Raw genomic sequence first — 57501 nt, 5'->3', positions numbered from 1 at the left:
GAACGGATCGGTGCTGGAGAGGTCGCAGGTCTCGCTGGTGCGGAATGCCTGGTCACCGGTGGCGTCGGCAATGGTGGAGGGGCGGCGGTTCGCCTCGATCCGTTCGATGAGGCCCGCGCATTCCTCAACAGTCAGGAAAGCGCGCTGGATGAAGAGGGTGAGGTCCGTACCTGGTACCCGCTGCACGCGGGGGTGGGTGGCGATCCAGGCGGAATCGGCATCGGGCGCTTGAGGTGCGGGGTTTTGGGACATAAGAAGGTTCGGCAGGCCAGGCCGCGTATGGCGGCGGATGCCTCACTAGCTATCGCCCGGCGCTGGAAATGCAAGCGTCGTCGCTTGCGGGTTGCTGCTGTCAGGAATAGGTCACATGCTTGTCATCCGATAGTAAAAACAGTTTCCTAGCAGGCGCTGGTATCAAGGGGGACTACCAGGTTTATGCGCGCGCCGTTTCGCGATAATCTTCAGGGATGGGGCAACCGGTTGCCGCCGATTGATTGGCTGCGCGTGGCGGAACGGCTGCTGCTCGGGCTGCTGGCGCTGCAGTGCGCGAGGCTGCTGTGGACCGTGCTGACCCCGGTAGGCAGCTTCGGCCCGTGGGAAGGACGGCAAGCGCAATTCCCTCCGCTCGCCTCGCGGCAGGCGCTTTTTTCGACCTTCGACCCCTTTTTCCGATCCGGGCAGACGCAAGCGAGCAGTGGCGTCGTCACCTCGCTGGCGCTGACCGTCTATGGCATCCGCCTCAATGAAGGGTCGGGCCAGGGTTCCGCTATCGTGGCGGGACCCGACGGCGTGCAGAACAGTTTCGCGGTGGGCGAGGAAATCCTGCCCGGCGTCGTCCTGAAGGCGGTGGCGTTCGACCATATCACGATCGATCGGGGCGGCGTGGAAGAGCAGGTCTACCTTAACCAGTCGCAGCCGGCTCTGGCTCCTTCAGCTGTGGAAGCGCCTGCGGGCGCACCTTCCGCCGGGGTAGCGGGTATCGACAATCCGACCGCCGATGCGCTTCGGCACGACGTGGGCGTCAGTCCGCGTCTGCAGAATGGCCGTGTCACCGGCCTCATCCTGATGGCCCGGGGACCCGCGTTCCAGAACGCCGGCTTCATGTCGGGCGACATCATCACCCAGATTGACGGGCACCCGGTGGGCTGGACCAACGATCTCCAGGCGTTGCAGGGAAAAATGGTCCCCGGCGCGCGCATTTCCCTGACGGTCGAACGCGGCGCGGCGCCAACGACGATCAACCTGACGCTGCAAGGCCAATGATTAGAAAAACGCTTTTTTCCTCTGCCATGGCTCTTGCGCTGGCGATTCCGATCGCGGCGCCCTTGCTGGCGCAGCAGACGCTCAATGTCCGTGACGCCGATATCCGGGCCTTCATCCAGGATGCGGCACGCGTGACCGGGCGGACCTTCATCATCGACAATCGGGTGCAAGGGAAGGTGTCCGTCGTAACGGATCGGCCTCTGTCGCGATCGGAATATTTCGAAATTTTCCTGTCGACCTTGCGCGCCAACGGCTTGGTGGCGGTACCGGCGCCGGGCGGGTCCTATCGCATCCAGCCGGCCGATGGCGCCGCGGGGCAGCCGAGCGTCGTCGGCCGTGCGTCCAACCGCAACCAGTTCGTGACGGAAGTCTTCCGCCTGCGATCCATCGATGCGGCGAGTGCGCTGGAAACGCTCCGTCCCTTGGTCAGCAGGGACGGGTCGGTCACGGCAAACCGTGCCGGCAACAGCGTGGTCGTGGCGGACTATGCCGACAATATCGGGCGCATCCGCCAGGTGATCGCCCGGATTGATCGCGATACGGCGGCAACGCAGATGGTGAAGTTGCGCAACGCCGGCGCGCGGGAGATAGCGACCTCGCTGCAAGCCCTGGTGGCGAGCGGTGGAGGCGAAGGCGCAGCCCGCGCGGCAACCATCGTACCGATCGACAGCAGCAACTCGGTCGCGATCCGGGGCGACGCGGGCACCGTGGCGCGGCTGGCCGCCATGGCGCGCGACCTCGACCGGCAGGCGGCGAGCGGGACGGAAATTCGTGTCTACTGGCTGGAGCATGCGGACGCCGAAAAGCTGCTGCCCGTGTTGCAGCAACTGGTCGGGCAGTCGACCAATATGCCGGTGACTGCGTCGGTCCCGGCTGCGGTCAACGGCCCTGCCTCGCCCGCTCCGGCTCCGACGGTTTCCATGGCGGGCGGTGCGTCGGGAAACGGCATCTCGACGCGCGGTCCGGCGATCGTCACCCGCTACGAAGGCGCAAACGCGATCATCGTGGCGGCCAACAGCGACGTGCAGCGGATGCTGGGCGAGACAATCCGTCAGCTCGACACGCGGCGAGAGCAGGTGCTGGTGGAGGCGATCATCGTCGAAATCAGCGATGCCGCCGCCAAGAAGCTGGGCGTCCAATTCCTGATCGGCAGCACGAAGACCGGCTTCGCCGCGACCAATTACTCCAACGCATCTCCCAATATATTGACGCTGGCGGGAGCGATTGGTGCCAATGAACTGGGTTCCACCACGACTACCGTCGTCGCGCCGGACGGCACCCGGACCACGACGGAGACGCGCCAGAATGGCGATCTGTCGAACACCCTTCAGCAGGCGGCGGTCGATAGCCTGATGAACGCGACCGGCGGCTTCGGCGGCGTGGCAACGCGGCTCGGCAGTAACGGTATTTTTGGGGCGATCATCAATGCGGTGAAATCGGATACCGACAGCAATATCCTGTCGACGCCGTCAGTCATGACGATGGACAATCAAAAGGCGTCGATCCTGGTCGGCCAGCAGGTCCCGATCACGACCGGCGAGGCGCTGAGCCAGAATTTCGACAATCAGTTCCGCACCGTGCAGCGGCAGGATGTCGGCATAAAGCTGGAGGTGAAGCCTCAAGTCAATGAAGGGGGCGCGATCAAGCTGTTCCTCAAGCAGGAAGTGTCGAGCGTTGCCGGGCCGGTGTCCAACAACAACAGCGACCTCATCATCAACAAGCGCGAGATCGAGACGACGGTGACGGTCGACGACGGCGAGATATTGGCGCTGGGCGGGCTGCTGGACGACAATGAGCGCAAGACGATCGAGCGCATCCCGCTGCTGTCCGATATTCCGGGGCTGGGCGAGTTGTTCAAGTCGCGGAGCAAGAGCCGCACCAAGACCAACCTGATGGTCTTCATCCGCCCGACGATCCTGCGATCGAAGGAGGACGCGGCGAAGCTGACCCAGCAGCGCTACGGCTATATCCGCGGCATGCAGTTGCAGCGTAATCCGGATCAGGAGCCGGGCATCGACGAACTGGTGCGTGACTATATGGGCGCGACCCCGCCGACGGCTTCGCAGCCTGGCGACGCGGTCGTGCGGCCGGCTGCTGAAGTGATCGAGCCGACCGCGCGCCAGTCGACCAGCGTAGTGCGGCCGGTGGATATGCCCGCCAGCGAGAGAAAGCGATGAGCGAGCCTTCAACTTCCTTGCGCGACACCGCGGTTGCGCATCACGCGCCGCGCGCGGTGGACATTCCCTATGTGTTCGCGCGCAAGCACGGCGTGGTGATGCTTCCTTTGGAGGGTGAGCGGCTGACTATCGCCGTGCGGGAGGGCAGCGATCCGCGTGCTCTGCTGGAGTTGCGGCGCCATCTGGCCCGTAGCTTCGACGTGCGCTTTGTCGACGGCGCACAGTTCGACCGCCATCTTTCCGATCATTATGCGATGGAAGGCAGCGCGGCCGCCATGGTCGGGTCGCTTGAAGTCGGCGCTGACGAGCTCGACATCCTCGCCGCCGACATTCCCACGGCTGACGATCTGCTCGACAGCGCAGACGATGCGCCGGCGATCCGCCTGATCAACGGCATCATCGCCGAAGCGGCCCGACAGGGCGTGTCCGACATTCATGTCGAGCCTTATGAAACCGGGCTGATCGTCCGGATGCGCATCGACGGCGTGCTGCGCGAGACGCTGCGTATGCCGCCCCATGTCGCGCCAGTGGTGGTGAGCCGCATCAAGGTGATGGCGCGGCTGGACATCGCCGAGCGGCGCGTGCCGCAGGATGGGCGCATCGGGCTGACGCTGGGCGGCAAGCTTCTGGATGTGCGCGTGTCGACGCTGCCGAGCCGGGCGGGCGAGCGGGTGGTGCTGCGTATTCTCGACAAGGAGAATGCGGGCATGAACCTTGACCTGCTGGGCATGGCGGGGGCGGCGGACCGGATTTTTCGTGAACGATTGCAAGAACCGAACGGGATTATTCTCGTCACCGGGCCTACCGGGTCGGGCAAGACGACCACGCTGTATGCGGGCCTGCGACAGTTGAACGATGGTACCCGCAACATCCTGACCGTTGAGGACCCGGTCGAATATGCGATCGAAGGGGTCGGCCAGACGCAGGTGAATGCCAAGGTCGGGCTGACCTTCGCAGCCGGGCTGCGCGCCATGTTGCGTCAGGATCCCGACGTGGTGATGGTCGGCGAAATCCGTGACCGGGAGACGGCGGAGATCGCCGTGCAGGCGTCGCTGACGGGGCATCTGGTGTTGTCGACCGTGCACACCAATGACGCAGTCGGCGCGATCACGCGGATGCGCGACATGCGGGTGGAGCCGTTTCTGCTGGCGTCGACCCTGCGCGCGGTGATCGCGCAGCGGCTGGTGCGGAGGCTGTGCCAGAATTGTCGGGAGCCCGTGCAGGCGGACAAGTCGGCCAGCGCCTTGCTGGGCTTTGATCCGGGCACCATCATCTACCAAGCGGGCGGATGCGAACAGTGTAACGGTTCGGGCTACAAGGGCCGGATCGGCGTGTTCGAGGCGATCGGGGTGGACGATACGATCCGGCGGCTGATCAACGACGGCGGCGATGAATCGCTGATTGCGCGCCATGCCTTCCTGAACGCGCCCAATCTGGGATCGGCGGCGCGGGCGCTGGTGCGCGACGGGCAGACCACGGCCGAAGAGGCGATCCGGGTGTCCCGGCGCGACGCTGCGGAGGCGGAAACCATCGTCGATGGGTGAATATGACTATATCGCGATCGACGCGGCCGGAAAGGAACGCGCGGGCAAGGTCAAGGCCGAGACAGTAGAGGACGCGCGCGCCCGGCTGGACGCGCGCAAGCTGTTCATCGTGCGGATCGAGCCGGGCGCGGCGGAAAAGGCGCGCAAGCGAGCAGGCCTTTTGCTGCGCGCGCCGCGGCTGTCAGCCAAGGAGCTGACGTTGTTCACACGCCAGCTTTCGACGCTCATCCAGGTCAGCCCCCTTGAGGAGTCGCTGCGCACGATCGGGCGGCAGAGCGAGCAGGCGCATGTCCAGGCCATCGTCGGTAAGGTCCATTCGGGCGTGCTGGAAGGACGACGCCTGTCGGATGCGCTTGGCGCCGAGCCGAAAAGCTTCCCGCCGCTCTATCGGGCGATGATTTCGGCCGGCGAAAGTTCGGGCAGCCTGCCGACGATCATGGAGCGGCTGTCCGAGCTGATGGAGCGCCAGGCGGTGATCCGGTCGAAGGTGCTGACCGCCATTGCCTATCCCAGCGTGCTGGCGGCCTTTGCGGTATGCGTGGTTGCCGCGCTGATGATCTTCGTCGTGCCCAAGGTGGTTGAGCAGTTCGACACGGTGGGGCAGGACCTGCCGCTGCTGACCCGGATGGTGATGGGGATTTCCGCTTTTCTGGCGGGCTACTGGTGGCTGCTTGCCGTCCTGGTCGCGCTGGCGGGCGTCGGTTTCTGGCGGGCGATGAAGGTGGAAAGTCTGCATTATCGTTTCGACGCGATGATGCTGCGCCTGCCGCTGCTGGGGCGGCTGATCCGCGATCTGCATGCGGCGCGGATGGCGCGGACCCTGTCGACGATGGTGGCAAGCCGGCTGCCGTTGATGGAGGGGCTGTCGCTTACCACCCAGACGGTTCACAACCGGGTGCTGCGGCAAGCGTCGGAGGAGATTGTCGAGGCCATTCGCCGCGGCGGCAGCCTGTCGGCGGCCCTTCGGCGGGCGGGGGTGTTTCCCCCGCTTCTGGTCTATCTGGCGGCGAGTGGGGAGAGCGCGGGCAGGCTGGACACAATGCTGGAGCGTGCGGCGGACTATCTGGAGCGGGAATTCGACAGTTTTACGTCTGCCGCGCTTGCCTTGCTGGAGCCGCTTATCATCATCGCGATGGGCGGCATTGTCGCCGTCATTATCCTGTCCATCCTGCTGCCGATCCTGCAATTGCAGAGCCTGACGGCGGCGTGAAGGAGCGTTTATGAAATTCCCCGACCTCAAATCCGTCCAGCTCCTGCGCCAACGGACGCGTGCGCGTTTTTCGACTTCGATCGCCGCGAACGGGGCACGGGAGAATGGTTTCACGCTGATTGAGCTGATGGTCGTGATCGTGATCATCGGCCTGCTGGCGACGATCGTTGCCATTAACGTCATCCCGGCGACCGATACGGCGCGTGTGGAGAAGGCGAAGGCCGACATCGCTACGATCGAACAGGCGCTGGAACAGTATCGGCTCGACAATCTGTCTTACCCCTCGGCCACTGACGGGTTGCAGGCGCTCATCAGCCCGCCGGCATCCCTGGCGCAGCCGCAGCGCTATCGACGCGGAGGCTATATCAAGAAGCTGCCCGACGATCCCTGGGGACGTCCTTATAAATATGTGGTGCCCGGCAAGAAGGGCGCGTTCGACATTAGTTCGCTGGGCGCGGACGGCCAGCCGGGCGGCGAGAACGAGAATGCGGACATCTATTCCAGCGAACTGTGACCGTTCGCAGGCACAACTGACGTTTTCGCGACGTTCCGCCGAACACGGTTTCACGTCTTTGCCAGGTTCCGCCGAACACGGTTTCACTTTGATCGAGCTGATGGTCGTGCTGACGATCATCGGCTTTGTCACGGCGGCCGTCGTGCTGGCCATCCCGGACCCGCGCGGGCGCGTGATCGAGGATGCCGACCGCTTTGCCGCGCGGGTTGCCGCCGCGCGCGACGAAGCGATCGTCACCGCGCGTCCGATGGGGGTGTGGGTGTCGGCTTCAGGCTATGGCTTTCAGCGTCGCGATGGGGGGGAGTGGGTCGGACTGGAGGACAAGCCTTTCACAACCGCCAACTGGAAAGGCGGCACGCGGGCTCTGGTCGGGCAGGATGGCCGCCAGCAGATAGGCTTTGATGGCACTGGCTTACCGACCGATCCGATGACGGTGACGCTGGCGCGCGAAAGCGAACGTGTGTCGGTGACTGTGGATATGGCCGGGAAGGTCATGGTCGGTGGGTAGCTTTGGCGGTGATTCGGCCGATGCCGGCCTGAAAAGCGCGATTTTCCGCGATCGCCTTTTCTCGGCCAAGGCCGGGGATCAGCGTGGCTTCACCCTGCTGGAGATGCTGGTTGCGCTGGCGGTGTTCAGTCTGGCGGCGCTCGCTCTGGTGCGCCTGGAGGGGGTGACGCTGCGCACCGCTGCCGATCTCGACAGCAAGGCGATGGGCCAGATCGTGGCGCGCAACCTGATGGTGGAGGTGCAGACCGATCCCGCGCCGCCCGCGCTGGGCTCGCAGGAGGGGGAGGTGGATAATGGCGGACGGCGCTGGCATTGGGTGCGGTCGATCAAAGCGACGGACGACAAGAGGCTGTTGCAGGTTGACCTGACGGTGGCGGGGCAGCCGGGATCATCGCCCGTGGTGCTGAGCTTCTTGCGGGTCGTGGCATGACGCCCGATCCCACCTCCCGGGAGCGCGGGTTCACCCTGATCGAGCTTCTGGTCGCGCTGATGATCTTTGCGATGCTGGCGGCGGCGGGCGTCCTGCTGCTGGGCAACAGCGTGTCGGCACAGGCGCAGATCAAGCGGCGGCTGGACGATATGGCGGCGGTGCAGCGCGCGGCGGGCGCACTCGGGGCGGACCTTGGCCAGGCAGTGCCGCGCATCAGCCGCACCGAAGCGGGCACGCTGGCGCCGGCCTTCTGGTCGCACAGGGAGGGGGAAGCGGTGCCGGTGCTGCAATTCGTGCGCGGCGGCTGGGACAATCTCGGCGACCTGCCGCGCCCGTCGCTGCAGAAAGTCGAATATTGGGTACGGCAAGGGCGGCTGGAGCGGCGGACCTATGCGCAGGTGGATGGCGCGGCGGGCGATGCGCCAGCCGCTCTCCTGGAGCAGGTGGAGGATGTCGCGCTGCGCTTTCGGGACGCGGAGGGCAAGTGGCGCGATGAATGGGTGCCCGCTCAACCCGACCTCATGCCGCGCGCGGTCGAGATGGTGCTGACGCGCACGGGTGAGCCGCCGGTCACCTTGCGGTTCCTGGTCGGGCCCGGTCCCGCCGCCAGGCCCGATGGGGAGGCTACCGGTGGCTGATCCGGGAAAAAGAGGCGAACGCGGTGCGGCGCTGTTGACGGTGCTGCTGCTGGTCGCGGTAATGGCGGTGGTGGCATCGACCGCACTGGAGCGGCTGGCGTTGGCGACGCGCATGACAGGCAATGGCGGCGCGGTCGATCAGGCGCGCGCCCTGGCGGATGCAGCGACGGAAGTCGCGCGGCTGAAGATCGGCGACCGGATCGCAGCCAGTCCCGGCAAGGTGACGCTCGCGGGCAACTGGATGGGGATGCCTCGGACGATTCCGATGCCGGGCGGGGTAGCGACGGTGCGGGTGAGCGACGGGGGCAACTGCTTCAACCTCAACAGCGCGGTTGCGGGCGACAATGAAGCGAACCTGAAAGTTCGGCCAGTGGGCGTGGCACAGTTTCAGGCGCTGCTCCAGGCGCTGGGCGTGGACGCGCGGCAGGCGCAGGGGGTGGCAGTGTCGCTCGCGGACTGGATCGACACCGACAGCGTGCCCCAGCCGGGCGGCGCGGAGGACGAGACCTATGCGCAGGCGGCGCGGCCCTATCGCACCGCCAACCGCTTCATGATCGACCCCAGCGAACTGCGGTCGGTCGCCGGGGTAACCCCGGCCATCTATGATCTTGTGCGGCCCTGGATATGCGCGCTGCCGACCGCCGACCTGTCGCCGATCAACATCAACACGCTGCTGCCCGAACAGGCGCCGCTGTTCGCGATGCTGATGCAGGGGCAGATCAGCGTCGCGCAGGCGCGGCAATTGCTGGCGCAGCGCCCGGCGAGCGGTTACGGCAGCACCGTGCAATTCTGGGCGCCGCTGGCTTCCCAAGGCGTCAACCCGCTGGAAGAGGCGGCCAATCAGGTGAAGCTGACGACCGGGTTTTTCGGCGTGGACGTGTCGGTGAATGTCGGGGGAACAGAAGTCATGGAACGGGCGCTGATTGATGCGCGGCAGAGCCCCGCCGTGCTGATCCGCCGCGGTTGGGGCGGAAGCGCATGAACGTGCGCGAGGGTTTGATCGTTGCGCTGCCCGAGCAGGGCGAGCCGTGGTGGATGCGCGTGGCTGACGGCTCCGTGACGCAAAGCGGCATCGGCGCGAACTGGCTGGCGGCGTGCGGCCTGATCGCGCTGCCCGAGGATGCGAGGGTGTTGCTGGTTGCGCCCGCCGCGCTGGTGACGCTCCATTGGGTCGGGCACCCCGATCTCGCACCGCGCCAGGGTCGTGCGGCTGCCCGTCTGACTGCGCTTGCTGGGGCACTGGTCCCCGCCGACCAGCTGTTCGCCGCAGCGGACGAGAATGAGGACCCCGCCCGGCCGCACCTGATCGCGGTCGCGGCGCGCAGCGACATGCAGCATTGGCTGCTTTGGGCGCAGCATCATGGGCTGGATCCCGACATCATCGTGCCCGCCCCGCTGCTGCTGCCCGAGCCGGCTGAGGGTTTCCATCGCGCGTCGATCGCCGGCGAGCCGGTGCTTCGGGGCCGGGACATGGCGGTAGTGGGTGACATGACCGTTACCGGGTTGATCGACGAGGCGGCGGTGCGGGACGTCCCGGCCGACCAGGTGAGCGCGCTGGCGATCGCTGCGATGGATCAGCCGCCGATCGATCTGCGGCAGGGCGATTTCGCAAAGCGTGTGCGCCGCCCCGTCGATCAGCGGACGCTGGCCCGGATCATGCTGTGGAGCGGCCTTATCTTGGTGGCCAGCCTGCTGATCGCGCTGATCGGCATTGCGCGTCAGCATGTGGCGGCGAGCAATCTGGACGGTGAGAGTCTGGTGCTGGCCCGGCAGGTGGTGCCCGGCGCGGTTGACCTCGACCGGGCCGATGCGGAAATGGAGCGGCAGCTGGCTGCGCGCGGGGCGGGAGCCTATGCCTTCACACCGCCGGTCGCCGGGCTGATGAGCGCGATGCAGGATGCGCCGGGCGTCTCGCTGACAGCGCTGTCACGCGATCCCGACGGAATGATCCGGGCGACATTGGCCGCTGCGAAGGTAGATGACATCAATCAGGTGCTGCTGGCGCTGCAGGCGGCGGGATTCACGGTGACGGCCACCCCGTCGCAGGACCCGGGCGGGCGAATGCTGGCGGACATCACGGTGCGATCATGATGGAACGGGTGAAGATCCTGTGGGCTGAGCGGAGCCCGCGCGAGCAATGGATGCTGGGCGTCATGTTCGCGCTGCTGGCGATTGTGATCATCTGGCTTGGCGTGTTGCGTCCGCTGGACGCGGCGCAGCGATCGGCGGGCGATCGGCTGCGGGAGGCGACAGACCGTAACGCGGCCGTCCGGGCCAAGGTGAAGCTGCTCAAGGCCTTGCCCGCTGGGATCGGCGCGAGTTCGGTGACCGCTGCCATCGACCAGTTGGTCGGGCAGAGCGCGGGCGAAGCCGGGCTGACGCTGGAACGGGCGCAGGCGAAAGGAGGCGGGCGGATCGACATTGCCATCGCTTCGGTACGGCCGGTCGCGCTCTTTTCCTGGCTCGCCGCACTTGAATCGCGCGGTATTCGGGTGGAGACGATGAGCGCGCGGCCGGGGCCCACGGCGGGCAGCGTATCGGTTCAGGCGGTGCTGGTGCGGGGAGAGGCGCGATGATGGGACTTCGCCTCTCGCGCCGTATGCGGATACTGCTGATCGCCCTTTTCATGTCGGGCCTCATCCTGTTCATGCCCATGCGGATTGCGCTTGGGCTGGCGGGGCTGGAGCGCTTCGGTCTCGCCGCGCGCGATGTGCGCGGGTCGATATGGAGCGGGCGCGTTGATCAACTGATGCTGGGCAGCATGTCGTTGGGATCGGTGCGCGCCGCCCTTTCGCCGATCGCATTGCTGACCGCGCGGGCGCGGTTCGACATCTGGCGGCACGAGGGTGCGGCCGACGATGTGAGCGGCGCGCTGACCGTCGGCTTCGGGCGTGTCGGCGCGGATGACGTATCCGGGGCGCTGCCGCTCGGACGGACCTTTGCGCCATTGCCCATTGGCAGTTTCGTGCTGGACGACGTCAGCGTCGTTTTTTCCGACGATCGATGCGCTCAGGCCGGAGGCCGGGTGCGCGCGCAGATGGGGGGGCAATTTCCCGGCCTTAACCTGACCCAGGGCATGTCGGGTACGGCGACCTGCGACGGCGAGGCCCTGCTGCTGCCGCTGGTGAGCCAGTCGGGCCTGGAGAAGATCAATCTGCGTATTTGGCGATCGGGCCGCTATGTCGCGGACATGCGGGTGGAGACGGCCGATGTCACGTTGGCGGACGCGCTGGCCAAGGTGGGGTTTGCTGATGCGGGCGGGGCGCGGGTGCTGAAGATCGAAGGAGCGTTGTGATCCAGCCCTGGACAGCGCTGCTGGGCGGGGTTGCCGGCGCGATCACCGGCAGTTTTCTGGCCACGCTGATCCTCCGCTGGCCCGAGGGGCGTGGCATCATGCGCGGCCGTTCCTCCTGCGACGGCTGCGGGCGGGTGCTGGGCGCGATCGACCTTGTCCCGATGCTGAGCGCGGTGGTGCAGCGGGGACGCTGCCGCATATGCGGCGCACCCATTGATGCGCTGCATGGGCGGGTGGAAGCAGCCTGTGCCATTATCGGGGCGCTTGCGCTCGGCTTCCTGCCGGGGATTGATGGAGCCGGATGGGCGCTGCTGGGCTGGCTGCTGCTGCCCCTCGCCGTGCTCGACTGGCGGCATTTCTGGCTGCCCGATGCGCTGACGCTGCCGCTTGCCTTTCTGGGGCTGACGGTCGGCCTGTGGGTGACGGACGTTCTGTTGCTGGATCGGGTGATCGGGGCGGGGGCAGGCTATGGCGTGATGACGGCGGTGGCGATCGGCTATCGGTTTGTGCGTGGTCGCGACGGATTGGGTATGGGGGACGCCAAGCTGATGGGAGCGCTCGGCGCCTGGTTCGGATGGCGGGCGCTGCCCTTCATCTTGTTGCTGGCAGCGAGTCTGGGCCTGGTGGCGGTTCTTGCGGCGATCGCGGCCGGCAAGCGGATCGATCGCGCGACGCGTGTGCCGCTGGGCAGTTGCCTCGCCTTGGCGGCAGTGCCGGGGTGGGTGCTTTCGGTGCTGATCCGTTGATCTCAACAGCTTTGCTGACCGAGGTCAAGCCATGCCGTCTGGTGACCCCTACGGGAATCGAACCCGTGTTTCAGCCGTGAGAGGGCCGCGTCCTGACCGCTAGACGAAGGGGCCATACGCCGCGCGGGGCAGCGAACAGGCGGTGGCGTTTAAGAGGCTGTCCGCTTCGCGTCAAGCGAAACCGGCCAGCGGTGACCTTCCACAAAAAACCACCCCATGCATCCGCATGGGGTGGCCAAGGTTCAGGGAGGAGACGCCTCCAAAAGGGGGGAGGCGCCCATACGACACACCCGAAAGGGGGGCAGGTGCGCCGTATGTTCGGTAGATAAAGAAGGTCCGCTTCCGTTTCAAGTGGCAGGAAGAAACCTTTTTCAGCAATATATTGATCTATATTAATTATGCGGGTCAGGCATCGGCCGTCTGTGGCGCTGACGCGACGGAAATCGGCCCTTTGCCCTGGCTGACCTGCGCTTCGAATACTTCGCGCATCAACTGCAGCGAAAAAAGATGCGCGTAAATCAGCGGGAGCATCCCATTCTGGCTGATCTTCCGCAACTGATCGCCGCGCATGTCGCGCAGCTTTTCCTCGTTCACCATGCGGAAGCCGCGATAAACAAAAGGTTGGTCGTTGCCTGGCACCTGGATGGCGACTTCGCCGTCCATCAGCAGGTCAAGGTCGGTCAGGTCCTTCATGAACTGACCCGTCCGCCCGGCGGCCTGTTCGAAATCCTCGCAGAACTTGAGCACGCCCTGCGTCACTTCGCTCGGTTTGCCATCGTCGAACAGGGGCTGACCATCTTCGAACTCGCCAATTGCGTCACTGGTCGGGTCGAAGCACAGTGAAAGTTCGTCGCTGTCGGGACGGAGCTTTGCCAGCATCCACGGGTAGCGCCGCACATAGGCGGGGACATAGGTGGGGCCGCGCAGCTTGCCTTCGTCGTCGAGGAACGTGTTGACGCCCTCGTTGAGGCCCATGAGCGCGAGCGGAACCGGCTCTTCACCGGCCGAAAAGATGATCGGCACGAAACGCTGGGCAGCGACGAATTCGTCGACGGTCAGCGGTACGGCATGCTGTGTGACCAGGAACGGCGCGGACTCGACCGAACGGCTGCGCCAGTTGGCATGATCGGCGCTGCTGAGCGGAGTCAGGTCATTGTAGAAAACCGGAAGGCCATTCGCGGGCGCGCTTGCCATATTGCATGTTCCATTCTGTCAAAAGCGGCGCATGCGGGTACGCCACCTGTCTCTAAAAACTGGACGAGGGCGATATAGGCCTTGGCCTGCCCAGGCAACCGCTTTGTCGGCGCATTGGGCGGGAGAAGGCGCTGCCATGTGCTCAGCCCTCGTCGGCGCGTGGGATCAGCTTGTCGGGGTTCATGATCCCCTGCGGATCAAACGCCGCTTTGACTGCGCGAAGGGCGTGGAGGCGCGCCGGGCTGGCAAGCCGGCCGAGTTCCGCGCGCTTCATCTGCCCGATGCCATGCTCCGCCGAAATCGAGCCGCCAGCCGCCACCACCGCATCATGGACGAAAGCGCTGATCGCGTGCCCCTGAACGGCGATCCAGCCCGGGCCGTCGGTCGTGCCCCTGGGCGCGCGCACGTGAAAATGGACGTTGCCGTCGCCCAGATGCCCGTAGGAGGAAGCTGTAGTGCCGGGAAATTCCCGTTCGGCGCCGGCTGCCACGTCGAGCATGAACGCGGGCATGCGTGCCACCGGAACACTGATGTCATATTGCAGCGCGGGTCCCTGCGCGCGTTCTGATTCCGACAGCGACTCGCGCAGGCGCCAGAAGGCCTCGGCTTGCGCCTCGTTGGCGGCGATCGCCGCATCGAGCGCGATGCCCTGGTCGATCGCGGCGGCCAGCGCGCCTTCAAGTCGTTCGGCGGGGCCAGGATCAGTCAGGTCGCCATGATCGACCTCGATCAGCGCATGCCAGGGCGCTCGCGTTTCAATGGGGCAACGCGTGCCGGGAACGTGGGACAGGACATGACCCAGGCTGTCGTCGGCGATCACCTCAAACCCTTCGACACTGTCGCCCAACCGCGTTTCGGACAGACGCAGTAGCGCGAGGGCCGCGGCGGGCGAACGCACGCCGACCCACCCCACCGCTCGCGCCGCGACCGCGGGCACCAGGCGGAGCGCGGCGGCGGTGACGATGCCGAGCGTTCCTTCCGCGCCGATAAGCAACTGCTTGATGTCGTAGCCTCGATTGTCCTTCTTGAGCGCGTCCAGCCCGTCGAAGACGCTGCCGTCGGGCAGTACGGCTTCAACCCCTTCGACAAGCGCGCGCATCGGCCCATGGCGCAGCACCTGCGTGCCGCCGGCGTTTGTCGAAACAAGGCCGCCGATTGTCGCCGATCCCTTGGCGCCAAGGCTGAGGGGAAAACGCCTTCCCACCGCTTCCGCCGCGTCATGGAGCGTCGTCAGGATCACGCCGGCCTCGCACACCGCGAGATTGTCGTCGGGCGAGAGCGATCGGATTTGGTTCATCCGCCGCAAGGACAGGATCAACGCCGAGCCGTCTGCTGGCGGCGTCGCGCCCCCTACCATGGAGGTATTGCCGCCTTGCGGCACCAGCGGCACACGCAATTCGGCGGCGAGAGCGACGGCGATCGCGACTTCCCGCGTCGAAGCCGGCTGGATGATCGCGGACGCCGCGCCATGGAAGCGTCCGCGCCAGTCGGTCAGCCAGGGCGCGATGTCGTCGGGATCGGTGATGACGGCCTTGGGACCGAGCAGTTGTCGGAACCGCGCGATGATGTCTTGTCCTATCATGACACGATGCTATGCCTCGGAATTCATCGACGGTTCAACCGTCGGTTCATAGCTTCCCAGCCCCAAAAGGGGTCCGTCTTGCTTCATTCCGTTCTGTTGCTTTTGATCGCGCCTGATGGCGAAGCCGTTCGGATGGCGCAACTGGCGATCGAACAGCGGCTTATCGTCCGTGTACCCATGGCCAGGAAGGGCAAGGCGCCTGCGCCCATCCTGCCGCAGGCTCGCGACCTATGGAAGGAAAAGAAGGGCCCGCGCTGCGTCGCGCTGCGGTCGATTCGCTCAGCCAGCGTAGTTGTGGAAAACGGTGTCGATCTGTTGTTAGCCGACAATCACCGGTATCGAGCGCGGTTGGAGCGGGGATGCAGTTCCACCGGTTTCTATTCTGGTTTCTATGTCGAACCGGACGAGGACGGCTCGCTCTGTTCCGGTCGGGATCTGTTGCAGGCGCGCAACGGCCTTAGCTGCGGAATAGACAGTATACGACGGCTAGAGGAGGTCGACCGGGGCGACTGAACCGTTCAGCGGGTCAGGACGTTTGCGCGATTTTCTTGACAAGAAGCCGATATTTTCGCAAGGCGCGGCCAAATTCCCGCTGCGCGCGCGGCGGAGATCCTCTGTGTCCCGGACAACTGAATGACCTTTGCCGATCTCGGCCTATCCGACGAATTATTGAAGGCCGTTACCGAGGCCGGATATGACACGCCCACGCCCATTCAGGCACAGGCGATCCCCCCCGTCCTCATGATGAAGGACATTATCGGCATTGCCCAGACGGGCACGGGCAAGACCGCGAGTTTCGTGCTGCCGATGATCGACATCCTGGCTCATGGTCGGGCCCGCGCGCTGATGCCCCGATCGCTGATCCTGGAACCCACGCGTGAACTGGCCGCGCAGGTGGCGGAGAATTTCGAGAAGTACGGCAAGTATCACAAGCTTTCCATGGCTCTGCTGATCGGCGGGGTGCAGATGGGCGATCAGGTGAAGGCGCTGGAAAAGGGCGTCGACGTGTTGATCGCCACGCCCGGCCGGCTGATGGATCTGTTCCAGCGCGGCAAGATCCTGCTCAACGGCTGCAACATGCTGGTGATCGACGAAGCCGACCGGATGCTCGACATGGGCTTCATTCCCGACATCGAGGAAATCTGCACGAAGCTGCCCGCCCAGCGGCAGACGCTGCTTTTTTCCGCGACCATGCCGGCGCCGATCAAGAAGCTGGCCGACCGCTTTCTGACCAATCCCAAATCGATAGAGGTGGCGCGTCCGGCGACGGCGTCGACCCACATCACCCAACGGCTGGTGAGGGTCGATTCTCGCAAGAAGCGTGAAGCGCTGCGGGCCATGCTGGAAGCCGAGGAGGTGCAAAGCGCCGTCATCTTCTGCAACCGCAAGACGACCGTGCGCGAACTCAACAAGAGCCTGCAGCGCTATGGCTTCAAGTCGGGCGAGATCCATGGCGATATCGACCAGTCGACCCGTATTGCCGAACTGGAGCGCTTTCGTGCGGGGACGGTCAACATCCTGGTTGCATCGGACGTCGCGGCGAGAGGCCTGGACATCAAGGGGGTGAGCCACGTCTTCAATTTCGACGCGCCTTGGCATCCTGATGATTATGTCCATCGCATTGGCCGCACGGGACGGGCCGGGGCGAAGGGAGTCGCCTACACCTTCGTGACCGCAGACGATGCCGAAGCGATCGACAATATCCAGAAGCTGATTCATCAGACGATCGAAACCATCGATGCGCCGGGAGCCGCCGCCGCCCCGGTCCAGAAAGCAGATGAAGAGGGGCGGAGCGAACGGGGCAGGCGCAAGGATGCGCCGCGAGGCGAGTTGCGTTCCGATGTCCGCCGCGCCGAAGCGCCTCGCCGCGAAGCGCCTCGTCCCACCCGTGCCCCGGCCGCTGGCTCACGTCAGCGCAGGCCTGAACCTGTGGCCGATGGGCCGGATGACGGCTGGAACGGCCCAGTTCCCGAGTTCCTGTCCTTTGGCTTCAGCGGCTGAACCGGGTCAGCTTTAGCGGCAGGTCTCGGCCGATGCAGTGGGACAAGCGGGGCGCGCCTTTTCCGCCGCCTATAACAGGCCCATTGCGCGCAGGCTGCTGTGGCCCTGTGATCCGATGATGATGTGATCGTGGACTGCGATGCTGAGTCTCTTGCCGGCTTCAGCGATCTGGCGCGTAATCTCAATGTCCTGACGGCTGGGTTCGGGCGATCCGCTCGGATGATTGTGGACCAGGATCAACGCTGATGAGCCGAGGTCGATCGCCCGACGGATAACCTCGCGAGTATAGATCGCTGCCTGATCGATGGAGCCGTCCCCCATATGCTCGTCGCGAATCAGCATGTTGCGGCTGTTGAGATGCAGCACCCGCACCCGCTCCACTGCCAAGAAGGCCATGTCGGCCCGCAGATAGTCGAGCAGCGCCTGCCAACTTGCGAGCACCGGACGCTCCGCAACGTCGTTTCGTAGCATCCGAACCAGTATCGCGTGGATGATCTTGATTGCGGCTGTGCTGGTATCGCCCATGCCTGGCACGCGCGCAATCGCTTGCCAATCCGCCGCCATCAATCCGCCGATGCCGCCGAATTCGCGCAGCAGCGCCTTGGCCAGCGGCTTGGTGTCGCGGCGCGGTATCGCGAGGGCGAGGAGATATTCGATCAGTTCATGATCGTGCAGCGCTTCGCCGCCACTGTCCGCCAGCTTCTGGCGCAGCCGCGCGCGATGGCCCGCGCCGTCATGACTGCCACTTTCGTTCTTTTCCGCCAATGTCTTAATCAGTCCCCTGTGTCGCGGCGGCGGACGCTATGCGTTGCGCAAATGGCGGGCAAGGATATTTAAGCTCGCTGGTACGTTGTGAAGGCGTTACGGATACAATGGGTGAAAGCCGGGGTTGGCCATAGGCATGGAAGATGAGGACGGCGACGAAGAATCGCGCCGGGGCTGGCTCCGCTGGCTGGGAGTGGGAACGGGATCGCTCGCGCTGATCCTGATCGCGCTCTGGACTCAGCGCGGGCCCATCGCGGAAAATTTTATCGGTCGCGAACTCAATCGCCGGGGCGTGGAGGCGCGCTACGATCTCAAGGACATTGGTCTGCGGACCCAGCGGATCGAAAATATCGTGCTGGGCGATCCGGCCAATCCTGATCTGACGGCACGCTGGGTCGAGGTGGACATCAGCTACTCCGGCCTCTCCCCGCATGTGGCCGAAGTCCGGGCGGGTGGCGTCGACATGCGCGCCGCATATCGCAGAGGAGCGCTTAGCCTGGGAGAGCTGGACAAGTTTCGCGACCCCACATCCAACGCGCCCTTCAGCTTGCCTGATATTGGCCTGTCGCTGAAGGACGCGCGGATCCGACTGGATACCGACGCCGGCCTTGCAATGATAAAGGTGGAAGGCGCGGGCAATCTGCACTCCGGCTTTCGGGGCAATGTGGCGGCCACAATGCCGCGTGCCACCTTCTCGGGATGCGCGCTTGCCGGTCTTGAGTCGAGGCTCGATATCGCAATGCGAGACTCGCGACCTCATCTAGACGGGCCGCTGAAGGCCGTTACGCTGGGGTGCCGGGGCGCGGGTATTGCGATCGCAAAGCCGCAACTGGCGATGGACCTCCAGCTCGGCAAGGCGCTGGATCGCTGGACTGGCCAGGTTCAGCTGGTCGCCGAGGCGCTGAAGGCGAACAACCTCCTGCTTGCGAAGCCCACGGCCCGGATCAATTTCGACGGTAACGCGCAGGCGACGGGTGGCCGCGCACGGGTTGAAGCGGTAGCGCTGTCGGGGGCGGGCGTATTGGCCGGCCCTTCGGCGATTGTGGGTAGCTGGCATGCCGGCAAGGGCGACATGGGCTTGCAGGGGCGGCTTTCGGCGCACCAGCTCAAGCTGGCAGGCCCTGATCCGCTTGCGGGGATGCGCCGTTCTGCCGTTGGTACTCCGCTCCAGCCCCTGGCCGACAAGTTCGGGGACGCCGTTGCGCGGGCAGGACGAGACAATATTCTTCAGACCAACCTTGCTCTGGCGCAACGCGGCCAGGGGGGCAGTCTGGTCCTGACGGGAACCCGGCTCGAAGCGCGAAGCGGCGCGCGAGTGCTCATTCCCGGCGACGGACGAGTCGCGCTCAGCTGGCCGGGCAAGGGCGGAGCGGCCATCGACTGGGCGCTGGAGGGATCGGTCACGACCGAAGGGGGAGGTTTGCCCCATGCCGCGCTGCGCTTGGCACGCCGTTCCGGCGGCGGATATGGCGGGCAGCTCTTCGTCGATCCCTATGCGGCGGGTCCGGCGAGGCTGGTGCTGGAACCCGTGCGATTTACCGCTGAGCCGGGCGGCAGGACGCGCTTTTCGACAAGCGTGAGGCTCGACGGGCCCTTGCCGGGCGGTCGGGTGCGCGGCCTGACCGCCCCGGTCGAAGGCCAGTTGAGCGCCGATGGTTTCGTCGCGATCAATCCCCGCTGCGTTCCGTTGTCCCTTCTGGATGCTCGCTATGGCAGCTTTTCCATCGGCCGCACGCGCCAGACTCTTTGCCCGGTGGGGGGAGGGGCGTTGTTTGCCACCGGACCCGGTGGGGTTCGGGGCGGCATGGAAATTCGGAACCTGGCACTGACTGGCCGCAGTGGCGACAGTCCGATGCGTCTGAGCGCGGACAATGCGCGCTTCCTGCTGGGGCAGCAGGGCTTTGCGCTATCGCACGTCGAATGGGCGATCGGTCCTCAGGCTGCTCCGGTGCTGTTGCGGGCGGACGCACTGACGGGCGTAACCTCTCCACGCCTGGGCGGGAAGCTGGTTGGGTCGGGTGGCCGGATCGGCACTGTCCCGCTGATTTTCCAGGATGGCGCGGGCGAGTGGCAGTTTGCCGACGGCGTACTCCGCCTGAAAGCCGCGATGACCGTCCAGGATGCCCAGACGCCCGGCCGGTTCCAGCCGCTCGCGGTTTCGGACTTCGCTCTGACCATGAAAGAGGGGCGGATCGCGGCCAGCGGGGTACTGCGTGTACCGCGCAACAACGGGCTGATGGCGAATGTCACCCTGTCCCACGATTTGGGCGGCGGGCAGGGTCGGGCCGACTTTGTCGTCCCGGGTCTCGTCTTCGGACCCTCGCTCCAACCCGAGGATGTGACGCGCCTGGCGCTGGGCGTCGTCGCCAATGTCAAAGCCACCGTGAGGGGGGAGGGCCATATCCGTTGGACCGGATCGAACGTCACCAGCGATGGCCTGTTCGCCACCGATGACGCAACCCTGGCCGCGGCATTCGGCCCTGTGGAGGGTTTGTCAGGCCAACTGCGCTTCACTGATCTGCTGGGCCTGGTCAGCGCCCCCGGACAGGAAATGCACATCAAATCGGTCAATCCGGGTGTGGAGGTGCGTGACGGCCTGGTCCGCTACCGGCTGGAAGCGGGGCAGAAAGTTCATATAGAGGGCGGCGGATGGCCGTTTTCCGGCGGTAGACTGACGTTGCTGCCTACGACCATGGACTTTGGGGCGGACAGCGAACGTTACCTGACCTTCCGGGTGACAGGCATTGAGGCGGGCGCCTTCATCCAGGCAATGGACCTGAAGAATATCTCGGCCACGGGGACATTCGACGGCATCATGCCGCTGATCTTCAACGCGAAGGGCGGGCGCGTGGTGGGGGGCGTACTGACCGCGCGACAAAGTGGGATGCCGCCGCTCATCATGCCGGAAGGGGTTCTGCCCACGATTCCCTGCGACCCTCATCGCCAGGGCGGCACATTGTCCTATGTGGGCCCCGTGTCCAACGAGCAACTCGGCGCCATGGGACGCCTGGCCTTCGACGCCCTCAAGAATCTGCAATATAAATGCCTTACGATTCTGATGGATGGCGCGCTTGACGGCGAAATGGTGACGAATGTCGTGTTCAACGGGGTCAATCGGGGGCAGATTGGCGGTGCGCCCGCAGGACTGGCCCGCAATTTCACCGGCCTGCCGTTCATCTTCAACGTCCGTATAGCCGCGCCTTTCCGTGGTTTGCTGGGGACCGCGCAATCCTTTATCGATCCCACGACCCTTATCCAGAACAGCATCGGCGACCAGGTGCAGGAGAAGATTCGCGCCGGGGTTGCAGTTCAGCCTGCGGAAAGCGACATTGTGCCAAACAGGGAGCGGAAATGAAGAAAGAAGCGATCTTTGCGGCGGGTTTCGCCGGCTTGGCACTGGGAGGCTGCATTCAGGTGAGAGCGCCCGACAAGCCGATCGAGATCAATCTCAACGTGAAGGTGCAGCAGGAAGTGGTCGTGCGGCTTCAGCGTGACGCCAAGGACCTCATTCAGAATAATCCGGAGTTGTTCCCGCAATGACACGCAAGTTTTTGATGATTGTCGCCGGCGCTGCCGTGGCCCTGGCCGCTGGCCTGGTCGTGACCGCACCTGCACGGGCCCAGTCCAGCGCCGTGGTCGCGGCCATGGCAGAGGGCACCGTTGGCGAGCAGGCCGACGGCTATCTGGGCATTGCCGGGTCGGTCAGCGCCACCATTCGCTCCGAAGTCGAATCGATCAACATCAAGCGGCGGGCGGCCTATACCGATCTTGCCAGCAAGCGCGGCGTCACCGTTCAGGATGTCGCGGCAGCCACCGGATGCCAGACCCTGGCCAGCCGGGTAAAGTCGGGGCAGGTCTACCGCATCGGCGCGGGCCCCTGGCAGACCAAGGGGGCAGCGCCCATCGCCCTGCCTTCCTACTGCTCGACCGCGGGATAGGGTCGGGCACCGGCTGTGTTTCGATCGCGCGCAGGGCGCCCGAGAAATCTCCTGCCCAACTAAGGTTGACTATCCCGAAAGCCCTTTCTAAACGGGCCGCGCCTTGACGGGTGCAGCCGCAAGCGCCATGCCGCCTGCCGTGGGGTCCAAGCCCCTGAAACGGAAAGGAACGGTCATGGCAGCGGATGTGCCCGGGCAAGACCCGGCGGATGAGGACGCGCGGATCGCTTCCCTGGAGGAGCGGATCGCAAAGGCCGAACGAGCCGAACAGGTCAGACAGGGGACGACCGAGCAGCAGGCGGACGATGGATCGCGCCTGGGCAACAGGGTTCTCGCCGAGCTGATCGGTGGTCTTGCTGGCGGTGCCGTAGTGGGTGGGACTTTGGACTACTTCCTGCGGACGTCGCCTTGGCTTCTGCTCGTTTTCCTCGGTCTCGGGATCGTGGTAGCGTTCAGGAACATCATCAAATTGACGACGACGAAGCGTCCCGACCAATAGGGGCGCTTTTATCTTAGTCCGAAGGCAAGACGTTTACAGGGGTCAACGTGGCACAATCCGGCAAAATCGATCCGATGCATCAGTTTGCGATCGAACCGCTGTTCGGTACGGACCACTTGTCGCTCGGCGGCTTCAACATCGCCTTCACCAACAGCGCGCTCTACATGGTGGCGGCTGCTGTAGTGCTGTGGATATTTGTGGTCGGCGGCATGAAGCGAGAACTGGTGCCCGGCCGCTGGCAAATGGCGGTCGAATATATGACCGGTTTCATCAAGAGCCTGCTGATCTCGAACGTCGGTGAGGGGGGCAAGAAGTACATCCCTTACGTCTTCTCGCTGTTCATGTTCATCCTTCTGGCAAATCTGCTTGGGCTTCTGCCTCTGGGGCTGATCGGCCTGCATCCCTTCACCTTCACAAGCCACTTCACCGCGACCGGTGTGCTCGCGATCATGAGCTTTTCGATCGTGCTGGCGGTAGGATTCTACAAGCACGGGCTGCACTTCTTCTCGCTGTTCGTGCCGCATGGCACGCCGCTGCCGATGATCCCGGTGATCTTCCCGATCGAGCTGGTCTCCTTCATGGTACGCCCGTTCAGCCTTGGCCTGCGACTGTTCGTCGCGATGACCGCGGGACACGTTCTGCTGAAGGTGCTGGCCGGCTTCGTCATCAACAGCACGAATGCGGGCGTCGGCTATGGTCTGACCGTCGGTTCGGCGAGCTTTATCCTGATGATCGGCATCAGCGCGCTGGAAGTGCTGGTAGCGGTGATCCAGGCCTATGTGTTCGCGCTGCTGACCTCGGTCTATCTGAACGACGCCGAGAATCTGCACTAAGTTTTTCGACATTTCCTCAACGTTTGTACGAGTTTAGAAAAGGGAGTTTACGACATGGACGCAGAAGCCGCAAAGCTGCTCGGTGCTGGCCTGGCTGCCATCGGTGCTGGCCTCGCCTCGCTGGGTGTGGGCAACGTGTTCGCATCGTTCCTGGAAGGCGCGCTGCGCAATCCGGGTGCTGCTGACGGCCAGCAGGGCCGCCTGTTCATCGGTTTCGCCGCGGCGGAGCTTCTGGGTCTGCTGGCGTTCGTTATCGCCATGATCCTGGTGTTCGTGGCCTGACAACCGCTTGAAGCGGATACAGGACGACGTCATCGTCCTGTATCCGCTTCAAAATTGACGGTGCCCTGATCGAACGGATCGAAAAATGCCTCAAATCGCGCAAATCGCCGAAACCTATGCATCGCAGATCTTCTGGATGCTGCTGACCTTCGGCTTCGTCTTCTTCGTCATCGGCCGTGGTATGGTGCCCAAGGTCCAGGCGACGGCCGATGCGCGTGACGCGAAGATCACGGGCGATCTCGATGCCGCGAAGGCCGCTTTCTCCCGCGCGGATGAAGCTGAAGCCGATTATCGTGCCCGCGAGGCGGAAAGCCGTGCTGCGGCGCAGGCGACGCTGGCTCAGGCCAAGGCAGAGGCTGCCAAGGCTTCGGAAGTGAAGCTGGCGGCTGCAGATGCGGAAATCGCGCAGCTCATCAGCGCTGCGGAGGCACGCATTAAAGCCGCGACCAGCGCGGCCATGTCAGAAATCGAAACAGTCGCCGCCGATGCGGCGCGCGACATGGTGGCCCGCATCTCCGGCGTGAGCGCGTCGGATGAAGCGGCCCGTAACGCAGTAAAGGCGGCATTGGTCCATGGCTGAGGCAGCAGCACAGCAGAGCGAGGGCGCGCCCCCGCATCTGGACGACGCAATTCACAGCGAAGCGATGGAGCCAGTCGGCACCGTCGCTCACGAAGGCGCGGCGCCGCACAGCGATCCGAAGGCCATTGGCATGGATGCCACCGCCTGGGTCAGCCTTGCTATGGCGGTCTTCATCACCATCCTTCTCGTCAAGAAAGTGCCAGGCCTGATCGGTGGCGCGCTCGATGGACGGATTGCCCAGATCAAGACCCAGCTTGCCGAAGCGGCCAAGCTGCGGACGGAAGCGGAAGCGCTCAAGGCCGAATATGAGGCGAAACTCGCATCGGCGGCCGGCGAGGCCGAAGCGATGCGCAAGTCAGCCCAGAGCGAAGCGGAAACGCTGCTGGAAGACGCGAAGGTCAACGCCGCAGCGCTCGTTATTCGTCGTCAGAAGATGGCCGAGGACAAGATCGGCGCGGCAGAACGCGCGGCGATTGCCGGCATTCGCGCGAAGGCCGTCAATGCCGCCACGAGCGCGGCAGCGACGCTGATTGCGCAGAACCACGATGCGGCGGCGGATCGGGCACTGGTCGATGGTGCGATAAAAGGGCTTGGGCCGCACATCTGATCGCAGACATCATGCTTTTAAAGGGGCCGGTGCGTAACATCGCACCGGCCCCTTTTTGTGGCCCGATCGCCCTGCCTCAGCTCAGTGTGGCACTGTCGATGACGAAGCGGTATTTGACATCGCTTCTCTGCATGCGGGCATAGGCGTTTTCAATGTCGTCGGCGGCGATCATTTCGATGTCGGCGACGATCCCCTTTTCGACGCAAAAGTCGAGCATTTCCTGGGTTTCGGCAATTCCGCCAATCAATGACCCGGCGATGGACTTGCGGCCGAATATCAACATCCCGACATGAGGGGAGGGATGGGGATGTTCAGGAACGCCGACCAGCGCCATGGTGCCATCGCGCTTCAGCAGCGCCGTGAACTGGTCAAGATCATGGCTTGCCGCAACGGTGTTGAGGATGAAGTCGAAGCTGTTGGCATGGGCGGCAAGCTTATCAGCGTTGCGCGATACCACCACCTCGTCGGCGCCAAGTTCAAGTGCGTCCGCGCGCTTGGACTCCGATGTCGTGAAAGCCACGACATGCGCGCCCATCGCATGCGCCAACTTGATCCCCATATGACCCAAGCCGCCGATACCGACGATGCCGACTTTCTTGCCGGGCCCCACCAGCCAGTGGCGCAGGGGCGAGTAGGTCGTGATCCCGGCACAGAGAAGCGGGGCGACGGCGGCGAGTTGATCCGCCGGATGGCGGATCTTCAGGACAAAGCTGTCCTTGACGACGACGCTTTGCGAATAACCCCCGAGCGTGTGGCCCGGCTTGTCTGCGGTCGGGCCATTGTAGGTGGGGACGAAACCATTTTCGCAATATTGTTCCAGCCCTTCGTCACAGGAGGAACAATGCTGACAGCTATCGACCATGCAGCCGACGCCAACCGTATCTCCGGGGCGGAAGGCGGTGACCTGCTCTCCAACGGCAGTGACATGGCCAACGATCTCATGCCCTGGTACGCAGGGATAGAGCGTTCCTTCCCATTCCGAGCGGACTTGGTGAAGGTCCGAGTGGCAGACGCCGCAATAGGCGATCTGGATCTGGACGTCGTTGGGACCGACTGCGCGGCGTTCGATTTCGATAGGTTCCAGCGGTTTGTCGGCGGCATAGGCGCCATAGGCTTTCACGGCCATGTGTGTCCCTTCATTCTGCCTGGGAGGGCGGCGCTTGCTTGGTCGAGCGCCAGCACCGATGGGGTAGTCCGATCCCGCCTCTACGAAGGCGGCGCCGCGTAGGTGGGGAATGGCGGCCCGGTTTCAATGGGCGCGAACCCTTTCACCGCGCGTCCGCCATTGCGATTGTCATCGTCCCCGCTATCTCTGCCGAATGTCGCATCCCCAATCGCCCGACCGTTTTCATGAGGACAAGGCCAGTTACACCGTCCGTGGAGCCGGGGCGCCAGACATGGAAGCCGGCGTCGAGGCGATTCGCATAACCTTGAAGACCTTGCCTGCGCGGCCCGGCGTCTATCGGATGCAGGATGCGCGCGGCGACGTCCTTTATGTGGGCAAGGCGCGAGCATTGCGAAATCGCGTGGCCAATTACACGCAGATCGACCGCTTGCCCAAGCGGCTGCAACGCATGGTGGCGCAGACCCGATCGATGACGATCGTCACCACCAACAGCGAGGCCGAGGCGCTGCTCTTGGAAGCGCAGCTGATCAAGCGGTTCCGGCCCCCGTACAATGTCCTGCTGCGGGACGACAAAAGCTTTCCGTTCATCCTGTTGCGCGAGGATCATGCCTTTCCAAGGGTGCAGAAGCATCGTGGCGCGCGTAAATATCAGGGGCGCTATTATGGTCCCTTCGCCAGCGCCGGGTCGGTGACGCGGACGATCAATGCGCTGCAGAAGCTGTTCCTGCTCCGCAGCTGCACCGACAGCTTTTTCGCCAACCGCTCGCGCCCCTGCCTGCTCTACCAGATCCGTCGCTGCTCGGCGCCCTGTGTCGGGCGGATCGACGAAACGGGCTATGCCGAACTGGTGAAGGATGCGCAGGATTTCCTCGGCGGAAAGTCGACTGCGGTGCAACGGAAGCTGGGGCAGGCCATGGAAGCGGCATCCGCCTCGCTCGACTTCGAACAGGCAGCGGTGCTGCGCGACCGGCTGAAGGCGCTGACCTTCATCCAAGGGAGTCAGGCGATCAACGCCGAAGGGTTGGGGGACGCGGACATATTCGCGTTGGCGACCAGGGGCGGCGCAATGTGCATCCAGGCTTTCTTCATCCGGGGCGGCCAGAATTGGGGCCATCGCAGTTTCTTCCCCGTGCATACCGCTGAAGTGGCGGAGGATGAGGTGCTGGCGAGTTTCATGGCGCAATTTTACGAAGAGGTGCCGCCGCCGCGATTGATCCTTGCGGACCGTGCGCCTGCGGAATGTGACCTGATTACCCAAGCTTTGGGCGAGCGGATCGGCGCGAAGGTACGGATCGAAGTGCCCCAGCGGGGCGATCGGACGCGGTTGATCAAGCAGGCGCAGCGCAATGCGGTGGAGGCGCTTGACCGTCGGCTCGCCGAAACGACTACCCAGGCGAAGGTGCTGGACGAGATGGTCGATACCTTCGGGCTCGATGGCGTGCCGGACCGGATCGAAATCTATGACAACAGCCATATCCAGGGCAGCCATGCCCTGGGGGCGATGGTGGTCGCGGGGCCGGAAGGTTTTCGCAAGAGCGCCTATCGCAAATTCAACATGAAAAACCCCGAGACTTCCAACGACGATTTCGCGATGATGCGGGAAATGTTCGAGCGGCGCTTTGGACGGGCGGCACGCGAGGATCCGGACCGGGACAGCGGGGAATGGCCCGACCTGGTGCTGATCGACGGGGGCAAGGGACAGTTGTCGGCCGCGCGCGCGATCCTGGAGGATATGGGCATCGAGGATGTCTGCATGATCGGCATCGCCAAGGGGCCGCATCATGGGCGCGAAGGGCGGGAGATTTTCCATATGCCCGACGGGCGGGAGATCAGCTTTCCGCTCAATCATCCGGTGCTGTTCTACCTGCAGCGGTTGCGGGACGAGGCGCATCGCTTCGCGATCGGGGCGCATCGGCAGAAACGCAGCAAGGCCATCACCGTCAGTTCGCTGGACGAGGTGCCGGGGATCGGGCCGTCGCGCAAGAAAGCGTTGCTGATGCATTTCGGGACGGCGAAGGCGGTCAAGAGCGCCGCGCTGGAGGATCTGCTGAAAGCGCCCGGCGTGTCGAAGGCGGTGGCGCAGCAGGTGTATGACTATTTTCATGGATGATCTCGCGAATTGACGGCTCGCGAAGATTTGCACTCCATGCTGCCGGCTAGGCGTTTGTTTCACTTGCGTTTATCATGATCTGGGTTAGCTTCGACCAACCGTCGGAGAGGGGAACCCAGTCGCTGAACGTTATGGGCGCGTGCTTGCAAGTATCGGAATTTCCCTGGACGAAATTTTATGCTTTCCTGTATTTTGGATTAGGGAATGAGCTTGTAAGTTAATCATACCCAATACGAGACCAGACCAAAGTAATATATCCAAAATAATAGTCGTAACGGTCATGGGGAATGTCAACGCGTGCAGCATGAGCATGGCGAACTGGCGAAATTATTGAACAGGCGGCGCCTGCAATCGCTCTCGCCTCTCCGGCCATGGCGTATGCTGGACGTGACGAGGCTGACGCTGGCGATCGTCTATGTGCTGGCAAGTTTCCTTTTCGCCAGTCCGCGTTCCTGGGCCGAGCAGGCGGAACATGCCATCCTGCTGGCCATGCTCGCGCTGGCGGCCGGTGCATTGCTGCTGTCGGGGCGGTCCTGGGTCGTCGAGATGCGGATCCGCAAGCCCGTCGTGTTTCTCGATGCGTTGCTTTTCCTGGCGCTGCTGGTGGTCACCAATCCGTCCAGCAGCCCCTATTTTCCCGGCAGCCTGTTCGTGGCGGTCGAAACCGCGCTGATCGTCCGCCGCCGCCTGGCGCTGCTGGTGGGCCTGGTCGTTGGCCTGCTGGCCGCAGCGACGATATGGGGCGACGAATTGGCCCTCGTGCCAGCCGAGCCTGATACCGAGCGGATCGCGCTGAGAGTGTTGTACCTGGTCATCGTCATCGCCGTGACCGGGGCCCTGCTGGGGCCTCGCCGGGAAAGATTGCTGGAGCGCGAAAGCGAGGCGCGGCTTGCCGACGCACACCTGCCACCGATAAAGGAAGGGGCGGGCGCCTTCCTGTTGCAGGCCCTCAAGGGCGCAACCGAGGCAGACAATATTGCCGTCCTTTTCCGGTCGTCCAACCATGATCGCTATCATTTGACGTCCAGCCGCGATGGCGACGCGGTACCGCAGGGGACGGGAGCACTGCTGGCCAGCGACACGGCCTGGCACGACCGGCGCCGTGGCGCTTCGATCAGCCTGTCGCCGGACGGCGCGAGCCAGCTTCGCCCCCTCACGCGGGGCGGTCAGGCGTGGTGCGATCTGCTCCTTGGCGCGACGGTGATGACGATCCGCGTTTCACTGGGCACGTTCGAGGCCGTGGGCGCTGCCCAACTGGACGATCCCCGTCATGAAGATGCCCTCGCCATTGCCCACCGCCTGTTCGAGCGCGCGTGCGAGGAATTGATGGTCCGCAACAGCCTGGACCTGGCCCATGTCATTGCCGGCGCGCGCGAACGGGAGCGATTGCAGCGCGAACTGCATGACAGCGTGCTCCAGGCGCTGGCGAGCATCCGGTTCCAGGTGGCACCGCTGCTGAACCGGACCATCGTCGACCCGCTTCCTGTGGTCGAGAATATCGACCGCATCGCCAAGGACCAGATCGCCACCATCCGCCATATCATTAACCCCGAGTTGGATGATGATGACTTCGCCTATCTGCCCGAAACGCTGGCGATGGTGGTCCGGTCGCTGGGCGAGCAATGGGGCATCCGCTGCGAGTTGAACGTCGAGGACGGCAATTGCGCGACAAGCGCGATGATCGGCCGCGAACTGAGCTTCGCCATGCGGGAGATCGTCGCCAATGCTGTCAGGCATGCCAAGGCGGGGGCGGTCGAATTTTCGCTTCGTCCCGAAGGCAACCGGATCGCGCTGCAGGTCACGGACGACGGCGTTCCCAACCTGGCCCGGCTGGGTTCAGGGGGGGTGGTCCCGTCGCGATCGCTGATGCGACGGGTTCAGGCGCTGGGCGGTGAGGTCTTTCTGCGCAACCTGGGTGGCCGGACCATGATCCAGATCAGCGTCCCCAGGAAATAGATGCGCCGGATAACGCCCGACGCCGTTATCAGCCCGCCGCCGAACTTTACCGCCCCTCGTGCATTTACGATGGGTTTACCACAAGCGCGCATAGTGGCGTGACTTGAGGCATGGTTCGATCTGGAGGGTCCCGGTTCCATGGTGCGTGCGGTGAAGGATCATCTCTATCGGAAGAGCGTCTCGCTGGTCCTGTCGATGCAGGTCAATCTGGAGCGGATTATTGCCGTGTGGGTGCTCGTTGCCGCCTTTGCCTGCGGCCTGCGCCTTGCCTTTCCTGCAACGCCCTATGCCGGCCTGCCGGCGATGAGCGGGGCGGCTATCCTTCCCTATCTGCTGGTGGTGGGCGCTCCGGTGGGCAGCCTGTTGCTGGGGCTGAAGCTTTTTCCGGCCGGGCGGGTCCATGCCCAGCCGGCCTATCGGCTGGCGCAGGTCGGGCGCTGGCGGAAGATCAACTGCCTGCAGGCGCGGGAGATGTCGCAGTTCGGCCTGTATGGCGTTATGGCGTCGCTGCTGGTCGGCATCGCGCTCAACGTGCCGGTGCGGACGCTGGAGTTCCTTGCCTCCGTCCCGGCCCTGGGGAGCTACCCGCCGTCATGGTTTGTCGGCCTTTATACGGTGATGCTGGCGGACGTCGTGCTGCTGTCCAGCCTCTACATGTTCGCTTTCGCCATGGCCCTGCGACTGGTGCCGCTGTTCCCGCGCTTCCTGGTGATGGTGTGGGGCGCCGACCTGCTGGCGCAGATGGGCATCGCTCGCCTGGTTGCCGGGATGGCCAATGTGCCCGATGCGGTGGACGCGGCGCTGGTCGACCTGCTGACCGGCAATGTGAAGAAGGTGCTGATCAGCGCCGCGCTTTGGCTGCCCTATCTGCTGCTGTCGGACAGGGTGAACATCACATTCCGCAATCGCGTGAGCGCCTGAGGCCGCAAGGCCTCTCGCCGCACAGGGCAATTCCACTTTCCGATTTGCGCAAGGCTTCCACCACAAGCGGGTGCGAGGGGGGGGCTCGGGCGTCCATAGCCTTTCGGTGCGCCTTTGGTTGCATGATCCGACTCGCGCCGAATCGCGGCATTTTCACGGCGGAATGGGCTTTCGTCGCGATGAGTCGTTTGCGGGATCTGAGCGCAGCTTCGTACGCTTGACGCGACCTGGGACTTTCGGACGCCGTCCATCAATCAGGCTATTACGACCTTCGTGAGGCTGTCCGCAGCTCGTTCTCTTTAGTTATATACCTTGTTGATTGCGTGGAAAGCGCGTCTTTCTACGAAGAATATATTATGTATATATAGAATTTATTCTTGATGACTGTCCCGGTTTCCGATGGATTGTGATGATTACTCGAAGATAACGCCATGTAAGTCTTTAAAATGCGGTAGGTATATAACTAAAGATATATTAATTTTTATATGCTTTTTACTTTCGGAAACAAATATCATCATCGAAAATGGTTAACAAAAAATCGGCATAACATATTGTAAAATAATGATATTTTTTACCATGTTGACATGTGACCGCATTGGGTCATTTTAGCTTCAAGTTCTACGGGAACTGCCAACTACCTGGCGAGTGGGTGATAAATCACCGCCGGGGTCGCTAGGTGGTCAGGCCCCTACCGCAGAGCTGGGCAAGAGCAGCCGGATCATGGGCATCCGGCTCATTAGGGGTAAAAGATATGAGCTTTATCAAGACTCTCTGGCGAGACCAGAGCGGTGCATCGGCGGCCGAATATGCGCTGATCCTGGCGATCGTCGGCACTGGTATTGCGCTGGCCGCTTTCAACCTCGGGGGAGCGATCAAGAATTCCATGGGCACCGCTACGAACTGCATTGCGGCTAATCCGCCCACGGGAACCTGCTAAATCGTAAATAGGGGAATAGGTATGGCCTTTTTCAAAAAGATCCTGAATGATCAAAGCGGCGCTTCTGCAGCTGAATACGCATTGATCTTGGCAATTGTCGGCACGGGTATTGCGCTAGCTGCGTTCAATCTCGGCGGTGCGATCAAGAACTCGATGGGTAAGGCAACAAACTGTATAGTTAATGCTCAGTCCACTGGTTGTTGATTGCTAATTGGTGAGAACCGGCTGGTGTTGCCAGCCGGTTCAAATATTCAAAATTCCGGGGGGAGCCGTCGTGGGGCAGCGCAGATCTCTCATCATCCTTGGCTTTGCGATTTTGCTGGGCCTTGCGGCGGTGTTCATTGCCAACAGTTATCTGAGCAGAGCCGAGCAGCAGCAGGCCACCGCGCAGGTTGGCATGGTCAAGGTGGTGGTGGCGTCCATGCCCCTGCCTTTCGGCGCGGCGATCACGCCGGAAAAGATCAAGGTGGTGGATTGGCCGGCGGCATCAGTGCCTCCCGGCGCTTTTCGCGATCCGGTCCAGCTGACCTCGCTCGGCAAGCAGCGCGTGGTGCTGCGCCAGATCGAACCGGGTGAGCCGGTCCTTACCTCCAAGCTTTCCGCGGAAGGCGGCCGCGCCACCATGTCCGGTGTGCTGCGGCCCGAAATGCGTGCCGTCGCTGTCCGCGTGAGCGACGTGGCGGCGGCGGGCGGCTTCATCCTGCCGGGCGATACCGTCGATGTCTTCGTTACCCGCACGGCGCAGGAGCCAGGCACTGGCGCGAGCCAGCAGATCACGGACGTGCTGCTGCAGAATACCCGTGTCATCGCCATCGACCAGAATGCGAATGACAGCTCCAAGGACCCGGCCGTGGGCAAGACCGCGACGCTGGAGGTCAATCAGATCGACGCGCAGAAGCTGGTGCTGGGCCAGCAGGTCGGCCAGCTGACGCTGGTGCTGCGCAATGTTACCGACCAGCCCAACCCGGCGGTACAGACCGTCAGCACGGAAGATCTGCGTGATGGCGCCTATGTCGGCGGCTTTGCCGGTCCGCGTGCCCGCATTGCCGAGGCCGCCTATCTGCCGGCGCCGGCGCCGGCCATGCGTGCCCCACGCCGCCATGTCCCGACGAATGTTTCCGCTCTGCCCGCGACCGCATCGGTCGAAATCGTGCGCGGCACGACCGGCACCAGCTATGAGGTGAAGCGCTATGGTTCCCGCTAAGTCATTGTCGGCCCTGGCGCTTTCCATGGCGCTGGCCACCGGCGCGGCGGCGCCCGCCCGGGCACAGGTCGCTTCGCTGACGACGACCAATGTCAATCATGCCGGCCAGCTCGACGTGCCGCTCAACAAGAGCCAGGTGCTGACGGTCGACCGGCCTTTTGCCAAGGCGCTCGTCGGCAACCAGGACATTGCCGATGTCCTGCCGATGACCAACCGGTCGCTCTATGTGCTGGGCAAGAAGGTGGGGACGACCAGCCTCACCCTTTATGACAGCCGCAACATGCTGATCGCGGTGGTCGACGTGGCGGTCGGGCCGGACGTGGTGACGCTCAAGCGTCAGCTGTCCGAACTGATCCCGGGCGAGCCGATCGGCGCGCGCATGTCGAACGACGCGGTCGTCCTGACCGGCACGGTGTCCAATGCGGCCGCGATCGACCGGGCGGTGCAGATCGCCAAGACCTATTCGGGCGGCGAGGACAAGGTCGTCAACATGATGTCGGTCGGCGCGTCGCAGCAGGTCATGCTGGAAGTGCGCTTTTCCGAGGTGAACCGTTCGGCGGCGAAGGATATTGGCCTCAACCACAGCTTCGTGGGTAGCAAGACCGCCGGCAGCATCGGTGACCTGTCCGCGCAGTCCGTGGTCCCGACGAACAATGGCCGGGTGCCTACCATCGGGCTGAGCGGCCTGTCGGACACCTTCGGCGTCGGCACCTGGGCGTACAAGATCGGCAGCCTCAATATCTTTTCCGCCCTCGACGCGCTGGAGCGCAAGGGGCTGGTGAAGACGCTGGCGGAGCCCACGCTGGTGGCGCTGTCGGGTGAGACGGCGTCGTTCCTGGCGGGCGGCGAGTTCCCGATCCCGGTCGTTCAGAATGGCGGCGGGGGCGGCGGCACCGGCGGCAACAACGGCATCACGGTCGAGTTCAAGCCGTTTGGCGTCAGCCTGGGCTTCACCCCCACGGTGCTGAGCGACGGGATCATCAACCTGGTGGTCGAACCGGAAGTCAGCTCGATCGATCCATCGGCTTCGGTGACGATCAACGGGCTGGTCGTGCCGGGCCTGCTGACGCGGCGCGCCAAGACCGTGGTGGAACTGCGCGATGGCGAGTCCTTCGCCATCGCCGGCCTGCTGCGCAACGATTTCCAGGATACGGTGCGGCAGCTTCCCATTCTCGGTTCGATCCCGATCATCGGCACCTTGTTCCGGTCATCCGGTTTCCAGAAGCAGCAGACCGAGCTGGTCATGATCGTCACGCCGCACCTGGTGAAGCCGATGCGTGCCGAGGATGCCCAGCTGCCGACCGACCGGGTGGGCAATCCGCACGAGCTGGACCTGTTCCTGATGGGACGGACCGACAAGGCGGTGGGCATCAATCCACTCAACCCGGACGCCATGCCGCCCGAGACACGCAAGGCTGTGCCGGCGCCCAGCGCCCCCGCCCCTGCGGCGGCTCCCGCGCCGGCCCCGGCTCCGGCCCCGACATCCGCGCCAGCGGGCAAGACGAAGAGCGGTTACGAACTATGAGCGGGAGTGCAACCATGCGCAAATTGTCTCTGGCCGCGATGCTGATTGCGCCGGCGCTGGCGGGCTGTACCACCAATGATCCGACTTTCGGCGGTGCGGTGCGCAACAATTATGCCATGCAGGTCATCAATCCCGACCCGCATGCCGAGACGGCTCTCGTCGAAGGCGGCGAGGGCACCCGCAGCGCGGCGGCGGTCGAGCGCTATCGCAAGGATGCGGTGAAAAAGCCCACCAGCATTAGAACGACGTCAGGCTCCGGCGGCTCCGGTGGTTCCGGCGGCTCCGGCGGTTCGGGTCAGTAAGAAGGGAGGGCTTCCAACCATGTCTGCCCGTCGGAAAAGCCTCAAAAGGTCGACCAGCGGTGCGGTGGCGCCGACGGTGGCCCTGTCGCTTTTCGGGCTGGTCGCGGCGGGGGGGCTGGCATTCGACTATGCGCGGATGGCGAGCCTCGATTCCGAGCTGCAGACGGCGGCTGACCAGGCCGCGCTGGCGGCGGCGACCCAATTGGATGGGAAGAGTAATGCGCGGACGCGAGCCACGAACGCGGTCAACAATCTCATCGAAAATGACACCCGGTTCGCCAACGACAGGTGCGGAACGGCGGTCAATGTCGGCGGCACGGTTCCGACGGGCTGCGACAGCAGCGGGACGCTGACCTTCTACAAGGACAAGGCCAAGACCACCTTGGCAACGTCCGATCAGGATTCGAATTTCGTCGAAGTGAAGGTCAATTCGCGCACTGCCAACTTCGCGCTGACGCCGGTTGTGAGAGCCTTCTCATCGGGATTGCTGTCGGCGAAAGCCTTCGCCGGCGTGGGCTCTGCTATCTGCAAGGTCCCGCCGGTGATGATCTGCAATCCAGACGAGCCGAGCGGCAATGCCAATGAGGATTATGCGTTCAATCCTGCGCGCGGGGTGGGGTTGAAGCTGGTTACTGGGGATGCGAGCGCGCCAGGAAATTTCGGCTGGTTGGAATCTGCCTTCAAAAATGGCGCCAACGGACTTGCGGCAGCGCTCGGCTATAATGAGATACAGGCCGACTGTCAGCAAATGGACGGCGTGACGACGAAGACGGGCATGAGCACATCCGTTCTAGACTCGCTCAACACACGCTTCGACGTCTATGCCAACGGCAATACCTGCCCCTCGCAATATGGCGGCACATGCTCGCCGTCCACCAATGCTCGCAAAGACTTGGTCTGTAATCCCAACAATACCAACACCGCCTGCACGAATGCGTTCGACATTTCGGCCAATCCCTACCGGCCGACTACTCCAGTGGCATTGACCAGCGGTTATCCCGACGTCATGGGTTATCCCCGCGATCTGTGTCATGCTGTCCCGCAGGGTTCGCAAACCTGCGGAATTGTTGGCAGCGGTACATGGGATCGTGATGCCTATTTCAAGGTCAATTACGGATGGAATGCGGCTACCTGGCCCGATGCGGTCGGCCTAGGATCAACGCCGACCCGATATGAGATATATAATTGGGAAGCCACTCATACCAGCGTTGGGTCGCCAGCACATGGTATTGGAGTGCCGCAGCCGGCGGGCAGCAAGATGGCCTTTGGCTCTCCAGCGAACGGGATTGCGGGTATCGCGCCCAGTTCGGCAGGCGTAGACCGCCGCCGCATTTCGGTCGCTGTCCTCAACTGTTACGCTCTGAGTTTGCATGGCAAGACTTCGGGCATCGACCCAGCGAAATGGCTCGACGTGTTTCTGGTCGAACCGTCCATCGATCGCAAGGTTGGCGGGACAAAATGGACCGAAAAGAAAGAAGTCTATGTCGAAGTCATTGGAGATACCGGCAGTGGCGTCAACGGAGCAAGCAATCCCCAGGTGATCGAGCGGTCGGTCCCCTATCTGATTGAGTGATGGCGATGAACCCCTCGTTTCTCTCTCGTCTCACCGACTGCAACCGCGCGGCAGCCGCTGCGGAGATGGCGTTGGTCACGCCACTGCTCATCACCCTGATGTTCGGTTCGTTCGAACTCGGCAATTACTTCCTGAGCGAGCATGTCGTCGCGAAAGCCGTGCGTGATGGGGCTCGCTACGCTTCGCGTCGCGCCTTTACCGATTTTACCTGTCCCAGCACGATATCGAGTGATGTTATCGACAAGACGCGCAATATCACCCGTACCGGGCAAGTCAGCAATGGAGGCACAGCAAGGCTGGCGAACTGGACCACAGTAACGACGGTTTCGGTGACGCTAAGCTGCACTTCTAATAGTGGGAACATGTACCAAGGCATCTACAAGGGGATGTCGGATGTCCCCAGGGTCAAGGTTTCCGCGACGGTTCCCTATACATCCTTGTTCAACAGTCTGGGCTTCACCAGTTCATCGCTGACATTGGTGTCCGCGTCGGAAGCCGTGGTGCAAGGGATATGAACCGTGGCCTCGCCCTACTCCGAGACACGCGCGCATCGTCGGCGGCGGAGTTCGCGATCGTGCTGCCTCTGCTCATCATGTTGCTGTTCGGCATCATCGATGTCGGACGGGTGATGTGGACGTGGAACCAAGCGGAAAAGGCGACGCAGATGGGCGTGCGCTATGCGGTGGCCACTGACATGGTTCCAAACGGGCTGGCCGCTTACAGCTTTGTGGTGAGCGGGTCCCTTACCCAAGGCGATCCTATCCCCGAATCATCCTTCGGCGGAGCGTCTTGCAGTCTGAGTGGCGGGGCCGTGAGTTGTTCGTGCAAGGCGGGCGCTACCTGTCCAAGCCCGCTGATCAGCGACAGTGCCGCCGCACTTACAACTTTCAACAATCTGGTTTCCCGGATGAAATTGTTCATGCCGAATATCACGGCGAACAATGTGACCGTGGACTATGATTATTCGGGCCTGGGCTACGCCGGCGATCCCAATGGATCAGACGTTTCACCGCTGATCAGGGTATCGCTGAAACAGATGACCTTCACGCCGATCGTCCTTACACCATTTAGAGCGAGCATCACCCTGCCGAGCTTCAGCTCAGCCCTCACCATGGAAGACGGCCAGGGCACGGTAGCAAATTGAGGAACAAGATCTTGGGCATCGTGACGAACACAGCGGAAGCGGCCGAGAGCTGGACCCTCAATATCGGGGATGAGGGCATCCACCTCATATTGTCCGAGCAGGAGGTGCAGGCGTCGGACATTTTGGGGGATCGGCTGAGCGGCGAGGCGCTGACGTTGTCGATGCTGGCGCCCGGCGCCCCGCTGCCGCAGCCGCTGGTCAGCGAGGCGAAGGCAATCCTCCTGGAGGTGCAGCCGGACGACGATGCGTCGATGCGGCGGCTCGCCGGGCTGCGGGCGGCCCATCCGGCGCTGCCTGTCGTCGCCGCGGTGCGCGATGCGGAAATACCGCTGGTCCGTGCCTTGCTGAAGAGCGGAATCCATGATGTCATCGCCTTGCCGCTGCGCGCGGCGGACCTGGTTTCCGTCCTCGATGACCTGCGCGGGCGGATCGCGGCAGAGGGGCAGAGGGACGTTCGCACCGGCACGCTGGTTTCGATCATCAAGAGCGTGGGCGGCGTCGGCGCCACGACCATCGCGACGCAGGCCGCCAGCCTGCACGCCAGGTCGCTGAAGAAGGGCGAGGGGCAGGTCTGCCTGTTCGACTTCGACGTTCAGTTCGGCAATGCGGCGACTTATCTGAGCGTATCGTCACCGCTGACGCTGGCCGACCTGCTGCAGGGCGGTGCGCGGGTCGACGGGGAATTGCTGCGGTCGGTCACGGTGCAGACGGCAACCGGACTGCATCTGGTGCCCGCGCCTTCCGAAATCATTCCGATGGAGGCGGTGAACGCCGACCAGGTTTTCCGCGTCATCGAACTGGCGCAGCGCAATTTCGATACCATCTACCTGGACCTGCCGGGCAACTGGACCAACTGGTCGATGTCGCTGGTGGCGCGATCGGAAGTGATCTTCATCGTTTGCGAACTCACCATCGCCAGTCTGCGCCAGGCGCGACGCCAGATCGCGCTGCTGCGCGACCAGGATATCGATCCGGCGCGCATCCATGTGATCGCCAATCGCGTCGAAAAGAAGCTGTTCCGCGCGATTGGCCTTGAGGATGCGGCGGCGGCGCTCGACCATCCGGTGAAACTCAGCATCGCCAACGACTTTCCGCTGGTCAGCTCCGCGCTCGACCAGGGGGTGCTGATCCAGGAATTGAAAGCGCGCAGCCGGATCTGCAAGGACATGGCTGACATCGTCGATTGCTGCACGCAGGCGATCGCGGCGCGGCGCGAAGCGGAGAAAGGCTGATGTGGCAGATTCGCAAGGGCGACGGCCGTCATGGCGAGGTACGCGATGAAGTGGGTCCGACCGATACCGAACTGGTCCACTGGGAAGAGGACCGGCACACCGAACTGAAAGTCGCACTGCACCAGAAGCTGATCGACATCATCAACCTGTCGGCGCTGGAGAACATGTCGCGCGCTCAGGTGGAAGTGGAGGTGGGCGAGATCGTCCACGAACAGCTTGCCCTGCAGAAGCATGCGTTGAACCTGGAGGAACGGCGGCGGCTGGTGTCCGACATACTGGACGAGCTGCTGGGCCTGGGGCCGCTTGAGCCGCTGCTGAAAGACAACAGCATCACCGACATATTGGTGAACGGCCACAAGATCGTCTTTGTCGAGCGCAACGGCCGGCTGGTGGAGACCGCGACCCGATTCAAGGATGAGAGGCACCTGCTGCGCATCATCCAGAAGATCGTCTCGGCGGTAGGCCGGCGCGTGGACGAGCAGTCACCCTTCGTCGACGCGCGCCTTGCCGACGGGTCGCGCGTCAATGCGGTCGTGCCGCCGCTGGCGGTCGACGGATCGCTGCTGTCGATCCGCAAATTCGCCAAGGTGCCGATCAGCATGGCGCGGCTGACGGAACTGGGCAGCGTGCCCGCGCCGATGGCGCAGGTGTTGTCGGCCGTGGTGGCGTCGCGGCGCAACGTGCTGATTTCGGGCGGCACGGGTTCGGGCAAGACGACCCTGCTCAATGCCATGTCGGCGAGCATCGACGAGGCCGAGCGCATCGTCACGATCGAGGATTCGGCCGAGCTTCAGTTGCAGCAGCGCCATGTCGTGCGGCTGGAGACGCGCCCGCCCAATATCGAGGGCCGGGGCGAAGTCACCCAGCGCGACCTGGTCAAGAACGCCCTGCGCATGCGGCCCGACCGCATCATCGTGGGCGAGGTGCGCGCCGGCGAGGCGTTCGACATGCTGCAGGCGATGAATACCGGTCACGACGGGTCGATGACCACCGTTCACGCCAACACGCCGCGCGACGCCTTGTCCCGCGTAGAACAGATGATCGGCATGAGCGGCATCGACATTTCGCCACGCTCCGCGCGCGCGCAGATCGCGTCGGCGCTCAACGTCATCGTCCAGGTGGGGCGCCTTTCCGACGGCCGTCGGCGGCTGCTCAGCATCTCAGAAATCACGGGCATGGAAGGCGAGGTCATCACGATGCAGGAAATCTTCCGCTTCAAGATGACCGGCCGCGAGGAAAATGGGATGGTTCGGGGCCATTTCGAAGCGACCGGCATCCGGCCCAAATTCATGAGCGAACTGACCGACCGGGGCATCCATCTGCCGGCCGAACTGTTCCGGCCCGACGCGGTGGTGCAATGATAAATCCCCTCTACATCCGCATGTTCGTCCTGGTGCTGCTGTTCGTGGCGGTGATCCTGACGATCGAGGGCGTGAGCAGCTGGATGCGCGCGCGCGCCGGCAAGGAGCATGTCGTCAACCGCCGGCTGAAGATGATCGCGGCGGGCTATGAGCGCAGCACGGTACTGTCCAAGCTGCGGCGAACGGACGAGAGCCTGAGCTTCAATCATGACAGCCTGCCTGGCCGCATGGCGCTCAGCGTCCTGCGCGCCCTGCACGGCGCGGGGCTCAGCATCCGCGCCCGCACGGTGCTGACGGCGATGGCGATCGCGACAGGGCTGTTGTTCGTGATCGTGCTCGTAGGCGGGCTCGCCGCGGGCTATGGCATGACGGCGGGGATGATCGTGATGGCGGCGGCCTTTGCCGGATCGCTCGGCATCATCCTGCCCATCATGGTGTTGGGCCGCATGAGCCAGCGGCGGCGCAAGAAGATGGAGGAGCAGTTCCCCGTTGCGCTCGATACCTTCGTGCGGGGCCTGCGCGCCGGCCATCCGATCGCTTCCGCGCTTGACCTGTTGACAAAGGAAATGCGCGATCCGATCGGCAGCGAATTCGGCATCGTCGTCGACGAGGTGACCTATGGGTCGGATCTGCGGGACGCGTTGCAGCGCATGGCCGAGCGGTGGGACATGAATGAACTGCACATGTTCGTCATTTCCCTGTCGGTGCAGAGCGAAACGGGCGGCAACCTGGCCGAGATCCTGGAAAATCTCTCCGGTGTCATCCGCGAACGGGCGAGTCTGTTCATGAAGGTGCGGGCGCTGAGTTCCGAAGGGCGCATGACCGCCGTCATGCTGACCGCGCTGCCGATCCTGGCGTTCGTCGCGCTGTTCATCTTCAATCCCGCCTTCTACCTGGATGTCGCCCAGGACCGGATGTTCATCTTTGGCTTTTCCGGACTCATCCTCCTCTACATCATCGGCTTCGTCACGATACGCCGCATGGTCGACCTGAAAGTGTGATCTGATGCTGGACTTCGCACTCATCATGCAGCTTCGGCCGATCTTGCTGATCCTGCTGTTCGTCGCGATCGTCGCGATCGTCTATGGCGTGTCGGAGATGGTGGCGCGCAACGCCAGGGTGCGCGGCCGGCTGGACGTCGTCAGCGAGGCGGGCGGCGCCGTGCAGGGTAGCGGCCACAGCCTGCGCAACGAACGCAACGACGGCGAATGGAAGCGGCTGGTCGAGCGGATCGAGAAGCTGGGCATCTCGCTCGCCGACACGAAGAGCGACAATTTGCGCCGGCGGTTGATTGCGGCGGGCTATCCTTCTCCCGAAGCGCCCAAGCTCTACACGTTCGTGCGCCTGGTACTCACGCTCGCGCTGCCTGCGGTGCTGGTGATGATGCAGCTGAGCAAGCCAGAGCCGCCGAGCCCGATGAAGCTCTATTTCATGGCGATGCTGGTGGCCGTGATGGGACTCTATCTGCCCAACCTCTTCATTTCGGCAAAGGCGGCGCGGCGGCAGGAAGCGATCATCCACGGCTTTCCCGACGCGCTCGACCTGATGCTGGTGTGTGTCGAGGCGGGTCTGGGGCTGGAAGCGGCGATGGACAGGGTGGGGCGCGAACTGGCGCTGTCGCATCCGCTGGTATCGCAGACGCTGGGCAAGGTGGTGCTGGAACTGCGCGCGGGGCGCAGTCGCGCCGACGCCTTGCGGCGGATGGCGGACGATGTCGATGTCGACGAGATCCGCTCCTTCGCGACGCTGCTGATCCAGTCAGACCAGCTGGGGTCGAGCGTCGGCCAGACGTTGCGCATCTATGCAGCCGAAATGCGTGAGAAGCGGCGCATGCGGGCGGAGGAGAAGGCGCACCGGCTGCCGGTGCTGCTGTCGGTGCCGCTGGTTGCCTGCATGTTGCCGGTGATGATCGGCGTGCTGATGCTGCCCGCGGTCATCCGCGTGGTGCGGGACATCCTGCCGATAATGGCGCGTTAGAGATGGGGGGAGGGGGCATGAAAAGACGCATGGCAGCCATGGCGCTGGTCGTCGCAATCACGGGGTGCAGCTCCGCGAACAAGAATGTCGCGATCCGACCTTTGAACAGCGGGATGGTGACGACTGCGCAGGATATGCTGGCGCGGGGCGACCTGCTGTTCGCGCGAGGCGACCATGCGCTGGCGCTGGACGCCTATCGCCGGGCGATGCGGCAGGACCCTGCCGATCCGCATGCGCTGAACGGCGTCGCGATCAGCTATGCGGCGATGGGGCGGCACGACCTGGCGCGACAGTTTTTTGAGCTGGCGCTCGCGCGCGCGCCGCAGGATGAGCGGATCTATCGCAATTTCGCGCGCAGCCTGATCGCGCAGGGACAGAAGGGTGAGGCGGATGCGCTGCTGGCGCAGCTGGGCGGCGACGTATCCGGCCTGCCACGCATGGCGAACCGTCCGACGCTGGCGCAGCTGGCGGCGGGCAGCGCGACTGTGCCCACGGGCGCGCCGAGCTGGCCGGCGAACGGGGGGCTGGAGCGCCTGTCGATGGGCGAGGTGCGGCTGCGCACGATCGGCGGACAGCCAGCGCTGCCGGGGCGGATGTTGTCCCAGTTGACAACGTCGATCGTGACGGTGGCCGATGGCGGGGCGACGGTGCCCGCCCTGTCCCTGACGCGCGAGTTGAAAGCGCCGATCGTGACGGCGGCGGCCGCCCAACCGGCAGCGCCCGCGCCCGCGCCTGCGGTTGCGCTCAAGGGCAAGGCGCCCGCCAAGCCGGCATCCGCAGCGCTCGCCGCCGAGGTTGATGGCTGCGCCGGCGCACGCGCGAAGGATAGCGGCTTCCGCTTGCCGGCCACCGGCTATTCGATATCGCTGGCCGGCGCCAAGGTCGACGGCCTGCAAAAATGCGCGAGCATGGCTGGGGGCGATGAACCTGACAGCCTGTTCGAGAAGCTTTGGAAGTGGAGCGGAAAGCTGGGATGAACGTCCTGCTGCTCCCGCTGCTTGTCGCGGCGGCCGCGCCCGTCGCAGCCATCCCGGTCCCGTCGCCGGCTCCGCCGATCGACTATGCCCGGATGATCGATGAGGCGATCGACGGCGATCGCATGATTCAGGCGCAGACCATGCTGGAGCAATGGCGCACAGATGCTGGGCCAGCCGATCGGCAACCGATGGACATCGCGGCGGCTCGGCTTGCGCTGGCGACCGGGCAAGTCAGCGAAGCCGGGGCGCGTTTCGCCGCGATCCGTGAGGCGGGATCGACCGATTGTCGCGTCGACGAAGGGCTGGGCATCGCCCTCCTGCGATCGGACCGGGCGCCGGAGGCGCTGGCGCCGCTGCAGCGCGCTGTCGCCGCCTGCGCGGGACGCTGGCGGGCCTGGAATGCACTGGGCGTGGCCTATGATGATGCGCGATCCTGGACGCTGAGCGCCGCCGCCTATGAGCGGGCGTTCCAGTTGACCGACAAGCCCGTGCAACTGCTCAATAATTATGGCCTGTCGCTGATGGCGCAGGGCCGGGCGGCGGAGGCTGCCGCGATCTTCGACAAGGCTCGGGACATGGCGCCCGACGACGGCAAGGTGATCGGCAATCGCGATGCCGCCTATGTGATGGCGGGCCGCGACATAGAGCGCGGTCCGACCGACAATGCCGATGCGTGGGCGCGACGGTTAAGCGACGCGGGACAGGTGGCGCTGCGCATCGGCGACGTCGCGAAGGCGCAAGCCTATCTCAGTCGTGCCGTCACGGAATCGGAGCGCTTCCTGCCTGAAGCCGCCGCCGCGCTTGCAACGATCGGACCGCCCAAGCCATGATCAAGGACATCCTTCTACTCGCTGTCTCGCTCGTGCTGGTCGGCGCGGCGCTTGAGGATATGGCGAAGCTCAGGATATCCAACATCCTGGCGCTGCTCGTCATGGGGCTTTATGTCCCATGGGTGGCCGTGACGGGCTGGGAAAGCGACATCTGGCATAACGGCACGCTGTTCCTGGCGGTGTTCGCGCTGGGATCGCTGTTGTTCGCGATGCGATGGATGGGCGGGGGCGACGTCAAGCTGATGGCCGCCTGCGCGCTGTGGTTCGACTGGCACGCAGCGCTTGCCTGGTTCGTCTATGTGACCGTGGGCGGCGGCGTTCTGGCGCTGCTGATCATCGCTGGAAGACGCTTGGTGCCGCAGTCGGTGCGGGAGGGATCGTCGGTCGCGATTTTCTCTGCCAAGGGACCGATCCCTTACGGCGTGGCGATCGCCCTTGGTACGATCATGGCTCTCTATGTCGTCGGTCCCAACCCCAGCGGCGTCGCGCATCTTCCCGACTTCGTAAGAGGCTTGCGCCAAACGCCGTAACCCCGGTGTTGATCCGGCGTTGGAGCGAGGGGCACTGCCCCTCAGTGTAATCCGACAGCCGGCATCTCGCTGTCGCTCGTCATCATCATGATGATCAGCTCCGACCGCGACTTGATGCCCAGCTTCTGAAAGATGCTGTGGAGGTGGACCTTGACCGTCCCCTCAGTCAGGCCGCAGCGTGCCGCGATTTCCCGGTTGCGAAGGCCCGCGCGGATGAGTCCGGCAATTTCCAGTTCCCGCTCGGTCAGCGCTGACAGCATGTTCGCGTCGTTCGCGGGCGCGGAGATGCTGTGGACCAGCGCCTGTTCCATCACGAAGGGCGCGATGCTTTTGTTGCCGCTGAGCACCTGACCAATGCAGGTAAGCAGTTCGTTGGGATCGCTGTCCTTAAGCACCACGCCGTCGATGCCGAGCTTGATGGCCTCCAGCGTCTGTTCGGGCCGGATATGAACCGTCATGAAGATGACCGGGACCGTGTTGCCGCTGTTGCGGATCGCCGACAGGACGGCGAGACCCCCGCCATCCTTCATGCTGACGTCCAGGATCACCAGGTCGGGTTGGTCCGTCTGGAAGCGGCTGATGGCTTCATCCACCGATCGCGCGCAGAAGATGACATCGTGGCCATGGGAACCCAGAAACTGGACCATGCCGTCCAGGAAGATCGGGTGATCGTCAACTATCGCTATCTGGGCCATCATGTGGGGGACCTCGGTAAGGATGAAGGGAGTCTAATCGAGATTAATGAATTTATGCTTAAGTTATGGAAGTAGGCGGTGCCGCCGAGCTTCCCCAGCCGCTTCATGATCGATTGTGACTGGAGTTCGAAATCGCCGGTATAGCTTTCCCGCGCGACCTGCTGCGCGCCCGGATTGTCCTTTAGCGCGATCAGGATTTCGTCTTCCGCCTGCGCCAGCGACACGGTGATATGGCGCGCCGCTGCATGCTTTACAGCGTTGGCGGTCGCTTCGCGGATCAGGAATTCGACCTCGGTCGCGGTTTCCGGCGTGACCATCACCGGCCGGTCGACGGGGTTGAGCCGGCATTCGATTCCCCATTGCAGCGCGATGAAGCGGCAACAGCGTTCGACTTCCGCGCCAAGATCGACGCGGGTCCCCCCTGCCTTTTCCGTGCCCAGCAGCCGGCGAAGATGCGCCTGTTCGGCCGTGACCAGTTCCTCCATCGCCTGCAGTTCGGCAAGCTGGCCGGGTGCTTCAATGCCCTCCATTCCGTGGATCGTGGTCGCCAGCCGGACCCGCAGCGCGGCGAGCGTTTGCAGCACGCTGTCGTGCAGGTCGCGGCTGAGCGCCAGCCGCGCCTCGGCAAAGGTGCGCTCCCGCCAGGCGAGGAAGAAGAAGTGCCGCTCCAGGAACAGTTCCAAACCCTCCTGGATGCGGAGCGATCGCAGCAACGAGGCGGGAGACCAGCCATGCCGCGCGCCGATGAAGATGCGTCCTCGCAGTTCGCCGGACTGGACGCAAAAGCTCGTCCCCTGTCCGGGGCCGAACAGGTCGCGCACCGTTTCGGTTACGTCCGACGCCTTTTCATTGCGGAAGATGCCGAGCCGGTTGCGCAGCAGCACGCGCCGCGTCTGGCTGGAATAGAGGAAGGGCGCGTCGCGTGGCGTGACGAGCAGCAGGCTTTCGGCCTGCTTGTTGGGCAGGGAAAGGCTGCGCGCGCCTTGGGCGTCGATGATGTCGCAATGAACCGGCCCGTCTTCCCACATCTGCCAGACAAAGGCGCAGTAGCGGGCCGCCATGAGCTGCGAAATCTGTTCGATGACGAAGCCCGCGAGCGACTTCTGGAAGGAGAGGCCCACAGCCTGCAGCCGTTCGGACCACGCGATGAGCCGGCGTTCGAGGATCGACATGCTCAGCATCGCGGCTGCGATGGTGCAGCCGATCAGCACCGTCAGCCCGTCGATCGCGCGATCAACCTCCAAGACGTGGCGCGCCGACGCCCAGGCTTCATAATAGCCGCGCACGAGGAAGGAGAGGACGAGGCAGACCGCCAGCACGATGATCGAACCCCGGCCGAACCGGTCGGATGCGGACCATGCGACGAAGAACAGGCAGGCGAGCGCGGCGATCTGTAGCGGTTCGCACAGCACGATTGCCGTCAGGAACAGGATGAGGTCGACAACGAGGGACAGGGGGCGCAGCAGCAGGCCGAGCGGTGGCGTCACCAGATGCTGACCGATGCCCGTCAGCGTCCAGAACCAGACCCCCGCCTCCAGCCAGTGGGCGGTCCGGGCGAAGTCGGGTTCATTGCTGAACATCGCCGTGATCTGCCAGGTCGCGGCCACGGCGAAGGCGACGCGGGATATGGCGAAACCCAGGGTAGGCGACCGACCCAACCAAAGCACCAGGCGATCCATTGCAGAGGATGACGCCCCGGGCACGTTCAACATCGTTATATGTCCCCCGACATCCGTCCCCACCTGCCTGTTTGACCACAGGAGGCGCGGAAATCAACTTATATCAAGCAGACGATAACAGCTTCCCAACATCCGATGGCGTCCAGCGCGGTGTGGCGGTAGGAAGGGGGATGGCGACGCTCATCACCCCCGCGCTGGTGTGCGCTGTGCGGACCCATGGCGAACATGGCGCGATCGCCCGGCTGCTGACGCCGAACGATGGCCTGGTGGCAGGCTATGTGCGCGGTGGGCGTTCGCGGGGGCTGCGGCCGGTGCTGTTGCCAGGCAATGAGGTCAAGGCGGAATTTCGCGCCCGTACCGAAGAACAGCTGGCTGGACTGACGGTGGAACTGGAACACAGCCGCGCCGCGCTTTTGTCCGAACCGCTGCCCGCCGCCGCGATCGACTGGGTCTGTGCCCTCACTGCCGTGGCGTTGCCGGAAGGAACGCCTTATCCCGCGCTCTATCAGGCGCTGGACGGCGTGCTGGGCGCGGTGGAGGCGGCACCGGCGGCGCGCGGATGGGCGGCGGCGCTGGTGCGCTACGAACTGCTGCTGCTGGCGGAATTGGGGTTTGGCCTGGATCTTGGGCGCTGTGCGGCAACGGGTAACGCGCGGGACCTCGCTTATGTGAGCCCGCGCAGCGCCGCCGCCGTCAGCCGGGCAGGGGCTGTCGGCTATGAAAGCCGCCTGCTGCCCTTGCCCGCCTTCCTGCTGGAGGGGGGCACCGGAGACTGGCAGGCGATCCTGGACGGCCTGCGCCTCACCGGCTTCTTCCTGGAGCGGTCGGTGCTGACCGACTGGCGCGCCGATGTGTTGGCGGCGCGCGAACGGCTGATCGATCGACTGGCGCGGGCGGCGGCTTGAAAAGCGGTTGCGCGGGCCGCTCGCATCTTGCAAGGGCGGGCCGCTATTTGTGAATGAGGTTGGACATGTTGATCGCCCTGTTGCCCGGAGATGGTATCGGTCCCGAGATCGTCGCGCAGGCCAAGCGCGTGCTCGATGCGCTGGCGATAGACGGCCTGATCTATGAGGAAGGGCTGGTCGGCGGCGCGGCCTACAAGGCTGTCGGCCATCCACTGCCGCCCGAGACGCTGGAACTCGCGACACGCGCCGACGCGATCCTGTTCGGCGCGGTGGGTGATCCAAGCTGCGACTCGCTGGAACGGCATCTGCGCCCCGAACAGGCGATTTTGGGGCTGCGCAAGGAATTGGGTCTCTTTTCCAACCTGCGCCCCGCCAAGGTCTTTCCCGAACTGGCCGACGCGTCGGCGCTCAAGAAGGAGGTGGCAAGCGCCATCGACCTGCTGATCGTGCGCGAGACCAATGGCGACGTCTATTTCGGCGAGAAGGGCATGCGCAAGACCGCCGAGGGCCTGCGCGAAGGCTATGATATCATGTCCTACAACGAGGAGCAGGTGCGCAAGATCGCGCACCAGGGCTTCCAGGCGGCGCGCGCGCGGCGGGGCAAGCTCTGTTCGGTCGACAAGGCCAATGTGCTGGAGACGAGCCAGCTGTGGCGCGACGTGGTGATCGAGGTGTCGGCGGACTATCCCGATGTGGCCTTGAGCCACATGTATGTGGACAATGCCGCGATGCAGCTGGTGCGCAATCCGGGTCAGTTCGACGTGATCGTCACGGGCAACATGTTCGGCGACATATTGTCGGATCAGGCGAGCATGTGCGTGGGCTCTATCGGCATGCTGGCTTCGGCCACGCTCAACGACAGCAACCAGGGTCTGTATGAACCGATTCATGGCTCCGCACCTGACATTGCCGGGCAGGGCAAGGCCAATCCGCTGGCAACGGTCCTGTCGGCGGGCATGATGCTGCGCTACTCGCTGGGGATGCCGGAACAGGCCGACCGGATCGAGGCGGCAGTGGCGAAGGCGCTCGCCAACGGCGCGCGCAGCGCTGACCTGGGCGGCAGCATGACCACCGTCGAGATGGGCGATGCCGTGCTGGCGGCGCTGGTTTAAGGAAGCGGACAATGAAGCGCAGGAGCGGGCAGGACCCGAACATCACGAAGAACTGGCGGCCCGCGACGCTCGCGGTCCGTGGCGGCAGCGCGCGCAGCGAGTGGGGCGAAACGTCCGAGGCGCTGTTCCTGACCAGCGGCTACAGCTACGACCGGGCGGAGGACGCAGCCATGCGCTTTGCAGGCGAGCAGCAGGGCATGACCTACAGCCGCCTCCAGAATCCGACGGTAGAGATGCTGGAACAGCGCATCGCCCTGTTGGAAGGTGCCGAGGCGTGCCGTGCTACCGCGAGCGGTATGGCCGCGATGACGGCGGCCCTTCTGTGCCAGCTCTCGGCTGGTGACCATGTGGTGGCGGGCAAGGCGCTGTTCGGGTCCTGTCGCTGGCTGACCGATACGCTGCTGCCCAAATTCGGTATCCAGGCCACCACGGTGGACGCGACCGACAATGCTGCCTGGGAAGCGGCGGTGCGGCCCAATACGAAGGTTTTCTTCTTCGAAACGCCCGCCAATCCGACGATGGATGTTGCGGACCTGGCGGCGATCTGTGGCATCGCGAAGAAGCACGGCATCGTGAGCGTCGTCGACAATGCCTTCGCGACGCCCGCATTGCAGCGGCCGCTGGATTTCGGCGCTGACGTGGTCGCCTACAGCGCCACCAAGATGATGGACGGACAGGGCCGTGTGCTGGCGGGCGCCATCTGCGGTACGGAAGATTTCATCATCAACACATTGCTGCCCTTTCACCGCAATACCGGACCGACGCTGAGCGCGTTCAACGCATGGGTCGTTCTGAAGGGTCTCGAAACGCTCGACCTGCGCATCCGCCGCCAGAGCGAAAATGCGATGAAGGTCGCCAAATTCCTGGAGGGTCGGGTCGCGAAGGTGCTGTATCCGGGGCTCGAGAGCCATCCGCAGCATGCGTTGGCGATGAAGCAGATGGCGATGGCCGGGCCGATCTTCTCGCTCTATGTGGGGGGCGGGCGCAAGGAAGCGCACGGCCTGCTCAATGGGCTGGAACTGGTCGACATCAGTAACAATATCGGGGATTCCCGCTCGCTGATGACCCATCCCGCGTCCACCACCCATTATGGCATGGCGGAAGAAGCGCGGCTGGAGGTCGGCATCACCGAGGACATGTTGCGGCTGAACGTCGGTCTGGAAGATCCTGACGATGTCATCGAGGATCTTGATCGCGCGCTGCGGTCGATAGGGCGTTGACGGAATCGGCCTGAAAGGCGCATCTTCCAAAAGTGAACGCGCTTTTCCCCTTCCATGCGACCACGCGCGACGTCCATGTGCATGTCGCCGTCACTTTCCTGCCCGAACAGTCGGAGCCGGACCGGGGCCGCTGGTTTTGGGCCTATCATATCCGCATTGAAAATGGGGGCGACCAACCGGTGCAACTGCTGACAAGGCACTGGGTGATTACCGATGGCCGGGGCGCGCAGCATCGGGTCGACGGGGACGGCGTTGTCGGCGAGCAGCCGGTCGTGCAACCGGGCAAAAGCTATGACTATGTGTCGGGCTGTCCACTCAATACGCCGACCGGATCGATGAAGGGCCATTATCACATGATCGGCGCCAGCGGGGAAACCTTTGACATCGCCATCCCCCATTTCGCCCTCGTAGCGCCGGCGGTCGCCGAATGAAGCGTACCCATTTGCCGCTCAACGGCCTGCGCGTGCTGGATGCGGCGGCCCGTCACCTGTCCTTCACCCGCGCCGCCGACGAGTTGGCGGTGACGCCTGCGGCGGTCGGGCAGCAGATCCGCGCCCTGGAGGACCTGCTGGGGGTCGTCCTGTTCCGCCGCACGCCCAAGGGGCTGGAACTGACGCCCGAAACGGAGGCAGGGCTGGAAGCGCTGCGCGCCGGGTTCCTGGAATTCGAGGAAGCGGTACGCGCCCTTCAGGCGGGGCAGTCCAGTTCCTCGCTCACCATCGCCGCGCCGCGCGACATTACCGCCAAATGGCTGCAACCGCGCCTGGCAACTTATGCCGCCAACCAGCCCGACCTCAAATTCGCGCTGGTCGCGGCCGACGAGAGCCTGGACTTCACCGAAGCCAATCTGGACCTTGCCCTGCGCCTGACCGAGGGACCGGGTGAGCATGAGGGGGTGAAACTGGGCGAAGCGGTCTTCGTCACGGTGGAGGCCGCCCATGGTGGGCCGGCGCATCGCATCGATTGGCCTGGCTGTCCGTCAGGCACGGAAACCGCCACGATCCGCGTTGCGGACGCCGGGCTGGCGATCGAGGCGGCGGCCAACGGTTTCGGCCATGCCTGCGTGCCGCTGTTGTTGGCTCAGGCGGACATCGACGCGGGCCGGGTTCGCGCGGTCGACGATCCGCGGCCCTCGTCGCTCGCTTATTGGCTGATCGCACCGCTGCCCCAGTGGCGGCAGAAGAAGGTCAAGGCGTTGATCGAGGCGCTGACGGCAGGCGCTTGATCGCTGCTGCCTGCGTGGGTCGAAGCGTTAGGCTGCGTTCCTGTTCCCCGCATTTGCCTTTTCCTAACCGCTGCCACCGCATAGTCTCGCGACAGGGTCTCAAACTCGGGGAGGGGTCATTGTCGGTGCGCACCGTGAGGAGAAGCCTTCATCCTGCGCTGCTCCTGCTGCTTGTGCTGGTTCAGCCGGCCTATGGCCAGGCACCCTATGTTCCCGACGTGACCGAGGCTCGGGAAAAGGAATGGCGCAGCCTGACGGCGGCCGTCCAGTCGGCCTATGTCAGCGGGCGCGCCGCCGAAGGCGTCGAGCCTGCCCGCAAGGCGCTGGCGCTGGCGGATGAACTGTTCGGCGCCGATGATCCTCGCACCCTGATATCAGCCAATGACCTGGCGTTGCAGTTGGACGCGATCGGCCATTTTCGTGAGGCGGAAAGCCTGCTGCGGCGTGTGTTCGATGGTTATCGGCGGACGCGCGGCGAAGATGATCCCAATTGCCAGATCGCGCTCGAAAATCTCGTCGACTTCTACGTTGCCCGCAAGCGCCCGGATGCCGCTCAACCCCTGGCCGAATATGCGCTGACCATGTTTCGCCGCACGACGGGATCAACAAGCGAGCGCAGCCGCAGGATGGAAGCGGTACTGGCGGGCATGGCACCTGCATTGCCGGATGCCGCGAAGATCGCGGATGATGCGCGCAGTGCCGTGACGCAGGACATCACGCGCTGACCCAGAATTTTCGTGGGCCGTTGATCCCGGATATTTGCCCATTTATTTCGATTATTCAACAACATCGCCTCGCCGCTAACCTAAGCTATACCCCTTCGGGTGAATTGCGGATGTGATCGCGCTGCTTATCGTCCGTCTGCATCGGAGGGGGTGCCTTCATTTTCCCGTAGGTTATCACCAGAATAAGCACTGGTGGGGGGCCGGGAAAGCGAGATACGCTCCGCAATATAACCTACGGGTCGCAAACAGGGCGGGCGATCAGTCGAAAGGCTGGTCGCCCGCTTCATATATCAGCGCCACGTCAGCGCTGCGGCCGATGGGACAGAAAACAGGCTGGACCGAGCTTCGGCTCGCCCGCAATCGAGTCGGTGTCCCCCTTCGAGTCGTTAACCTCGATCAAGATGGCGGCATAGACTGAAAGATATAGCGTGAAGTTTTCATCTATATCTTTGGCAATATATTCTTGGCATCTTTTTGATCTCTATCGTCCTAAAATGGTTAACAAAACTTGATTCCTCGTGACTCTATTGTGTCCTGCCCCATAAGATCGGCCTTCGGGTCAGATGATATAAGCATAGGGTTAATCCGGGGCGGTTTTGGACTTGGGGAAAAGTCCCGCCGGCGGGAGATTGCAGACAAGGGGCAATAGCTGATCCGCTAATGCCAGCTGTCCGGAACGATCGAATTTCCGAATGTATCGTCATTCGGAAGCCGATCTTTCGCGCGCTCCTTCCAGCCCGCTCCATGGCGACAGGTGGGATGGAACGATGGATTTCGATCGCGATGCAAATGTCGATGCCGCCGCTGATCACCAGCAGGCGCACGGTCCGGATGTCGCCGCACATCCTGGATCGACGAAGGCCGCGCCGCACCATCATGGCCATCATCATCATACCGGCGCGATGCGGACGGTTTCTGTCCACGATGGCGTCGTTGTCCTGCCTGCGGGCACCGACATAAATCATATAGAGGTCGATGGCCGCAACCTGGTCGTCACCTTGCCCGATGGCACCGAAATGGTGATCCTGGACGGCGCCGTTGTGGTCCCGCGCATGGTCGTGGGTGATGTGGAAATCCCGTCGGTCAACCTGGCCGCGCTGCTGATCGGCGAGGAGCCGCAGCCCGCCGCTGGTCCAGCCCGCAGTTCGGGCGGCAATTTTCTCGCCGCCGACGGCAATGTGGGTGACCCGCATGGACTGGGCGACCTGTTGCCGCCCACCGAGTTGAACTTCGCCCAGCCCGAGCAGCGCGAGATCCTGCCGATCGCGCCGAACGACAAACCCGTTGTCGAGATTGTCACGCCCAATCAGCCGGCGGGCGCAATCAGTGCCACCGCCAATGTCAGCGAGGCGGGTCTACCGGCGCGCGGAGAGGAGCCGGCCGGGTCGGCAGCAGGCAGCGGCAGCGACCGCACCACCGGCACGATCGTCTTCACCGCCAATGATACGCCTGCAGTCGTCACGATCAACGGCGTCGAAGCGACGTTGGGCCAACACATAGACACCGCGCACGGCACGCTGACCATCACATCGGTTGCGAACGGCGTTGTCGGTTATAATTATGTGCTGGCCGACAATGTGATCGGCGCCCCTCCGGCAGAAGTCTTCAATGTCGTCGTCACGGATTCGAATGGCGATCAGGCGACTGCAACCCTGACAATTTCCATCGCGGACGACGCGCCCCGCGCGATCAACGATGTGGACAGCGTGACCGAGGACGGCGCGCAGGTCGCGGACGGCAATCTGCTGACCGGTCATGGTGGTTCTGACGCGAACACAACCGATGGCGTTGCCGATGTGCAGGGCGCGGACGGGGCGACCGTCACCACGCTGGGCACGTTCCACGGCACTTACGGCACGCTGACGATCAGCGCGGGCGGCGGGTATAGCTACGTCCTCGCCAACGATAATGCCGCGGTGCAGTTCCTGGTGCCGGGCGAGACGCTGACTGATCATTTCAACTACACGATCACCGACGGGGACGGCAGCACGTCGACGGCGACTTTGACGATCACCATCAACGGAGCAGACGATGGCGTTACGATCACTGGCCTGACCGATGGGCCGGGCGCTAATGGCGCTGAACTTGTGGTGCAGGAAAATCATCTTGCCGATGGCAGCGCGCCCGACGCCGCCGCGCTGACGCAGAGTGGTTCTTTCAGCGTGACCGGTCCTGACGGGTTGGCGAGCGTCACCATCGGCGGCGTGTCGGCTATGGCTAACGGCAGCTTTGTGACGGGGCAGGTCGTGACGACCCCGCTCGGCACGCTGACCATCACGGGCTTCACCGCCACCGCGCAACAGGGCAGTGTGGCGACTGCGGGCACGTTCACCTACAGCTTCCTGCTGACCGACAACAGCCTTGGGCATTCGGCGGCCGGCGCGGACGATGTGTTGCAGAGCTTCGCTGTCGTCGCGACGGACCGCAATGGATCGACCGCCAATGGTTCGATCGACGTCCAGATCGTCGATGACCTGCCCGTCGCGCACAATGATGTGGATGGCGTCGCTGCGGGCACATACGGCCCTGAAGGCGGCAACGTCATCACCGGCGAGGGCACCGTTTCCGGCGCGGCCGGCGCTGACGTGAAGGGTGCGGATGGTGCGGCGGTAGCCGGCGTCGTCGCGGGAGCGGGCGAAGGCGCGCTTGTCGATCCCACCACGATCGGCGAAGGCATCCATGGGCTTTATGGCACGCTGACGCTCAACAGCGACGGCAGCTATAATTATGTCCGCGATGCCGGCTCGCCCGGCGGCGTGAGCGACAGCTTCAGCTACACGCTACGCGACGGCGACGGTGACCTCAGCGTCGCGACGCTGCGGATCGACATCGCCGACAGCAATGTCACGATCCTTTCCGTGCCGCGTACAGGCGAGGGAACGGTTGTGAGCGAGGCCGGGCTGGATGCCGGCGTCGGACCGGCGCCGGGCTCTAACGCGGCGGCCAATATCGAAACCACCGCAGGCACGATCACCTACTCGGCGCCCGACGCCCCTTCGACCGTGACGATCAACGACATCCTGATCACGCAGGCCGGGGAGACGATCCAGACTGACAAGGGTGTCCTGGTGATCACCTCGATCAGCGAAGGGCGTATCGACTATAGCTACACGCTGACCCATGACAGCAGCGGCGACAATGTGACCGACAGTTTCGCGGTCACCGTCACTGATGTCGATGGCGACAAGGCCAGCGACACGCTGGTCATCACCATATTGGATGATCACCCCACCGCGATCGCGGATGTCGATTCCGTGCGCGAGGATGGCCCGCTGGTCGCGGACGGCAATGTCCTGACAGGTCAGGGCGGCAGCGACGCCAACAGCACCGACGGCGTCGCGGACATTCAGGGCGCGGATGGCGCTCATGTCACCGGCATTGCCTTTGGCGGTGCGACCGGCGCGGTAGGCGAGGTGGTCCAGGGTACGTACGGATCGCTGCTGATCCACTCTGACGGAAGCTATTCCTATACGCTCAACAATGAAGATGGCGTGGTTCAGGGGCTGGATTCGACGCAGCATCTGACCGAAACCTTCACCTATACGATCACCGACGGTGACGGCGACTCATCGCAGTCCACGCTGACCATCACCATCAACGGCAACAATGACGGCGTCACTATCACCGGCCTGGATGGGGAAGGACCGGAACTCACCGTCAACGAAGCCAATCTGCCTGACGGCAGTTCGCCCGATGCGGCGGCGCTGACCCAGGCGGGCAGCTTCAGCCTGTCCGCGCTCGACGGCGTGTCGACCGTCACGGTCGGCGGCCAGTCGATCTTCGCTGGCGGCAAGTTCATCGCCGGCGTGACCATAGCCAGCGGTTACGGCACGCTCAGCGTCGACAGTTTCACGCCCGTCATCGGCGCGGACGGCGATGTCATCGGCGGCACGATCGGCTACCATTATGTGCTGGGCGACAATACGCTGCTGCACACCGGCGCCAATGATCTGAGCCTCACCGACAGTTTCGCCGTGGTGGTGCAGGATAGCGACGCCAGCGTGGCGCAGGCCAGCCTGGACGTCAGGGTCATCGACGACACGCCCCATGCGCTGGATGATGTGGGTAATGTCGTCACGGAGGATGCTGCGCCCAACAGCCTGTCGGGCAATGTGCTGGCGAACGACGTGGCGGGCGCTGACCAGCCGGCGAGCTTTGTCGCCTGGAGCGCGGGTGACGCCGCGGCGATCGCGGCGCTGAACACCTATGGCACGCTGACACAGAACGCCGACGGCAGCTGGACCTATGTGCTCGACAACAGCCGGGCGGCGACGCAGGCGCTGGGAAGCAACTTCAGCCAGGATTACGCGCTGAACTACACGATGAAGGACGCGGACGGCGACCAGTCGTCGGCCAAGCTCGTCATCACCGTCAAGGGTGCGGCCGACGATGCGACCATCGCGACGGCCTCTCCGACCGGACCCGACAATACCGTCTATGAAGCGGGCTTGCCGACTGGTTCAGCCCATGACGGATCGCATGTCACGACCGGCAGCTTCACGGTGACAGCAACCGACGGCATCGCCAACATCGTCGTCGGCGGGACCACATTCACGCTCGCAGAAATGCAGGCTTTCGCTGCGACCAACGGCGTGGTGGACACCGGCGAGGGCACGTTGCGACTGACCGGCTACACGGCTGCCACGGGCGTCGTCAGCTACAGTTACACGCTGGCCGCGACCATCGACAATGATAGCCATCTGGGTGCCACGCCGACCGGATTTGACGACCTGATCGTGCTGACGGTGAACAGCGTGGGCGGCTCTACTGGCAGCGACGATCTGATAGTCCACATCGTCGACGACACGCCCCTTGCGGTAAATGACGCGGGCGGCACCGTGACCGAGGATGCGGCGCCCAACAGCCTGTCGGGCAATGTGCTGGCGAACGACGTGGCGGGCGCCGACCAGCCGGCGAGCTTTGTCGCCTGGAGCGTGGGTGACGCGGCGGCGATCGCGGCGCTGAACACCTATGGCACGCTGACGCAGAATGCCAACGGCAGCTGGAGCTATGTGCTCGACAACAGCCGGGCGGCGACGCAGGCGCTGGGGAGCGGGTTCAGCCAGAGCTACACGCTCAACTACACGATGCAGGATGCGGACGGCGACCAGTCGTCGGCCAAGCTGGTCATCACCGTCAATGGCGCTGCGGACAGCGCGAGCGTGGTCACTGCCTCGCTCAACGGTCCCGACGCCACCGTCTATGAGGCTGGCCTGCCGAGCGGCTCGCTGCACGACGGATCGCATGTGACGACCGGCAGCTTCACGGTCAGCGCGACCGATGGCATCGCCAACATCGTCGTCGGCGGGACGACCTTCACCCTGACGCAGATGCAGGCGTTTGCAGCGACCAACGGCGTCGTCGACACAGGCGAGGGCACGCTGAAGCTGACCGGCTACAATGCCGCGACCGGTGCGGTGAGCTACAGCTACACGCTCAAGGCTGCACTCGCCAACGGCACCTACCCAGGTTCGAACGGCACCGGTTTCGATGACAGCGTTCATGTCACGGTGAACGGTGTTGGCGGCACGACCGCGGGTGATGACCTGGTGGTCCACATCGTCGACGACACGCCCCTTGCGGTAAATGACGCGGGCGGCACCGTGACCGAGGATGCGGCGCCCAACAG

At 64.0% G+C, this 57501-nt stretch carries 55 protein-coding genes and 1 tRNA gene (1 of these 56 only partly in view); 48 read left to right on the top strand and 8 right to left on the bottom strand.

Annotated features, from left to right (window positions below; genetic code table 11):
• Positions 1-252: the 5' end (the start) of a prolyl hydroxylase family protein gene (locus tag AAC640_RS01890; protein WP_340264386.1), read on the bottom strand. It extends 396 nt beyond the left edge of the window; 252 of the gene's 648 nt are visible here — the first part of the coding sequence; the start codon lies at positions 250-252; its stop codon lies off the left edge, out of view.
• A gap of 183 nt (positions 253-435) precedes the next feature.
• On the opposite strand from AAC640_RS01890, the gene AAC640_RS01885 reads away from it, so the two are divergent.
• From AAC640_RS01885 to AAC640_RS01825, 13 genes are all read left to right on the top strand, one after another.
• Positions 436-1263, top strand: a complete 828-nt coding sequence (locus AAC640_RS01885) for a type II secretion system protein N (protein ID WP_340264385.1) — start codon at positions 436-438, stop codon at positions 1261-1263.
• On the top strand, positions 1260-3440 hold the full coding sequence (gene gspD / locus AAC640_RS01880) for a type II secretion system secretin GspD (RefSeq protein WP_340264384.1): 2181 nt from the start codon (positions 1260-1262) through the stop codon (positions 3438-3440). Before AAC640_RS01885 ends, gspD begins: the two co-directional genes overlap by 4 nt.
• Positions 3437-4984 (top strand): type II secretion system ATPase GspE, encoded by a 1548-nt coding sequence (gene gspE / locus AAC640_RS01875; RefSeq protein ID WP_340264383.1) that lies wholly within the window; start codon positions 3437-3439, stop codon positions 4982-4984. The genes gspD and gspE overlap by 4 nt, the downstream gene beginning before the upstream one ends.
• Positions 4977-6194 (top strand): type II secretion system inner membrane protein GspF, encoded by a 1218-nt coding sequence (gspF, locus tag AAC640_RS01870; RefSeq protein WP_340264382.1) that lies wholly within the window; start codon positions 4977-4979, stop codon positions 6192-6194. The genes gspE and gspF overlap by 8 nt, the downstream gene beginning before the upstream one ends.
• A gap of 10 nt (positions 6195-6204) precedes the next feature.
• On the top strand, positions 6205-6708 hold the full coding sequence (gspG, locus tag AAC640_RS01865) for a type II secretion system major pseudopilin GspG (protein WP_340264381.1): 504 nt from the start codon (positions 6205-6207) through the stop codon (positions 6706-6708).
• A gap of 100 nt (positions 6709-6808) precedes the next feature.
• Positions 6809-7216 (top strand): GspH/FimT family pseudopilin, encoded by a 408-nt coding sequence (locus tag AAC640_RS01860; RefSeq protein WP_422794949.1) that lies wholly within the window; start codon positions 6809-6811, stop codon positions 7214-7216.
• Positions 7217-7256: 40 nt separating this feature from the next.
• Positions 7257-7646 (top strand): type II secretion system minor pseudopilin GspI, encoded by a 390-nt coding sequence (gene gspI, locus AAC640_RS01855; protein WP_340264865.1) that lies wholly within the window; start codon positions 7257-7259, stop codon positions 7644-7646.
• Positions 7643-8284, top strand: a complete 642-nt coding sequence (gspJ, locus tag AAC640_RS01850) for a type II secretion system minor pseudopilin GspJ (protein WP_340264379.1) — start codon at positions 7643-7645, stop codon at positions 8282-8284. The genes gspI and gspJ overlap by 4 nt, the downstream gene beginning before the upstream one ends.
• Positions 8277-9266, top strand: coding sequence for a type II secretion system minor pseudopilin GspK (gene gspK, locus AAC640_RS01845; protein WP_340264378.1), 990 nt, complete (start codon positions 8277-8279; stop codon positions 9264-9266). The genes gspJ and gspK overlap by 8 nt, the downstream gene beginning before the upstream one ends.
• Entirely contained in the window at positions 9263-10375 is a 1113-nt protein-coding gene (gene gspL / locus AAC640_RS01840) for a type II secretion system protein GspL (protein ID WP_340264377.1), read from the top strand. The genes gspK and gspL overlap by 4 nt, the downstream gene beginning before the upstream one ends.
• A complete protein-coding gene (gene gspM, locus AAC640_RS01835; protein WP_340264376.1) occupies positions 10372-10860 on the top strand; it encodes a type II secretion system protein GspM in 489 nt (162 codons plus the stop codon). The genes gspL and gspM overlap by 4 nt, the downstream gene beginning before the upstream one ends.
• On the top strand, positions 10857-11579 hold the full coding sequence (locus AAC640_RS01830; RefSeq protein WP_340264375.1) for a type II secretion system protein N: 723 nt from the start codon (positions 10857-10859) through the stop codon (positions 11577-11579). Before gspM ends, AAC640_RS01830 begins: the two co-directional genes overlap by 4 nt.
• Positions 11576-12325, top strand: coding sequence for a prepilin peptidase (locus AAC640_RS01825; RefSeq protein WP_340264374.1), 750 nt, complete (start codon positions 11576-11578; stop codon positions 12323-12325). The genes AAC640_RS01830 and AAC640_RS01825 overlap by 4 nt, the downstream gene beginning before the upstream one ends.
• Positions 12326-12364: 39 nt before the next feature.
• On the opposite strand, the gene AAC640_RS01820 is transcribed toward AAC640_RS01825, so the two are convergent.
• The 3 genes from AAC640_RS01820 to AAC640_RS01810 all read right to left on the bottom strand — a co-directional run bounded on the left by AAC640_RS01820 (position 12365) and on the right by AAC640_RS01810 (position 15101).
• A tRNA-Glu gene (locus AAC640_RS01820) sits at positions 12365-12439 on the bottom strand.
• A gap of 291 nt (positions 12440-12730) precedes the next feature.
• On the bottom strand, positions 12731-13519 hold the full coding sequence (locus AAC640_RS01815) for a SapC family protein (protein WP_340264373.1): 789 nt from the start codon (positions 13517-13519) through the stop codon (positions 12731-12733).
• 142 nt (positions 13520-13661) lie between these two features.
• Positions 13662-15101, bottom strand: a complete 1440-nt coding sequence (locus tag AAC640_RS01810; protein ID WP_340264371.1) for an FAD-binding oxidoreductase — start codon at positions 15099-15101, stop codon at positions 13662-13664.
• Positions 15102-15179: 78 nt separating this feature from the next.
• Between AAC640_RS01810 and AAC640_RS01805 the strand changes: the two genes are divergently transcribed.
• A complete protein-coding gene (locus tag AAC640_RS01805) occupies positions 15180-15614 on the top strand; it encodes a hypothetical protein (RefSeq protein WP_340264370.1) in 435 nt (144 codons plus the stop codon).
• 120 nt (positions 15615-15734) lie between these two features.
• Positions 15735-17102, top strand: a complete 1368-nt coding sequence (locus AAC640_RS01800) for a DEAD/DEAH box helicase (protein ID WP_340264369.1) — start codon at positions 15735-15737, stop codon at positions 17100-17102.
• 69 nt (positions 17103-17171) lie between these two features.
• Here the strand turns inward: AAC640_RS01800 and radC are convergent, their stop codons facing one another.
• On the bottom strand, positions 17172-17867 hold the full coding sequence (gene radC, locus AAC640_RS01795) for a RadC family protein (RefSeq protein WP_340264368.1): 696 nt from the start codon (positions 17865-17867) through the stop codon (positions 17172-17174).
• Positions 17868-18003: 136 nt separating this feature from the next.
• Here radC and AAC640_RS01790 point away from each other — a divergent pair, with 136 nt between their 5' ends.
• The 8 genes from AAC640_RS01790 (at position 18004) to AAC640_RS01755 (ending at position 24606) form a co-directional block, all read left to right on the top strand.
• A complete protein-coding gene (locus tag AAC640_RS01790) occupies positions 18004-21222 on the top strand; it encodes an intermembrane phospholipid transport protein YdbH family protein (RefSeq protein ID WP_340264367.1) in 3219 nt (1072 codons plus the stop codon).
• The gene (locus tag AAC640_RS01785) at positions 21219-21407 is read left to right on the top strand and encodes a YnbE family lipoprotein (protein WP_340264366.1); all 189 of its coding nucleotides are present in this window, start codon (positions 21219-21221) and stop codon (positions 21405-21407) included. The genes AAC640_RS01790 and AAC640_RS01785 overlap by 4 nt, the downstream gene beginning before the upstream one ends.
• On the top strand, positions 21404-21805 hold the full coding sequence (locus AAC640_RS01780) for a YdbL family probable chaperone protein (RefSeq protein ID WP_340264365.1): 402 nt from the start codon (positions 21404-21406) through the stop codon (positions 21803-21805). Before AAC640_RS01785 ends, AAC640_RS01780 begins: the two co-directional genes overlap by 4 nt.
• A 175-nt stretch (positions 21806-21980) precedes the next feature.
• Positions 21981-22304: an AtpZ/AtpI family protein gene (locus tag AAC640_RS01775; protein ID WP_340264364.1), complete on the top strand. Its 324-nt coding sequence runs from the start codon at positions 21981-21983 to the stop codon at positions 22302-22304.
• Between the two features lie 47 nt (positions 22305-22351).
• Positions 22352-23137, top strand: coding sequence for a F0F1 ATP synthase subunit A (locus AAC640_RS01770; RefSeq protein WP_340264363.1), 786 nt, complete (start codon positions 22352-22354; stop codon positions 23135-23137).
• Between the two features lie 54 nt (positions 23138-23191).
• Positions 23192-23419: a F0F1 ATP synthase subunit C gene (locus AAC640_RS01765; RefSeq protein ID WP_021240110.1), complete on the top strand. Its 228-nt coding sequence runs from the start codon at positions 23192-23194 to the stop codon at positions 23417-23419.
• An 85-nt stretch (positions 23420-23504) separates the two neighbouring features.
• Positions 23505-23999, top strand: a complete 495-nt coding sequence (locus AAC640_RS01760; RefSeq protein ID WP_340264362.1) for a F0F1 ATP synthase subunit B family protein — start codon at positions 23505-23507, stop codon at positions 23997-23999.
• Complete coding sequence (locus AAC640_RS01755; RefSeq protein ID WP_340264360.1) at positions 23992-24606, top strand: F0F1 ATP synthase subunit B family protein; 615 nt, start codon at positions 23992-23994, stop codon at positions 24604-24606. Before AAC640_RS01760 ends, AAC640_RS01755 begins: the two co-directional genes overlap by 8 nt.
• 76 nt (positions 24607-24682) lie before the next feature.
• Here AAC640_RS01755 and AAC640_RS01750 read toward each other — a convergent pair whose 3' ends face one another.
• Positions 24683-25732, bottom strand: a complete 1050-nt coding sequence (locus AAC640_RS01750; protein WP_340264359.1) for an NAD(P)-dependent alcohol dehydrogenase — start codon at positions 25730-25732, stop codon at positions 24683-24685.
• Between the two features lie 193 nt (positions 25733-25925).
• Between AAC640_RS01750 and uvrC the strand changes: the two genes are divergently transcribed.
• The 18 genes from uvrC to AAC640_RS01660 all read left to right on the top strand — a co-directional run bounded on the left by uvrC (position 25926) and on the right by AAC640_RS01660 (position 44311).
• On the top strand, positions 25926-27842 hold the full coding sequence (gene uvrC / locus AAC640_RS01745; RefSeq protein WP_340264358.1) for an excinuclease ABC subunit UvrC: 1917 nt from the start codon (positions 25926-25928) through the stop codon (positions 27840-27842).
• A 297-nt stretch (positions 27843-28139) separates the two neighbouring features.
• Complete coding sequence (locus AAC640_RS01740) at positions 28140-29798, top strand: sensor histidine kinase (protein WP_340264357.1); 1659 nt, start codon at positions 28140-28142, stop codon at positions 29796-29798.
• 138 nt (positions 29799-29936) lie between these two features.
• Positions 29937-30719, top strand: a complete 783-nt coding sequence (locus AAC640_RS01735) for a DUF2569 domain-containing protein (protein ID WP_340264356.1) — start codon at positions 29937-29939, stop codon at positions 30717-30719.
• A gap of 751 nt (positions 30720-31470) precedes the next feature.
• Positions 31471-31656: a Flp family type IVb pilin gene (locus AAC640_RS01730; protein WP_340264355.1), complete on the top strand. Its 186-nt coding sequence runs from the start codon at positions 31471-31473 to the stop codon at positions 31654-31656.
• A gap of 21 nt (positions 31657-31677) precedes the next feature.
• Complete coding sequence (locus AAC640_RS01725) at positions 31678-31860, top strand: Flp family type IVb pilin (RefSeq protein ID WP_340264354.1); 183 nt, start codon at positions 31678-31680, stop codon at positions 31858-31860.
• A 70-nt stretch (positions 31861-31930) separates the two neighbouring features.
• Positions 31931-32860, top strand: coding sequence for a Flp pilus assembly protein CpaB (gene cpaB / locus AAC640_RS01720; protein ID WP_340264353.1), 930 nt, complete (start codon positions 31931-31933; stop codon positions 32858-32860).
• 25 nt (positions 32861-32885) lie between these two features.
• Positions 32886-34385 (top strand): type II and III secretion system protein family protein, encoded by a 1500-nt coding sequence (locus AAC640_RS01715; RefSeq protein ID WP_340264352.1) that lies wholly within the window; start codon positions 32886-32888, stop codon positions 34383-34385.
• Positions 34386-34399: 14 nt separating this feature from the next.
• The gene (locus tag AAC640_RS01710) at positions 34400-34687 is read left to right on the top strand and encodes a hypothetical protein (protein ID WP_340264351.1); all 288 of its coding nucleotides are present in this window, start codon (positions 34400-34402) and stop codon (positions 34685-34687) included.
• A gap of 19 nt (positions 34688-34706) precedes the next feature.
• Positions 34707-36260, top strand: coding sequence for a pilus assembly protein TadG-related protein (locus tag AAC640_RS01705; protein ID WP_340264350.1), 1554 nt, complete (start codon positions 34707-34709; stop codon positions 36258-36260).
• A complete protein-coding gene (locus AAC640_RS01700) occupies positions 36260-36775 on the top strand; it encodes a TadE family protein (RefSeq protein WP_340264348.1) in 516 nt (171 codons plus the stop codon). The genes AAC640_RS01705 and AAC640_RS01700 overlap by 1 nt, the downstream gene beginning before the upstream one ends.
• On the top strand, positions 36772-37404 hold the full coding sequence (locus AAC640_RS01695; RefSeq protein WP_340264347.1) for a TadE/TadG family type IV pilus assembly protein: 633 nt from the start codon (positions 36772-36774) through the stop codon (positions 37402-37404). Before AAC640_RS01700 ends, AAC640_RS01695 begins: the two co-directional genes overlap by 4 nt.
• 20 nt (positions 37405-37424) lie before the next feature.
• The gene (locus AAC640_RS01690; RefSeq protein ID WP_340264346.1) at positions 37425-38636 is read left to right on the top strand and encodes an AAA family ATPase; all 1212 of its coding nucleotides are present in this window, start codon (positions 37425-37427) and stop codon (positions 38634-38636) included.
• Positions 38636-39997 (top strand): CpaF family protein, encoded by a 1362-nt coding sequence (locus AAC640_RS01685; protein ID WP_340264345.1) that lies wholly within the window; start codon positions 38636-38638, stop codon positions 39995-39997. The genes AAC640_RS01690 and AAC640_RS01685 overlap by 1 nt, the downstream gene beginning before the upstream one ends.
• Positions 39994-40998, top strand: coding sequence for a type II secretion system F family protein (locus AAC640_RS01680; RefSeq protein ID WP_340264344.1), 1005 nt, complete (start codon positions 39994-39996; stop codon positions 40996-40998). The genes AAC640_RS01685 and AAC640_RS01680 overlap by 4 nt, the downstream gene beginning before the upstream one ends.
• 4 nt (positions 40999-41002) lie before the next feature.
• Positions 41003-41974 carry a type II secretion system F family protein gene (locus tag AAC640_RS01675; RefSeq protein ID WP_340264343.1) on the top strand — a complete coding sequence of 324 codons (972 nt, stop codon included), beginning with the start codon at positions 41003-41005 and terminating at the stop codon, positions 41972-41974.
• A gap of 17 nt (positions 41975-41991) precedes the next feature.
• A complete protein-coding gene (locus AAC640_RS01670; RefSeq protein WP_340264342.1) occupies positions 41992-42951 on the top strand; it encodes a tetratricopeptide repeat protein in 960 nt (319 codons plus the stop codon).
• Complete coding sequence (locus tag AAC640_RS01665; protein WP_340264341.1) at positions 42948-43781, top strand: tetratricopeptide repeat protein; 834 nt, start codon at positions 42948-42950, stop codon at positions 43779-43781. The genes AAC640_RS01670 and AAC640_RS01665 overlap by 4 nt, the downstream gene beginning before the upstream one ends.
• Entirely contained in the window at positions 43778-44311 is a 534-nt protein-coding gene (locus tag AAC640_RS01660) for an A24 family peptidase (RefSeq protein ID WP_340264340.1), read from the top strand. The genes AAC640_RS01665 and AAC640_RS01660 overlap by 4 nt, the downstream gene beginning before the upstream one ends.
• A 41-nt stretch (positions 44312-44352) precedes the next feature.
• On the opposite strand, the gene AAC640_RS01655 is transcribed toward AAC640_RS01660, so the two are convergent.
• Positions 44353-45009, bottom strand: a complete 657-nt coding sequence (locus tag AAC640_RS01655; RefSeq protein ID WP_340264339.1) for a response regulator — start codon at positions 45007-45009, stop codon at positions 44353-44355.
• Positions 45006-46673 (bottom strand): sensor histidine kinase, encoded by a 1668-nt coding sequence (locus AAC640_RS01650; RefSeq protein ID WP_340264338.1) that lies wholly within the window; start codon positions 46671-46673, stop codon positions 45006-45008. The genes AAC640_RS01655 and AAC640_RS01650 overlap by 4 nt, the downstream gene beginning before the upstream one ends.
• A gap of 182 nt (positions 46674-46855) precedes the next feature.
• Here AAC640_RS01650 and recO point away from each other — a divergent pair, with 182 nt between their 5' ends.
• From recO to AAC640_RS01615, 7 genes are all read left to right on the top strand, one after another.
• Positions 46856-47590: a DNA repair protein RecO gene (gene recO, locus AAC640_RS01645; RefSeq protein WP_340264337.1), complete on the top strand. Its 735-nt coding sequence runs from the start codon at positions 46856-46858 to the stop codon at positions 47588-47590.
• 65 nt (positions 47591-47655) lie between these two features.
• Positions 47656-48702 (top strand): 3-isopropylmalate dehydrogenase, encoded by a 1047-nt coding sequence (leuB, locus tag AAC640_RS01640; protein WP_340264336.1) that lies wholly within the window; start codon positions 47656-47658, stop codon positions 48700-48702.
• Positions 48703-48713: 11 nt separating this feature from the next.
• Positions 48714-49922, top strand: a complete 1209-nt coding sequence (locus AAC640_RS01635; protein WP_340264335.1) for a trans-sulfuration enzyme family protein — start codon at positions 48714-48716, stop codon at positions 49920-49922.
• A 32-nt stretch (positions 49923-49954) separates the two neighbouring features.
• A complete protein-coding gene (gene apaG, locus AAC640_RS01630) occupies positions 49955-50353 on the top strand; it encodes a Co2+/Mg2+ efflux protein ApaG (RefSeq protein ID WP_340264334.1) in 399 nt (132 codons plus the stop codon).
• On the top strand, positions 50350-51147 hold the full coding sequence (locus AAC640_RS01625) for a LysR family transcriptional regulator (protein WP_340264333.1): 798 nt from the start codon (positions 50350-50352) through the stop codon (positions 51145-51147). The genes apaG and AAC640_RS01625 overlap by 4 nt, the downstream gene beginning before the upstream one ends.
• Before the next feature lie 125 nt (positions 51148-51272).
• Positions 51273-51872 (top strand): tetratricopeptide repeat protein, encoded by a 600-nt coding sequence (locus AAC640_RS01620; RefSeq protein WP_340264864.1) that lies wholly within the window; start codon positions 51273-51275, stop codon positions 51870-51872.
• Between the two features lie 767 nt (positions 51873-52639).
• On the top strand, positions 52640-57501 hold a 4862-nt coding region (locus AAC640_RS01615; RefSeq protein ID WP_340264332.1), incomplete at its 3' end, for a beta strand repeat-containing protein.

It is taken from the genome of Sphingobium mellinum, from assembly GCF_037860795.1.
Taxonomy (GTDB): domain Bacteria; phylum Pseudomonadota; class Alphaproteobacteria; order Sphingomonadales; family Sphingomonadaceae; genus Sphingobium; species Sphingobium mellinum.
The sequence above is the reverse complement of the archived record's forward strand: the minus strand, read 5'-3'. Positions and strand labels throughout refer to the sequence as shown.

What these genes read in the sequence shown, in the direction of transcription:
- AAC640_RS01885 (WP_340264385.1), top strand. Translation starts at nt 436, where the DNA reads ATGCGCGCGCCGTTTCGCGATAATCTTCAGGGATGGGGCAACCGGTTG.
- gspD (WP_340264384.1), top strand. Translation starts at nt 1,260, where the DNA reads ATGATTAGAAAAACGCTTTTTTCCTCTGCCATGGCTCTTGCGCTGGCG.
- gspE (WP_340264383.1), top strand. Translation starts at nt 3,437, where the DNA reads ATGAGCGAGCCTTCAACTTCCTTGCGCGACACCGCGGTTGCGCATCAC.
- gspF (WP_340264382.1), top strand. Translation starts at nt 4,977, where the DNA reads ATGGGTGAATATGACTATATCGCGATCGACGCGGCCGGAAAGGAACGC.
- gspG (WP_340264381.1), top strand. Translation starts at nt 6,205, where the DNA reads ATGAAATTCCCCGACCTCAAATCCGTCCAGCTCCTGCGCCAACGGACG.
- AAC640_RS01860 (WP_422794949.1), top strand. Translation starts at nt 6,809, where the DNA reads ATGGTCGTGCTGACGATCATCGGCTTTGTCACGGCGGCCGTCGTGCTG.
- gspJ (WP_340264379.1), top strand. Translation starts at nt 7,643, where the DNA reads ATGACGCCCGATCCCACCTCCCGGGAGCGCGGGTTCACCCTGATCGAG.
- gspL (WP_340264377.1), top strand. Translation starts at nt 9,263, where the DNA reads ATGAACGTGCGCGAGGGTTTGATCGTTGCGCTGCCCGAGCAGGGCGAG.
- gspM (WP_340264376.1), top strand. Translation starts at nt 10,372, where the DNA reads ATGATGGAACGGGTGAAGATCCTGTGGGCTGAGCGGAGCCCGCGCGAG.
- AAC640_RS01830 (WP_340264375.1), top strand. Translation starts at nt 10,857, where the DNA reads ATGATGGGACTTCGCCTCTCGCGCCGTATGCGGATACTGCTGATCGCC.
- AAC640_RS01815 (WP_340264373.1), bottom strand. Translation starts at nt 13,519, where the DNA reads ATGGCAAGCGCGCCCGCGAATGGCCTTCCGGTTTTCTACAATGACCTG.
- AAC640_RS01810 (WP_340264371.1), bottom strand. Translation starts at nt 15,101, where the DNA reads ATGATAGGACAAGACATCATCGCGCGGTTCCGACAACTGCTCGGTCCC.
- AAC640_RS01800 (WP_340264369.1), top strand. Translation starts at nt 15,735, where the DNA reads ATGACCTTTGCCGATCTCGGCCTATCCGACGAATTATTGAAGGCCGTT.
- AAC640_RS01790 (WP_340264367.1), top strand. Translation starts at nt 18,004, where the DNA reads ATGGAAGATGAGGACGGCGACGAAGAATCGCGCCGGGGCTGGCTCCGC.
- AAC640_RS01785 (WP_340264366.1), top strand. Translation starts at nt 21,219, where the DNA reads ATGAAGAAAGAAGCGATCTTTGCGGCGGGTTTCGCCGGCTTGGCACTG.
- AAC640_RS01780 (WP_340264365.1), top strand. Translation starts at nt 21,404, where the DNA reads ATGACACGCAAGTTTTTGATGATTGTCGCCGGCGCTGCCGTGGCCCTG.
- AAC640_RS01775 (WP_340264364.1), top strand. Translation starts at nt 21,981, where the DNA reads ATGGCAGCGGATGTGCCCGGGCAAGACCCGGCGGATGAGGACGCGCGG.
- AAC640_RS01765 (WP_021240110.1), top strand. Translation starts at nt 23,192, where the DNA reads ATGGACGCAGAAGCCGCAAAGCTGCTCGGTGCTGGCCTGGCTGCCATC.
- AAC640_RS01760 (WP_340264362.1), top strand. Translation starts at nt 23,505, where the DNA reads ATGCCTCAAATCGCGCAAATCGCCGAAACCTATGCATCGCAGATCTTC.
- AAC640_RS01755 (WP_340264360.1), top strand. Translation starts at nt 23,992, where the DNA reads ATGGCTGAGGCAGCAGCACAGCAGAGCGAGGGCGCGCCCCCGCATCTG.
- AAC640_RS01750 (WP_340264359.1), bottom strand. Translation starts at nt 25,732, where the DNA reads ATGGCCGTGAAAGCCTATGGCGCCTATGCCGCCGACAAACCGCTGGAA.
- uvrC (WP_340264358.1), top strand. Translation starts at nt 25,926, where the DNA reads ATGTCGCATCCCCAATCGCCCGACCGTTTTCATGAGGACAAGGCCAGT.
- AAC640_RS01735 (WP_340264356.1), top strand. Translation starts at nt 29,937, where the DNA reads ATGGTGCGTGCGGTGAAGGATCATCTCTATCGGAAGAGCGTCTCGCTG.
- AAC640_RS01730 (WP_340264355.1), top strand. Translation starts at nt 31,471, where the DNA reads ATGAGCTTTATCAAGACTCTCTGGCGAGACCAGAGCGGTGCATCGGCG.
- AAC640_RS01725 (WP_340264354.1), top strand. Translation starts at nt 31,678, where the DNA reads ATGGCCTTTTTCAAAAAGATCCTGAATGATCAAAGCGGCGCTTCTGCA.
- AAC640_RS01715 (WP_340264352.1), top strand. Translation starts at nt 32,886, where the DNA reads ATGGCGCTGGCCACCGGCGCGGCGGCGCCCGCCCGGGCACAGGTCGCT.
- AAC640_RS01710 (WP_340264351.1), top strand. Translation starts at nt 34,400, where the DNA reads ATGCGCAAATTGTCTCTGGCCGCGATGCTGATTGCGCCGGCGCTGGCG.
- AAC640_RS01705 (WP_340264350.1), top strand. Translation starts at nt 34,707, where the DNA reads ATGTCTGCCCGTCGGAAAAGCCTCAAAAGGTCGACCAGCGGTGCGGTG.
- AAC640_RS01700 (WP_340264348.1), top strand. Translation starts at nt 36,260, where the DNA reads ATGGCGATGAACCCCTCGTTTCTCTCTCGTCTCACCGACTGCAACCGC.
- AAC640_RS01695 (WP_340264347.1), top strand. Translation starts at nt 36,772, where the DNA reads ATGAACCGTGGCCTCGCCCTACTCCGAGACACGCGCGCATCGTCGGCG.
- AAC640_RS01685 (WP_340264345.1), top strand. Translation starts at nt 38,636, where the DNA reads ATGTGGCAGATTCGCAAGGGCGACGGCCGTCATGGCGAGGTACGCGAT.
- AAC640_RS01680 (WP_340264344.1), top strand. Translation starts at nt 39,994, where the DNA reads ATGATAAATCCCCTCTACATCCGCATGTTCGTCCTGGTGCTGCTGTTC.
- AAC640_RS01675 (WP_340264343.1), top strand. Translation starts at nt 41,003, where the DNA reads ATGCTGGACTTCGCACTCATCATGCAGCTTCGGCCGATCTTGCTGATC.
- AAC640_RS01670 (WP_340264342.1), top strand. Translation starts at nt 41,992, where the DNA reads ATGAAAAGACGCATGGCAGCCATGGCGCTGGTCGTCGCAATCACGGGG.
- AAC640_RS01665 (WP_340264341.1), top strand. Translation starts at nt 42,948, where the DNA reads ATGAACGTCCTGCTGCTCCCGCTGCTTGTCGCGGCGGCCGCGCCCGTC.
- AAC640_RS01660 (WP_340264340.1), top strand. Translation starts at nt 43,778, where the DNA reads ATGATCAAGGACATCCTTCTACTCGCTGTCTCGCTCGTGCTGGTCGGC.
- AAC640_RS01655 (WP_340264339.1), bottom strand. Translation starts at nt 45,009, where the DNA reads ATGATGGCCCAGATAGCGATAGTTGACGATCACCCGATCTTCCTGGAC.
- recO (WP_340264337.1), top strand. Translation starts at nt 46,856, where the DNA reads ATGGCGACGCTCATCACCCCCGCGCTGGTGTGCGCTGTGCGGACCCAT.
- leuB (WP_340264336.1), top strand. Translation starts at nt 47,656, where the DNA reads ATGTTGATCGCCCTGTTGCCCGGAGATGGTATCGGTCCCGAGATCGTC.
- AAC640_RS01635 (WP_340264335.1), top strand. Translation starts at nt 48,714, where the DNA reads ATGAAGCGCAGGAGCGGGCAGGACCCGAACATCACGAAGAACTGGCGG.
- AAC640_RS01625 (WP_340264333.1), top strand. Translation starts at nt 50,350, where the DNA reads ATGAAGCGTACCCATTTGCCGCTCAACGGCCTGCGCGTGCTGGATGCG.